This is a genomic window from Streptomyces sp. NPDC097107, from assembly GCF_044762405.1.
GTDB classification, from domain to species: Bacteria; Actinomycetota; Actinomycetes; order Streptomycetales; family Streptomycetaceae; genus Streptomyces; species Streptomyces thinghirensis.
This window is the reverse complement of sequence record NZ_JBIWEF010000005.1, coordinates 1-56,128: the sequence shown is the minus strand read 5'-3', so window position 1 is coordinate 56,128 and position 56,128 is coordinate 1. Positions and strand designations below refer to the sequence as shown.

Sequence of the window (56,128 nt, the reverse complement as noted above, 5' to 3'; positions counted from 1 at the left end):
GAGGGCGGGCAGTCGGGCGGCGTCCGGGAGCAGGACGGTGTAGGTGTGGCGGACCCGCTGTCGGTCGGGGGGTTCGACCGTCGCGGAGACGATCTCGGCGCCTTCGACCGCCATGGCCTCCGTGAGGTCGGCCAGGAGGTGCGGGCGGCCGAACGATTCGGCGAGCAGGGTGACCCGGCACTGCGTGCTCGCCCCCCAGCGCACCCCGACCTCCGCGCGCCCCGCGCTTTTCATCCGCGCCACCACCGCGCACCCCGCGCGGTGCACGGTCACCACTCCCCCGCGCACCGCGAAGCCGGTGATCTCGTCGGGCGGTACGGGGGTGCAGCAGCCGGCCAGCCTTACGGTCGCGCCCGGCGGGTCGACGAGGACGTCGGCGGAGGCGGGGCGGGCGGCCGGTCCGTCGGACGCCGGGCGCGAGACGGGTGCGTCGCCGGCTGCGGGACCGCGGGACGTCTCCTCCGCTTCGGCGGGCGGCTGCGCGGGGTGGGTCGCGAGCCGGCGCTGGATGGCGATCCGCGCGGCAGCCGTGTGCGCGTGTTCCAGCCACTCCCTGGAGGGCTCGGAGGCGGGGTCCTGGCCCATCAGGAGCTGCACGCTGTCACCGTCCCGCAGCACCGTGCTCATGGTCGCCAGGCGGCCGTTCACCCGGGCGCCCATGCATGCGTGCGCGTCCTCGCCGTACTGGGCGTACGCGGCGTCCACGCAGGTCGCGCCCTCGGGCAGACCGAGGGTGCCGCCGTCGGGCCGGAAGACGGTGATCTCGCGGTCCTGGGCGAGGTCCGCGCGGAGGGTGGACCAGAAGGTGTCGGGGTCGGGAGCGCCCCGCTGCCAGTCGAGCAGCCGGGAGAGCCAGCCGGGCCGGGTCGGGTCCGCGCGCTCGCCGTCACCCGCGGCCTGCTCCTCCGCCGGCGGGGCGTAGGGATTGCCGAGCGCGACGACACCCGCCTCGGCGACCTTGTGCATCTGGTGGGTGCGGATGAGGACCTCGACGACCTGACCGTCCTGTGCGCGGGCCACCGCGGTGTGCAGCGACTGGTACAGGTTGAACTTGGGTACGGCGATGAAGTCCTTGAACTCCGATACGACGGGCGTCATGCAGGTGTGCAGTTCCCCGAGGACGGCGTAGCAGTCGGCGTCCTCCTGCACGAGCACCAGGAGGCGGCCGAAGTCCGCGCCGCCGAGCGGGCCGCGCTTGCGGGAGACCCGGTGCACGGAGACGAAGTGGCGCGGCCGGATGAGGACTTCGGCGCTGATGTCGGCCTCGCGCAGCACTTTGCGCACCTCGTCGGCTACCGCGGTGAGCGGGTTGTCCGCGCGGGCCGCGTTCTCGTCGACCAACTCCCGCGTGTACGCGTACTCCTCGGGATGCATGACCGCGAAGACGAGGTCCTCCAGCTCGGACTTGAGCGCCTGTACGCCGAGCCGTTCGGCGAGCGGGATGAGCACGTCCCGGGTCACCTTGGCGATGCGCTCCTGTTTCTCCCGGCGCATGACGCCGAGGGTGCGCATGTTGTGGAGCCGGTCGGCGAGTTTGATCGACATCACGCGGACGTCGTTGCCGGTGGCGAGGAGCATCTTGCGGAAGGTCTCGGGCTCGGCGGCGGCGCCGTAGTCGACCTTCTCCAGCTTGGTGACGCCGTCGACCAGGTAGCGGACCTCGGCGCCGAACTGCTCGCCGACCTGGTCGAGGGTCACCTCGGTGTCCTCGACGGTGTCGTGGAGGAGGGAGGCGGTGAGCGTGGTGGTCTCCGCGCCGAGCTCGGCGAGGATCAGGGTCACGGCGAGCGGGTGGGTGATGTACGGCTCGCCGCTCTTGCGCATCTGGCCGCGGTGCGAGGACTCGGCCAGCACGTAGGCGCGGCGCAGCGGGTCGAGGTCGGCGTCGGGGTGATGGGCGCGGTGTGCCTCGACGACGTGGCCGATGGCGTCGGGCAGCCGGCCTCGGGTGGCCGAGCCGAGCAGTGCGGCGCGGCCCAGGCGGCGCAGGTCGATCCGGGGGCGGGCCTTCCTGCGGGGCGCCGCCGGCGCGACGGCGCCGTTGACCGCGGGCGTCACAGGGCCTGGGCTCGCTGGATTCACGGCCTCCGCATTCATGGGCACCTCCGGCTGCACGGACCGGCGGACGGGGTATCCCAGGGCGGACACGGCTCAGGGGATGGTGTTGGTCCCCCGTCCGGGCCGGTGCTTGATGCTATCGAGCCCATCACGTGCGGCCGACCGCCTCTCGCCAAGCGTGAAACGGATCACCCATTCGAGCGATGGTCCGAGGGTTTACGTTTCGCACTGAGTGTCATGGACCGGGCTGTGGTTCATCGGGTCGTGGTTCAGGCGAGTACCCCTTCCAGCCATGCGGAGTCGAACTCTCCCGTGGCGACGATCACGGCGGGGCCCGTCATCTCGATCTCGCCGTCGGGACGCTCGGTGATCACCAGGGTGCCGCCGGGCACGTCGACCGTGTACGTCGCCGGGGCGCCGGTGACCGCCGGGTCGGCGCCGTCCCTGCGGGCGGTGGCGACCGCGACGGCGCAGGCGCCCGTGCCGCAGGAACGGGTCTCCCCGGAGCCGCGCTCGTGCACCCGCATCGCGACGTGACGGGGACCGCGGTCGACGACGAACTCGACGTTGACACCGTCCGGGTAGGCGGTGGCGGGCTCGTGGGCCGGCGGGGAGTACAGGTCGCCCGCGTGGGCGAGGTCGGCGACGAAGGCGACCGCGTGCGGATTGCCCATGTTCACGTTCCGCGCGGGCCAGCTGCGCCCGTCGACGCTCACCACGACGTCGCCCTCGGGGAGCAGCGCGCGGCCCATGCCTACGGTCACGTCGCCGTTCTTCGCGAGGTGGACGCGCTTCACGCCCCCGCGCGTGGCGATGGTGAGATCGCCCTCGGTGGCGTGCCCGGCGCGCTGGAGACAGCGCGCGAAGACCCGCACGCCGTTGCCGCACATCTCCGCGACCGATCCGTCGCCGTTGCGGTAGTCCATGAACCACTCCGCCTCGGCCGCCATGTCCTTGGCCTCGGGGTGCGCCGCGGACCGCACCACGTGCAGCAGTCCGTCGCCGCCGATGCCCGCGCGACGGTCGCACAGGGCGGCGACGGCCGCCGGGGGCAGGTCGATGGCGTTCTCCGGGTCGGGGACGATCACGAAGTCGTTCTCGGTGCCGTGACCCTTGAGGAAGGCGATCCGCGTGCTCATTCCTCGATCGTACGGGGTCGGTACGACAGGACGGCGAGGCAGTGAACGAGGGGCGGCCGTGCTCGGACCCGGGCACGCGCACGTGGGACACTCACGCGGGCCCCGCGCCAGTGGGCTCGTGTCAGCCCCGCAGGCGGGCCACCCGCCACACGGCGAGGACGACGACGGCCGCGACCGCCAGGGCGTACACGAGGATCATCCGCCAGTCGGCACGGCGCCCCGATCCGCACTGCGGCAGGCCCGGCCAGGTGTAGCCGACCCGGCGGGCGGCCATCATGCCCCAGCCGGCCGCGCAGGAGCAGATCAGCAGCCCCAGCATCGCGATCACGGCGCCGCTGTCGCCGAAGTCGAAGGCGAGCGGGAAGGCGAACATCAGCGAGCCGACCGCGGCCAGGCACACGATGGGCGCGAGCTGCCAGATGCGCAGCCGTCGCTGCGGACGCAGCTCGACCTCGACCTCGTCCCCGTACATCTCGTCGGGATCGGGGCCGTCGGCCGCCACACCCTCCGGCGTCTCGTCGGGGCCGTCGGGGCTCAGACCGGCTCCGTCCGGCTCCGGTCCGCCGTGGTCGGCGGTGCCGTGCTCGGTGCTCGGTGCGGTGTCGCGAGGGCCGGCCTCCATCGCCACGCGCCCTCCCAACTAGGACTCGGTCGATCGAAGCTCGATGATGGCACGCCGCCGAAGGCCCGGATGACGGCCGGGGCGTCCCGATGCCATCACGTGATCAGGCTGTAACCGGTCGTTCGACCAATGACAGGGCGAGCTGCGGAAGTTCCGTGCGATCCGCCACAGCCCCACTCAACCAGTGCACCCGCGGATCGCGCCTGAACCACGAATCCTGACGGCGCGCGAAGCGTTTGGTGGCACGGACGGTCTCGCCCCGCGCCTCGTCCAGCGTGCACTCCCCGGCGAGCGCCGCGAGCACCTGCTGGTAGCCGAGCGCGCGCGACGCCGTACGCCCCTCGCGCAACCCCTGCGCCTCCAGTGCGCGTACTTCCTCGACCAGACCCGCCTCCCACATCCGGTCGACGCGGTGGGCGATGCGCTCGTCCAGTTCGGGGCGCGCCACGTCGACGCCGATCTGCACGGTGTCGTAGACGGGGTCGTGGCCGGGGAGGTTGGCGGTGAAGGGCTTGCCGGTGATCTCGATCACCTCCAGGGCGCGCACGATCCGGCGCCCGTTGCTGGGCAGGATGGCCCGCCCGGCCTCCGGGTCGGCAGCGGCGAGACGGGCGTGCAGCGCCCCGGGGCCCCGCACTGCGAGCTCCTCCTCCAGCCGAGCCCTTACCTCGGGGTCGGTGCCGGGGAACTCCAGGTTGTCGACGGCCCCGCGGACGTAGAGGCCGGAGCCGCCGACGAGGACCGGCCAGCGCCCCTCGGCGAGCAGCGCGTCGATCCGCTCCCGCGCGAGCCGCTGGTACTCGGCGACGGACGCGGTGACCGTCACGTCCCAGATGTCGAGCAGGTGGTGCGGGACACCACCGCGTTCCTCGGGCGTCAGTTTGGCGGTGCCGATGTCCATCCCACGGTAGAGCTGCATGGAGTCGGCGTTGACGACCTCACCGCCGAGCCTCTCGGCCAGGAAGACGCCCAGATCGGACTTTCCGGCCGCGGTGGGTCCGACTACGGCGATGACGCGGGGGGCGGGGGGTGCGCTGCTCACCGCACCAGTCTCGCAAACCTCTCGCCCGGCCCTCGAACGAGTTACGTGACGGTGCGGGGCCGGGATCGTTGCCCGTTGCGAGGTTCCCGCGCCCCGGACCACCGGGGCCACGGCCCCGGCCACGCAAACGGACGCACCGGATGCCGCGGGATTTCGCCCGCACGAGTAACGTATGGAGTTGATATGGGCGTTTTTGCACGGCTTTTTCGGAGGTCGAAGACCACGGAGGAGGCGTCGGCCGCCGCGGCGTCGGCCGATACCCCGGAGCCCGGGCGCGCGGCGGAGGCGAACGCGGCAGAGGCCGCGGAATCGACCGAAGCCGGGCCCCGGAACACGGCACAGCCGGCGGAGGCCGACGAGTCCGCCGGGGCCGACGAGTCCGCCGACTCGGAGAGCGTCGGCATCCCCAAGCAGCAGTCCGCCGGGGAGGCCGTCGACAACGAGGCCGACAAGGGCGCCCGCACCTGACTGCCCCGTGAGGGAAGGCGAACCATGGGTCTGCTGGACAATTTGAAGGCCAAACTGGGACCGGCGAAGGGCAAGGTCTCCGACCTCGCGCAGCAGCACGGCGACAAGATCGACCGCGGTCTCGACAAGGTGGCGAAGACCGTCGACGAGAGGACCAAGGGCAAGTACAGCGACCGGATCCAGACGGGCACGGGCAAGGCGAAGGGCGCCATGGACCGCCTCGCCCACAAGGACGCCGACGGCACGAACGGCGGCGGCCACACGCCCGGCACCCCGGGTGGCAGCGCCTCGGGCGGCACCCCGCCGGCCGGGCCGCCTCCGGCTTCCTGACGCGGGCGGTCACCGGCACATCGGCGGACGGTCACGAGCGGATCAGCTCCGGGCCGTCCGCCGGCTCGCGCGTGGCGGGTGTCCCGCCCGCCGCCGTCCGCCGGCCCATGCGTGGCAGGTGTCCCGCCCGCCGCCGTCCGCCGGCCCATGCGTGGCAGGTGTCCCGCCCGCCGCCGTCCGCCGGCCCATGCGTGGCAGGTGTACCGCGGCCGACCTCCTACGACCAGGTGGCCACGACGTACCCCACCCCGTACGGCGCGTCCTCATACAGCAGCGTGCCGGCGAGAGCCGTGTCCTCGGCCGCGCCCGCGAGGACCTGCCAGGGCGCCCGGCCGGACACCTTCAGTTCGCGGGCCAGCGCGGCGTCCAGGGCCGCGAGGGCCGTCACGTCCGCCGTGCCCAGCGCGCGTCCCACCTCCGCGTCGAAGGGCGCCGCCCGCTCGTCGAGGTACCCGGGGGCCTTGAGCGTGCGGCACGCGCTGGCGTCGCCCAGCACCAGCAGCGCGATCCGCCCGGCCCGCGCGGCGACGTCCCGGCCCAGCGCCGCGCAGCGATCGGCGGGAAGGGCCTCCCCCACACCGGCGCCCTCGACGGGGGCGTCGGCCCACCCGGTCCGTCCGAGCAGCCAGGCGCCCACGGCGAACCCGTACGGCAGCTCGCGACCGGTCCGCTCCGGCGCCGCACAGCGGTCCGGGCCCAGGCGCACGTCCAGCTCCACACCGAACCCGCGGAACGAGCCCCGCGTGCCCTGCGGATAGACCTCGGGTCCGGTGCCGTCGGCGGGCCCGACCACGACGAGCCGGTCGGGCCGGGCCGCGGCGAGCACGCCCAGCGCGTCCGTGCAGGCGGCACGCGCGACGTCCAGCTCGGGTGCGGCGCCCGCGGCCACCTCCGGCACGAGGAGCGGCGGGCAGGGACAGACAGCGGCGGCGACAAGCATGATCGGCAGCGTAGCCCCGTACCACCGTCCGCCGTCGTACGCCCTGCGGTCAGTCGCAGCCGCAGCCGCTCGCCACGGCGGGCTGGGGCTCGGGAACGCCGATCTTCGGCAGGCCCAGCATCACGCCCACGGGCTTGGTGTGCTCGGCCGAGTTGCGCTTCTCCCAGGCGTCGCCCGCGCGCGTGCGACGCACACCGAGCGCCTCGCCCTCGGCGAGGAGGTGGTGCGGAGCGGCGTAGGTGATCTCGACCGTCACCACGTCGCCCGGGCGCACCTCCTGGTCGGGCTTGGTGAAGTGCACCAGGCGGTTGTCGGGGGCGCGGCCGGAGAGGCGGTGGGTGGCGCCGTCCTTACGGCCCTCGCCCTCGGCGACCATCAGCTCCAGGGTGCGGCCGACCTGCTTCTTGTTCTCCTCCCAGGAGATCTCCTCCTGGAGGGCGACGAGACGCTCGTAGCGCTCCTGGACGACCGCCTTGGGGATCTGGTCGTCCATCTCGGCGGCCGGGGTGCCGGGCCGCTTGGAGTACTGGAAGGTGAAGGCCTGGGCGAACCGGGCCTCGCGCACCACGTGCAGGGTCTGCTCGAAGTCTTCCTCGGTCTCGCCCGGGAAGCCCACGATGATGTCGGTCGTGATCGCCGCATGCGGGATGGCGGCCCGCACCTTCTCGATGATGCCCAGGTAGCGGTCCTGGCGGTAGGAGCGGCGCATGGCCTTCAGGACCGGGTCGGAACCGGACTGGAGCGGCATGTGCAGCTGCGGCATCGCGTTCGGCGTCTCGGCCATGGCGGCGATCACGTCGTCGGTGAAGTCGCGCGGGTGCGGAGAGGTGAAGCGGACGCGCTCCAGGCCTTCGATGTTGCCGCAGGCGCGCAGCAGCTTGCTGAAGGCCTCGCGGTCGCCGATGTCGGAGCCGTAGGCGTTGACGTTCTGCCCGAGGAGGGTGATCTCGGAGACGCCCTCGGCCACCAGGGCCTCGACCTCGGCGAGGATGTCGCCGGGACGCCGGTCCTTCTCCTTGCCGCGCAGCGCCGGGACGATGCAGAAGGTGCAGGTGTTGTTGCAGCCGACGGAGATGGAGACCCAGGCCGCGTAGGCGCTCTCGCGCCGGGTCGGCAGCGTGGACGGGAACGCCTCCAGGGACTCGGCGATCTCGACCTGCGCCTCCTCCTGCACTCGGGCGCGCTCCAGCAGCACCGGCAGCTTGCCGATGTTGTGCGTGCCGAAGACGACGTCCACCCAGGGGGCCCGCTTCACGATGGTGTCGCGGTCCTTCTGTGCCAGGCAGCCGCCGACCGCGATCTGCATCCCGGGGCGGCTCGCCTTCTTCGGCGCGAGGTGGCCGAGGTTGCCGTACAGCTTGTTGTCGGCGTTCTCCCGTACGGCGCAGGTGTTGAAGACGACGACGTCCGCGTCGCCGTCGGCGCTCTCGGGGGCGCGGACGTAGCCCGCGTCCTCCAGCAGGCCGGACAATCGCTCGGAGTCGTGGACGTTCATCTGGCACCCGTAGGTGCGGACTTCATAGGTGCGCGTGCCGCCCACTGACTGGCTCCGGTCGATGCTGCTCATGGCAATAAGGGTAGGCGGTCGGCGGCGATGGCCCGGGCCGCCTGTGGACAACCGCAGTCGGTGCTGGTCAGAGCTGGTCGGAGCCGGTGACCGGAGCCGGCGGTCAGGGCTCGATGAGGCCCGCGCGGATCGCGTACCGGGTGAGCTCCAGGCGGTCGCGGGCGCCCAGCTTCTGGAGGAGGTTGGCGCGGTGGCGTTCGACGGTCTTGGCGCTGATGAACAGCAGCTCGCCGATCTCCTTGGAGGTGTGGCCCTCGGCGACGAGCTTGAGGATCTCCTCCTCGCGCTCGGTGATGGGTCGCTCGGGCAGGCCGCCGCCGCCGTGCAGGCGGTCCAGGTAGGAGCGGACCAGGGCCCGTTCCGCACCGGGATAGATGAACGGCTCGTCGCGAACGGCCGCCCGGCACGCCTCGACCAGGTGGCGGTCGGCGACGGACTTGAGGACGTATCCGCAGGCACCGGCCTTGAGGGCCTCGAAGAAGTACTGCTCGTTGTCGTACATCGTCAGGATGAGGATGCGCAGCTCGGGCAGGCGGCGGGAGAGCTCGCGGGCCGCCTGGAGGCCGGTCATGCGGGGCATCGCGACGTCCAGGACGGCCAGGTCCACCTCGGTGGCCCGCGCCGCGGCGACCGCCTCGGCCCCGTCACCGGCCTCGGCGACGACGGTCAGGTCCGGCTCGCCGTCCAGGATGAGGCGCACTCCGCGGCGTACGAGGGTGTGGTCGTCGGCGAGCAGGACGCGGATCGGGGGGCGGGCGGGCATCAGGGGCGGTCTCCGGTTCGGTCGTGGGATCGGTCCCCGGTCGCGTCCACGGCCTGGTTCGCGGACCGGCCCCCGGTCGCGTCAACGGCCCGATCTCCGGACCGGACCCCGACCGCGTCCGCAACCCGGTCTCCGAGCCGGCCCCCCGGCGGGGCGGGGACGCGGAGGCGTACGTCCGTGCCCCGTACGGGGGCGGGTGCGAAGTGGATCTCGGCTCCTATCAGCAGGGCCCGTTCGCGCATGCCGCGCATGCCGGCGCCCTCGGCGGCCGCGCCGAGACCGGTGCCGTTGTCGCGTACGAGAAGTTCGACACCGTCGGACAGCAGGCGAAGGCTCAGCTCCGCGCGGTCCGCGGCGGCATGGCGGGCGGTGTTGGTCAGGCCCTCCTGGGCGACCCGGTAGAGCACGAGTTCCGTCTCCGGGGCGAGCGGGGGCAGGTCGCCGGGGACGTGCTGGTGGACGGTCAGCCCGTGGTGCGTGAACTCGGCGGCGAGCGAGCGCAGGGCGCTGGCGAGACCGAGCTCCTCCAGGACACCGGGACGCAGGCGACGGGCGATGCGGCGGATCTCGTCGAGGCCGGCCCGGGTGGCCTCCTGAGCGAGGGACACTTCCTCACGCAGTTCGCCGGGCACCCGGTCGGCGACGCGCTTGAGCTGGAGGAGCACGGCAGTGAGGGTCTGGCCGACCTCGTCGTGGAGCTCGCGGGCGATGCGGTGGCGTTCGCGTTCCTGGGCGTGCAGGGCGCGGCCGGCTCCGGCGGCGCGTTCGGCCTGGAGCCGGTCCAGCATCGTGTTGTACGTCGCGATCAGCTGTGCCGCCTCGGCCGGTCCGGCGACCGTCGGGCGGGCCCCTGGCACCAGCAGGTCGGCGGTGGACATCGCCCGGCCGAGCCGGTGCAGCGGGGTGAGTCCTATGCGCAGGACGACCGCGTTGCCGACCAGCAGCGCCGCGAGGCCCGCCAGCAGGACCAGCGCCTCCCCGGGCAGGACGGGCGTCGACACGGTGACCGGTCCCAGCAGCAGTCCTGTGGCGATGGCCAAACCCGCGGCGTTGAGCGAGAAGATCCGCCAGAAAAGCGACACGGTCCTCTTCCCGCTCCTCCCGGCCTTCGCGCACGACACCGCCGCAACCACCCTCGCCGCCCGCGACCGGCCGCGTATATCCGTCACGACACCCATATCGCCACCGTACGTGCGGATGACAGCATGGCGAGGCCGCGAGCACGTCACGCACGTGCGGAAAGTGCGGCAAGGGACGCAAGACGAATGAGGGGAAAGCTCGTGTCAGCTCCACGCCTGAGGGCGACGCCGCTGCCGGGTATCGGGGTCCAGTACGACCTGGTGACCCGCGAACACCGGCACCTGTCGGTGGTGGCACACCGCGACGGCACCCGGACGGTGAACATGTACCGGGCCGACGACCCCGATTCCTGCGCCCACTCGCTTCGGCTGGCCGGCGCGGAGGCGGGCGCGCTGATCGACGCGCTGATGCCCTCCCACCACAGCCCGAGCCTGCTCTACACCACTGACCTCGGGCTGGTCGCGGAGCGGATCGAGGTGGCCGCGACGTCCCGGTGGAACGGCCGCCTGCTCGGTGAGACGTGCATGCGGACCGAGACCGGCGCGTCCATCGTCGCGGTGCTGCGGCGGGCCGAGGCCATTCCGTCGCCGGCGCCGGACTTCCGGCTGGTGGGTGGCGACACCTTGATCGTCATCGGCACCCGCGAGGGCGTCGACACGGCCGCGGCGATACTCGGGCAGGAGTGAGCCGGTGCACTCCGCGGTTCTGCTGATCGAGTTCGGTTCCATCATTCTGGGGCTCGGGCTGCTCGGCCGGTTCGCCGGCCGATACCGCCTCTCCCCGATCCCGCTGTACCTGCTGGCCGGGCTGGCCTTCGGCGAGGGCGGCCTGCTGCCGCTCGGGGCGAGCGAGGAGTTCATCGCCGCCGGCGCCGAGATCGGCGTCATCCTCCTGCTGCTGATGCTGGGCCTGGAGTACACGGCCAGCGACCTGGTCACCAATCTGAAATCCCACTATCCGGCCGGTCTCGTCGACTGCGCGCTCAACGCCGTGCCGGGCGCGGTGGCCGCACTGCTGCTGGGCTGGAGTCCGGTGGCGGCCGTAGTGCTGGCCGGGGTGACGTGGATCTCGTCGTCCGGTGTCATCGCCAAGGTGCTCGGAGACCTCGGCCGCGTCGGCAACCGCGAGACCCCGGTGATCCTCAGCGTTCTGGTCCTGGAGGACCTGGCGATGGCGGTGTACCTGCCGATCGTCACGGCTCTGGTGGCCGGTGCCGGGCTGATGACCGGGAGCATCACGCTGGCGGTCGCGCTGGCGGCGGCGGGCGCGGTGCTGTTCGTGGCGCTGCGTTACGGCCGGGTGATCTCGCGGTTCGTCTCCAGCGACGACCCGGAGAAGCTGCTGCTGGTGGTGCTGGGCCTGACCATCCTGGTCGCGGGCGTCGCACAGCAGCTCCAGGTGTCGGCCGCCGTGGGCGCGTTCCTCGTGGGCATCGCGCTGTCCGGAGAGGTCGCGGAGGGCGCGCACACGCTGCTGAGCCCGCTGCGGGACCTGTTCGCCGCGGTCTTCTTCGTCTTCTTCGGGCTGCACACCGATCCCGCCAGCATCCCGCCGGTCCTGGTGCCCGCTCTCGCACTGGCTCTGCTCACCGCCGTGACGAAGATCGCCACCGGGTACTGGGCGGCGCGGCGGTCCGGGATCTCCGTCAAGGGCCGCTGGCGGGCGGGCGGTGCGCTGGTGGCACGCGGCGAGTTCTCGATCGTCATCGCGGGTCTCGCGGTGTCGGCCGGTGTCGAACCGTCCCTGGGGCCGCTGGCCACGGCCTACGTCCTCATCCTGGTCGTCCTCGGTCCCCTCACCGCCCGCTTCACCGAGCCGCTGGCGTCCCGCCTCTTCCGTCGCCGGGACAATCCCGACCGCCCCGGCGGCGTGCCCGACGGGACGCCGCGGACGGCGGGGGCGGAGGCGTCGGTGGGCGACTGACGCCGCGACGGCCTCGGTACGACCCGACACGACCCCGGTACGCAGGTGCCGGGGTCGTCGTTTTCTACGTCGGCGGCAGCGGTCGTACGTCGGCGGCAGCGGCAGCGGCAGCGGCAGGGAACGCGGAAAGCCGCCGCGCGCCCAGCGGCCCCGTCAGGCGCCCGGCGTCTCCTGTGCCTCCGCCGTCCGCGGCGCCCATCCCTGCCGGCGCAGCACGCCCGGCACGTCCGGTACCTCGTAGTGGTCGCCCTTGAGGACCTTGCCGTCGGCCCTGCGGCTGACCCGGCCGTCGGGGCCCAGCTTGGTCATGTTGGAGCGGTGGATCTCGGCGATCACTTCATCGAGGTCGATGCCGTGGACGAGCGCCGTGCCGTAGGCGACGTAGACCACGTCCGCCAGTTCGTGCGCGAGCCGGTCGAGCGGGCCCGTCACCGACACCTCGGCGACCTCGGCGGCCTCCTCGGCGAGCAACTCACCTCTGTGGGCGGCCAGGTGCGGGGAGACCTCGGTCGGAGTGCTGCGGGCGTCCAGCCCGAAGGCGAGGTGGAAGGCGCGGACCAGGTCGGCGGGCGAGGAGCTCATGCCGACGACTGTAGCGAGCGCCACTGACAGCAGGCGCCGCGCTCCCGCGCGGTCGCCGTGTGAGCTCCGCCCTGGTCAGCCGGGTTGCGGGCTGGCAGGATCGCGCACATGTCCTCGCTGCTCTCCCGTGTCGGCAGACGCCGCGCCGTCCAGGGCGCGGTCGCCGGTGCCGTCGTCCTCGGGCTGCTGCTGTGGTGGCTGCTGCCGCTGGGCGAGAAACCGCCGAGCGGGGCGATCACGTTCAGCACGGGCACGCGTGCGGGCGTCTACCAGAAGTACGGCGAACTGCTGCGCAGCGAACTGCGCAAGGACATGCCGGACCTGAAGGTGCGGCTGACGACCAGCGCGGGCTCGCAGGAGAACGTCGAGCGGGTGGCGTCCGGGGAGGCCGACTTCACGATCGCCGCGGCCGACGCCGTGGAAACCTACAAGATCGCCGGCCGTCCCGGCGCCGAGGGGCTGCGCGGTGTCACCCGCCTCTACGACGACTATGTGCAGCTCGTGGTGCCGAGTGACTCGGACATCCAGTCCGTCGCCGACCTGCGCGGCAAGCGGGTGGCCATCGGGCTGCCGAACTCGGGCGTACGGCTGATCGCCACCCGGCTGCTGAAGGCCGTGGGCATCGACCCGGAGAAGGACATCACGCCCCGTGCGGACGGGATCGACACCGGCCCGGGGCGGCTCGGCGAAGAGCTCGACGCGTTCTTCTGGTCGGGCGGCGTGCCGACGGACGGGCTCAAGCAGATCGCGGAGACCTCCGCCTTCCGGTTCGTGCCGATCGGCGAGGACCTCGTCACCGAGCTGCACGAGTCGGGCGGCGCGACCCGCTACTACCGCACCACCAACATGCCGGAGTCGGCGTACCCCACCGTGCAGAACGGTTCCGTGGTGCCCACGATGGCGGTGTCCAACCTGCTGGTGACGCGCGCGGACATGGATCCGAGGCTCACCGAGTGGCTGACCAGGACGGTGCTCGACAGCCGCGACGGCATCGGGGCGACCGTCCACTCCGCGCAGCTGGTGGACTTGCGTACCGCGATCTACACCGACCCGCTGGAGCTGCACCAGGGTGCCCGGCGCTACTACCGGTCGGTGAAGCCGTAGGGCCGCTCCGGCTCCTCGGGAGCGGTCGTCCCCGGTCCGGACCTCGGCACCGTGACCGTCACCTCGAGGCCGTGCGGCTCGTGGTGGCCGAAACGGATCGAGCCGTCGCCCGCCGCGAGCAGCGCCCGGCAGATGGACAGGCCGAGGCCGGAGCCCTTGATGTTCTGGTGCCGGCCGCTGCGCCAGAAACGGTCGCCCACGCGCGCGAGCTCCTCGTCGGTCAGCCCGGGACCGTTGTCGGTGACGACGACGGTGGTGGCGTCCCCGATGGAGGCGACCGTGACCCGGACGGTCTCGTCGGCCGGCGTGAACTTCACCGCGTTGTCGATGACCGCGTCCAGGGCGCTGGACAGCGTCACCGGGTCGGCCCAGCCCGTGGTCGGCGGGCAGTCACCCACCAGCCGCACGCCCTTGGCCCCGGCCGTCGGTGACCAGGCCGCCACCCGCTCGGCGGCCAGCGCGCCGATGTCGGTGAGACTCAGGTCCGCCTGGCTGTGCTCGGCCAGCGCAAGGTCGAGCAGGTCGTCCAGGACCCGGGCCAGCCGCTTGCCCTCGGTCTGGACGGAGGCGATCTCCTCGTTGCCCTCGGGCAGTTCCAGGGCGAGCAGCTCGATACGCAGCAGCAGCGCCGCGAGAGGGTTGCGCAGCTGGTGCGAGGCGTCGGCGACGAAGGCGCGCTGCTGTTCCAGCACGTCCTCCACGTGGTCCGCCATCTCGTTGAACGACCCGGCCAGGCGCCTGAGCTCCGGTGGTCCCCCGGCCGGCGCGACCCGGGACTTGAGCCGCCCGGTGGCGATGTCGTGGGTCGTGGCATCCAGGACGCGTACCGGCCTGAGCACCCATCCGGTCAGCCGGAGCGCGGCGCCGACGGCGAGCAGCATCGCGGCGACTTCACCGGCGCCGATGATCAGCCAGCCGCGCAGGGTGCGCGACCGCATCGAGTCGGTGGGCGAGTCGGTGACCACGACCGCGACCACGTCCCCGTCCCGGATGACCGGCGAGGCGACCACGAGCCGGCCGTCCTCCCATGGCCATACCTGCTGCGGGTCGTGACTGCGGCGGCTGAGCAGCGCCTCGTCGAAGGAGTCGCGCACCTCGCCGGTCTGGGGGAGGAACCAGGTCGTCGGCGCGTTGGCCATGGGGATGTGGTTGCGGTAGAAGACGCCGGCCTCGATGCCGTAGACCTCGTAGTAGCTGATGAGCTCGGTCTGCAGCGTCTCCAGGCGTTCGTCCGTGGTCGTCCGTCGCGAGCCGCCCGGCACGTCCTCGGTGACGAACTGGGCGAGCGCGGCGAAGCGTGCCGTGTCGTCTATGCGGTCGATGACGACCTTCTGCTGCTCCGCGCGGGCGACGCTGACGCCGAGCGGAACGCCGAGCGCGAGGAGAACGGCCGCCATCAGGACGATGAGCAGCGGGAGCAGGCGTGTGCTCACCCGGCCCCGCTATCCGATGGGGGCGACGAGGCGGTAGCCGACGCCGCGGACGGTCTCGATGAGCGCCGGCATGCGCAGCTTGGCGCGCAGCGAGGCGACGTGCACCTCCAGCGTGCGCCCGGTCCCCTCCCAGCTGGTGCGCCAGACCTCGCTGATGATCTGCTCCCGGCGGAAGACCACTCCGGGGCGCTGTGCGAGCAGGGCGAGGAGGTCGAATTCCTTGCGGGTGAGTTGGACAACCGAACCGTCCACGGTGACCTGGCGTGTCGGCAGCTCGATACGCACCGCTCCGAGGCGCACCACGGTCTCGGTGCTCCCGGTGGTGTCCTCGTGGGCGGTGCGCCGGCTGACGGCGTGGATCCGGGCGAGCAGCTCCCCGGTGTCGTACGGCTTGACCACGTAGTCGTCGGCGCCGAGGTTGAGGCCGTGGATGCGGGAGCGGACGTCGGAGCGGGCGGTGACCATGATGACGGGGGTGCTGGTGCGCTTGCGGATCTTGCCGCAGACCTCGTAGCCGTCCTGGTCGGGCAGTCCCAGGTCGAGCAGGACGACGCCGAAGCAGTCGACCTCGGGGACGAGCGCCTGGAGGGCCTCCTCGCCGCTGCGCGCGTGGGTGACGTCGAAGCCGTGCCGTGCCAGGATCGCGGACAGAGCGGCGGCCACGTGGTTGTCGTCCTCGACGAGCAGCAGTCTCATCCGGGCTCCCTTCGGTTCATCGGCCGTACGCTCGGCAGGGGTACAAAGACACGTGCACGCGCGCGGGCACCTTGTGCAGTGACGCCGATGGAGGGGGACGGCGTCAAGAGGCTTCCGGTTGCGGCCGCTCGAAGTTATCCGGCCGATATGCGCCCTGCTCACAAGTGCTACGACTCGTATCCGATTGCTACCGGATCGTGATGCTCAGATTCCCCTCAGATGTAGAGACGCAGGTCGTTCGGCGTTACTACTGTCCTCCGAAACCGAGGAGGACGGAGCCCGAGAGCGATGACCGAAGTATCGGTGGCCAAGGAAGATGTGGCCGCGACCGGCGAACTGGTCGTCCTGAAGAGTGTCAACAAGCACTTCGGCGCGTTGCACGTGCTCCAGGACATCGACCTGACGATCACCCGCGGCGAGGTTGTCGTGGTCATCGGGCCCTCCGGGTCCGGTAAGTCCACCCTGTGCCGCACCATCAACCGCCTGGAGACCATCGACTCAGGATCGATCGCGATCGACGGCAAGCCCCTCCCCGCCGAGGGCAAGGAGCTCGCCAGGCTGCGGGCCGACGTCGGCATGGTTTTCCAGTCCTTCAATCTCTTCGCGCACAAGACCGTGCTCGAGAACGTCACCCTGGGCCAGGTCAAGGTCCGCAAGGTCGACGCCAAGAAGGCCGAGGAGAAGGCCCGCGCCCTGCTCGACCGCGTCGGCGTGAGTGCCCAGGCGGACAAGTACCCCGCGCAGCTCTCCGGCGGTCAGCAGCAGCGCGTCGCCATCGCGCGGGCGCTGGCCATGGACCCGAAGGTCATGCTCTTCGACGAGCCGACGTCGGCTCTCGACCCCGAGATGATCAACGAGGTGCTGGAGGTCATGAAGCAGCTCGCCCGTGAGGGCATGACCATGGTCGTCGTCACGCACGAGATGGGCTTCGCCCGGTCGGCGGCCAACCGCGTGGTGTTCATGGCGGACGGCCGCATCGTCGAAGAGGCCACGCCGGACCAGTTCTTCAGCAATCCGCGCAGCGACCGCGCCAAGGACTTCCTGTCGAAGATCCTGCACCACTGACACGGTGCGGGTCCGACGTCCGTGTCGCCCGCGCTACAGCCGGCTCGCCTCTCGCATCTGATCGTCTGATCACAGTCAAAGGATGTTCACCATGAAGCTCCGCAAGGTCACCGCCGCCTCGGCCACCGTCTTCGCCCTCGCCCTGACCGCCACCGCGTGCGGCTCCGACGACGGAGACAGCGGCTCCTCGGGTGGCGACGACAAGAAGATCACCATCGGTATCAAGTTCGACCAGCCGGGCCTCGGCCAGAAGACCCCCGACGGCTACGAGGGCTTCGACGTCGATGTCGCCACGTACGTCGCCAAGAAGCTCGGTTACACCGAGGACCAGATCGAGTGGAAGGAGTCGAAGAGCGCCGACCGCGAGACCATGCTGCAGCGCGGTGACGTCGACTTCATCGCCGCCACGTACTCGATCACCCCGCAGCGCCAGGAGAAGGTCGACTTCGCCGGCCCGTACCTGCTCGCCCACCAGGACGTGCTGCTGCGCGCCGACGACGACAAGATCAAGTCGCCGGAGGACCTGAACGACGCCAAGCTCTGCTCGGTCACCGGCTCGACCTCGGCGCAGAACGTCAAGGAGAAGCTGGCGCCCAAGGCGCAGCTGCAGCCGTACCCGGCGTACTCCGCCTGCCTGCCCGGCCTGCAGAACGGCGCCGTCGACGCACTGACCACCGACGACTCGATCCTCGCCGGTTACGCCGCCCAGGAGCAGTTCAAGGGCAAGTTCAAGCTCGGCGGCTTCAAGCTGACGAACGAGAACTACGGCATCGGCGTCAAGAAGGGCAGCGACCTCAAGGACAAGATCAACGAGGCTCTGGAGGAGATGGTCGCCGACAAGTCCTGGGACGAGGCCGTCAAGGACAACCTCGGCCCGGCCAACTACAAGAACGAGCCGGCGCCCAAGATCGGCGACATCAAGAGCTGAGGCAGCGCCTGACAGGGTGCGCCGCCCACCGGAAGGGGCGGCGCACCGGGGTGGGCATCCCTACACGCGGAAGCGCGGGAGATCGTGTTCGACTTTCTTGAGGATTACGACCTGCTGGGAGCCTTCTGGACGACAGTGCAGCTCGCTGTGCTGTCGGCCGTCGGCTCCCTGATCTGGGGCACCATGCTGGCGGCCATGCGGGTGGGCCCGGTGCCGTTGATGCGCGGTTTCGGGACCGCGTACGTGAACACCGTGCGCAACATCCCGCTGACCGTCATCATCCTGTTCACGTCGCTGGGCCTGAACCAGACACTGGGAGTGTCCCTCGGCGCGAACGACGTCGAGACGATCAACTTCCGGCTCGCCGTCCTCGGCCTGATCCTCTACACCTCGTCCTTCGTCTGCGAGGCGCTGCGCTCCGGCATCAACACGGTGCCGGTCGGACAGGCGGAGGCGGCTCGGGCGATCGGCCTCAGCTTCGGCCAGGTGCTGCGACACGTGGTTCTGCCCCAGGCATTCCGTTCCTCCGTCGTTCCCCTGGCGAACGTTCTTATCGCGCTCATCAAGAACACCACGGTGGCCGCGGCCATCGGCGTTGCCGAGGCGGCGCTCCTGATGAAGGAGATGATCGAGAACGAGGCACAGCTGCTGCTGATCTCCGCGGTCATCGCCTTCGGTTTCGTGGTTCTGACGCTGCCGACCGGCCTCATTCTCGGCTGGGTGGGCAAGAAGGTGGCGGTGAAGCGATGAGCTCCGTTCTCTACGACGCCCAGGGCCCCCGGGCCAAGCGGCGCAACGTCGTCTTCACAGCCGTCTTCGTGGTGGCCGTCGCGGCTCTCCTGTGGTGGGTGTACGGCACTCTCAAGGACAAGGGCCAGCTGGAATGGGCCCTCTGGAAGCCGTTCTTCTCCGGTTCCGAGGCCTGGTCCACCTACATCTGGCCCGGCCTGGAGAACACTCTCAAGGCCGCCGCTCTCGCGGTGATCATCGCGCTGCCGCTGGGCGCGGTCCTCGGTATCGCCCGTCTGTCGGACCACGTGTGGGTCCGGGTTCCGGCCGCGATCGTGGTCGAGTTCTTCCGGTCCATCCCCGTGCTGGTCCTGATGATCTTCGGCCTCGCCCTGTTCGCCGAGTACACCAACGTCGGCTCGGACGTTCGTCCGCTGTACGCGGTGGTCACGGGTCTGGTGCTGTACAACGCCTCCGTCCTCGCCGAGATCGTCCGGGCGGGCATTCTGGCCCTGCCCAAGGGCCAGTCCGAGGCGGCAATGGCGATCGGCCTGCGCAAGGGCCAGGTGATGCGGACCATCCTGCTGCCCCAGGCGGTCACGACGATGCTGCCGGCCATCGTCAGCCAGCTCGTCGTCATCCTGAAGGACACGGCGCTCGGCGGTGCCGTCCTCACCTTCCCCGAACTGCTCGCGTCGGCCAACACCATGAGCGGCTACTACGGTGCCAACGTCATCGCGAGCTTCACCGTTGTCGCGGTGATCTACATCGCGCTCAACTTCCTCCTCACGAGCTTCGCGAGCTGGCTGGAGCGGCGGCTGCGGCGGGCCAAGAAGTCGACCGGCGCGGTACTCAAGGCGGACGACACCGAGGCCGCCGGGACCGGAACCGGCGCCGCCTGACACAGCTGACACTCGGTCACCTCATATGACCATCAACGGAGGCAGTGGCATGATCGCCACTGCCTCCGTCACTTGACGCAAGCAGCGGCAATAGGTTGCATACGTTCTGTGACCGTGCACCCTGCTCCAATGTCCTGTTCACCCGCGTCCCCCGGGACACCGTCACGGGCAGGGGGCGTCGCGCCGTGGACCCGGTGATCATCACCGGAGCGGGGCCCGTGGGGCTCACGCTCGCCCTGGCGCTGGCGCGGCAGGAGGTGCCCTGTGTCGTTCTCGACGAAGGGCCGGGCAAGGACGAACCGCGTCCCGCGCGGACCGTCGTCCTGGGCGAGGACGCCGTGACCCTCGTCGAGCGACTGACCGGCACACCGCTGACGGGGCTGGGTTTCCGTTGGGCCGGATGGCGGTCGATGCGGCGCAAGCAGGTGACGCGCGAGGTCGTCTTCGGCGACACCGACCCGGCGCCGCTGCACATCGCCCAGCACGAACTGACCGACGTCCTGCGCACGGCACTCGCCCACGAGTCGCTCGTCAAGGTCGCGGTGGACAGCCGCCTGGACGGTATCGAGCAGGAGGCATCGGGCGTCACGGCTCACACCCGCGGCCCCGCCGGCACCTGGTGGCGCGGCAGTTACCTGGTGGGCTGCGACGGCCCCCGCTCGACCGTCCGCAAGCTCCAGGACATCCGCTTCCCCGGCCGTACGGCGGTGGAACGATACGCCGTCGCCGCACTGCGCACGGAACTCCCGTGGACCGACGAGGCGTTGCTCCACCGGATGCCACCATGGCGTACGTCCGGTCCGTCGGCCGGAGAGATCGTCGGCCGCCCCCTGCCGGACGGCGTGTGGCGCCTGGACTGGCTGCTGCCTCCCGGCAAGGACCTGGTCACGCCCGAACTGCTGGTCAACCGGGTCCGCGAGACCCTCACCGGCTGGGCCGGCGGGTCACCCCCGTCGTACGAACTCCTCGACACCGGAGTCCACACGGTCCACCACCGGCTGGCCCGCCGCTGGCGGGTGGGCCGCGTACTCCTCGCCGGGGACGCCGCCCACCTGTTGGGCGCGCTGGGCACACAGGGGCTCGACGAGGGGCTGCTGGACGCCGACAACCTCGCCTGGAAACTGGCTCTGGCCTGGCATCACGGACCGCGTGAGGCACTGCTCGACAGCTACCAGGAGGAGCGGCGCACGGCGATCGCCGCACGGCTGCGCGCCGCCGACCAGGTGCTGCCGCTGCTGCGCGGCGGCGGGGGCCTGCGCTCCTACGTCCCCGGCTCGACCCGCGGCAACGACGCGCTGCTCGCGGACGGCCACCTGCGGCGCGGGACTCTCGGCGCGCCGGGCACGTACGCCGACTCGCCGCTCGCTCCCGAGGGCCTCGCCGGGGAGGTGGCCGTCGGCACACCGCCCGGGGCACCCGTCACCGATGTGCGGGTCACGGCGGAGGACGGCACGTTCGTACGGCTGCGCGACCGGCTCGGGCGCGGGGCGCTGCTGGTGGTGCTGATCGCACCGGGTACGGGCGTGTGGGACCGCAAGCACTGGGTGACCGCCGGCATCATGCCCCGGCTGGCCGCGGCGGTGACGGCGCTGCCGCATCACGCCGAGCTGCTGGTCGCCGAGAGCTACCCGGGCGCCGCCGCCCACACGGTGCTGCTGGTGCGGCCCGACGGTCACCTCGTCACTGCGCTGAACGGGGTGCGCCCGGCCGACCTGTACGCGGCGGCGGATACGGCGGTGGGCGGGGCGACGACCACGGCCACGGAGCCCACGGCGGAAGAGGCAGGGGCGGAGGCGGCGGCCGGTTCCCGCTGACGGGCCGTCCGGGGGCGCGCCGGCGGCTCGTCGCCGTCGGCCGTCGCCGGGCACTGTCCAGATGGTGACTGTGAGTTGACCGTCCCACACCGCCGTGGTCTACTCCGGATCGTGACCGACACCTGTGTACGCCTGTGGCGGAGGGTCCACATGGACCTCGTCCGCTATGCGGGCTGCGTGTGTCGCCCGTCCTGCTGAATTCGCCTCACTCCTCTGCACACGCCACATCTGCGTGCCGCCGCGTGCTCCTTCGCGAAACTCCCAGGACGGTACCCGTGTCTGTCTCCTCCCCTGTCTACGCCTCCACGGCCACTCCCACTCAGGCCGAGCTCCTCGACTTCGTACGCCGTACCGCCGCCGACGCCGAACTGATCGCCTCCCTCCCGCTCGACCCGGAGGGCCGCACCTGGGTCCGGTTGGCCGGACCGGGCGGCAGCGAGGCATGGCTGATCGGCTGGCCGCCCGGCACGGGCACCGGCTGGCACGACCACGCCGAATCCGTGGGCGCCTTCGTGACCGCCGCGGGTGAGCTCACGGAGAACGCGCTCGCCGCCCGCCTGCCCACCGACGGCTGGAAGACCCTGGAGCTCACCGACGGGGTGGACCGGAAACGCCGACTGCCGACGGGCAAGGGGCGCGCATTCGGCAGGCACCATGTGCACGAGGTGCTCAACGAGTCACCCGGCCGACACGCGGTCTCCGTGCACGCCTACCACCCGCCCCTGCCGCGGATCCGCCGCTACAGCCGCAACGGGCAGACTCTGCGCCTGGAGCAGGTCGAGCGGCCGGAGGACTGGCAGTGAGCGGGCCGACGGGAATCGACGCTCTGCTGGAGCGCGTGCGCGGCGGTTACCGTCGTGTCGCGCCGCTCGCGGCGTGCGACGCCGCCGGGGCCGGTACGGCGCTGCTGGTGGACATCCGCTACGCCGCCCTGCGCGAGCGGGACGGCGTGATCCCCGGCGCGCTGGTGATCGAGCGCAACGAACTGGAGTGGCGCCTGGATCCGCAGGGCAGCCACCGCCTCCCCGAGGCCACGGGCCATGACCTGCGCGTCGTCGTGGTGTGCAACGAGGGCTACGCCTCCAGCCTGGCGGCGGAGTCCCTGCACCGCCTGGGCCTGCACCGGGCCACCGATCTGATCGGCGGATTCCAGGCGTGGCGGGAGGCAGGGCTGCCGGTGACCGTCTCGTAGCCCGCCCACCCCACCCGGTCGGCTCCGCCGACTCCACCGGCTCCAGCCGTGTCGAGGGCCGCGGGTGGCGGGGAGGACCATCTGCTCCTTGGCGATGAAGGGGTAGTCCAGGGTCAGACCCCCTCGTCGCCGAGGAACTCCGAGTCCTCGCCCTCCTCCTCCAGCGCTCGGCGGACCACCCGCAGCGCCATGCCCTCGGGGTAGCCCTTGCGGGCCAGCATGCCCGCGAGGCGGCGCAGTCTCTTGTCGCGGTCGAGGCCGCGAGTGGCGCGCAGCTTGCGGGCGACCAGCTCGCGCGCGGTCTCCTCCTCCTGCTCGGAGTCCAGCTGCGAGACCGCCTCGTCGATGAGTGTGGCGTCGACGCCCTTGGTCCGCAGCTCCCTGGCGAGGGCTCGCCGGGCCAGCCCGCGGCCGTGGTGCCGGGACTCCACCCAGGCTTCCGCGAAGGCGCTGTCGTTGATCAGGCCGACCTCCTCGAACCTGGACAGCACCTCCTCGGCGGCCTCGTCGGGGATCTCCCGCTTACGCAGGGCGTCGGCGAGCTGCTTGCGCGTGCGCGGGGTCCCGGTGAGCAGGCGCAGGCAGATCGCCCGTGCCTGCTCGACCGGGTCCCGCGGAGGCTCCCCCTTCTCGGCCCTCGACGAGGAAGGTGCGCCTCCGTCCTCGGCGGGCGGCTCCGCACGCTCGCGACGCCGCCCGCGCCCGCTGCCCGTCCCACGGCCCCTTCGAGCTCTGCCACGCGCGCCACCGTCACCGTGGCGTGCCCCGCCGTCACCGGGAGAGCCGACGTCGTACGAGCCCTCGGCGCCGTACGGCGCGAAGGGGTCGGCCGTGCCGTCCGCGACGTCGGACAGGCCCGTCTCGTACGGGGCCGGGGCCGCCCCGTACGCGCCGTCGCCCATGCCGACGGAGCCGTCATCACCCGGTCTCCCCCGCTCGCGCTCCCGCGAGGCGTTGTCCGGATATGCGTACTCGGCCCAGTCGGTTCGTCGTGTCACGGTCAGCTCTTGGCTGCCGCGGCCTTGGGCTTGGTGGCCTTGGCGGTCGCGGGGGCGGGCACCGCAGGTGCGGCGTCGGCCGGTGCGGCGGAGGCGGCGGCGTCCGCGCTCGGCTCGGTGGCCGGCTCCTCGGGACGTACGCCGACGCCCAGCTTCTCCTTGATCTTCTTCTCGATCTCGTTGGCCAGGTCGGGGTTGTCCTTCAGGAAGTTGCGCGCGTTCTCCTTGCCCTGGCCGAGCTGGTCGCCCTCGTACGTGTACCAGGCACCGGCCTTGCGGACGAAGCCGTGCTCCACGCCCATGTCGATCAGGCCGCCCTCGCGGCTGATGCCCTGGCCGTAGAGGATGTCGAACTCGGCCTGCTTGAAGGGCGGCGCGACCTTGTTCTTGACGACCTTGACGCGGGTGCGGTTGCCGACCGCGTCGGTGCCGTCCTTCAGCGTCTCGATGCGTCGGATGTCGAGCCGCACCGAGGCGTAGAACTTCAGCGCCCGGCCACCGGTCGTGGTCTCCGGAGAGCCGAACATCACGCCGATCTTCTCGCGGAGCTGGTTGATGAAGATCGCGGTGGTCTTGGACTGGTTGAGCGCACTGGTGATCTTCCGCAGGGCCTGGCTCATCAGGCGGGCCTGCAGACCGACATGGCTGTCGCCCATCTCGCCCTCGATCTCGGCACGCGGCACGAGCGCTGCGACGGAGTCGATGACGATGAGGTCGAGGGCACCGGAGCGGACCAGCATGTCCACGATCTCCAGGGCCTGCTCACCGTTGTCCGGCTGGGACAGGATCAGGTTGTCGATGTCGACGCCGAGCTTCTGCGCGTACTCGGGGTCGAGGGCGTGCTCCGCGTCCACGAACGCGACCTGGCCTCCGGCCTTCTGCGCGTTCGCCACCGCGTGCAGGGTCAGGGTCGTCTTGCCCGAGGACTCGGGGCCGTAGACCTCGATGACTCGGCCGCGCGGCAGGCCGCCGACGCCGAGCGCCACGTCGAGCGCGGTCGACCCGGTCGGGATGACCTCGATGGGCTCCTTCGACCGGTCACCCATGCGCATGACCGCGCCCTTGCCGAACTGTCGTTCAATCTGTGCGAGCGCGGCATCCAGGGCCTTCTCGCGGTCGGTTCCTGCCATGGGTTCCACCCGGTTTGCTTGATTCGATCGCTTCACGTCAAAGACGCTAATGCCTGCCACTGACAATCCACCCCGATGCGGGTCCGGCCTGTGGATAACTCGGGCGCTTCTCCACCCAAACCCAGTCGAATCACCCGTCACGAGCCTCGCCAGAGCCTCCATAAGAATGGATGTTCGATTTTGGTGTCAAGCGCACCACGCGGCACCTCCGAGCGTACGTCTGCCGGGCCGGCGGTCGGGCGGCTGGAGTGCGGACGCGACGTGGAGGAGGGGGACGGCATGGCCAAGGCCGGCATCACTCTCGACGCCGAACTGGTGGTGGAGGCGACTGTTCTGGCCGGCATCGGCTCGCCACAGGTCGCCATCCAGGCGGTGGTGCGGGACCACATCGCCCGCGGCCGCCGCACGGAGACCCGCACCGAGTTCCAGGACCGGAGCCTGCGCGAGGTCGACGCCAAGCCGCAGGAGCCGCACGGCTGATCCCCGCACCCGCCGCCGTCCTGCGGCCGTCCCGCGGGCGGGCAGGCCACGGACAGGCTCGCCCCGTGCGGAACGTCAGGGCCGCCGGCATCGTCCGCCTGGCCACACCTGCCCAGGTCCCGGGCACCGTACCGGCCGACCGCTCGCCTCGTTCCGCTGTCGGCCCACCGGGACCGCCGGCATGACGCCGGCGGTGCGCTCCGGGCTGGCGGTGCTGCTCACCGCACCCGTCGCACTGACCCCGGGCGCCGCCGTGATCGCCTGGACGGCAGCCGGCCGTGGTCGGGGCGGCAGGCTGCTACGCGGCTGCGGTGAGCGGCGCGGGTGGGCCGGGTGGGGCGGATGACCCAGGTGGCGCGGGCGCGTGGGCCGCTTTCACATACTGGGCGGCCTCATCAGGACGAGCCGCCGCCCCCGGCGCCCTCCGCCCCGGGGTGTCCCGTCTCCGGTCGCCGGGCCCACAGCTTCCGCAGCCGCGTGGGCGCCCCGGGGCCCGACCGGCGGTTCCGGCGTCCGTGGACGCGCGGATCGTCCGTGACGTCGTAGCGCTTGACGTACGCCCCGAGGAACGCCTGCAGCGTGGCGATCGCCGGGATGGCGATCAGCGCGCCGACGGCGCCGAGCAGGGCGGCGCCCGCGACGACCGAGCCGAAGGCGACCGCCGGGTGGATGTCCACGGTCTTGGACGTCAGCTTGGGCTGCAGCACGTAGTTCTCGAACTGCTGGTAGACCACCACGAAGATCAGTACCCACAGCGCGTACCAGGGGTTGACCGTGAAGGCGATCAGCATGGGCAGGGCGCCCGCGAGATAGGTGCCGATGGTGGGGATGAACTGCGACACCAGACCCACCCACACGGCGAGCGCGGGAGCGTAGGGCACCTCCAGTATCTCCAGCAGGATGTAGTGCGCTAGGCCGGAGACCAGCGCCATCAGACCGCGCGAATACAGGTAACCGCCGGTCTTGTCCACGGCGATCTCCCACGCGCGCAGGACCTCGGCCTGCCGGGCGGGCGGCAGGACGGAGCAGAGCGCGCGCCGCAGCCGGGGGCCGTCGGCGGCGAAGTAGAACGAGAACAGCAGGACCGTCAGCATCTGGAAGAGGCCACCGAGGACCTGGGCCGACACGTCCAGGACGCCGGTGGCGCTGTTCTGCACGTAGTTGCGCAGCCAGTCGGAGCGGAGCAGGCCCTCCTGGATGTCCACCCGTCTCAGCTCGGTGTGGAAGTGGCCGTTGACCCAGTTGATGACGGAGTCGAGGTAGTCCGGGAAGTCCTCGACCATCTTGACGATCTGGCCCGCGAGCATCGAGCCGAGCAGCGTGACGAACCCCGCGGCGGCGATCAGCACGGCGATGAAGACGAGGAAGGTGGCCAGCCCGCGGCGCAATCCGCGTCCGGCCATCCAGCTCACCGCGGGTTCGATGGCGAGGGCCAGGAAGAAGGCGATGAGGACGTTGATCAGCAGGCCGGTGAGCTGGTGGAAGGCCCAGCTGCCGAGCTGGAAGACGGCGATGAGCGCGAGGGCCAGCACCATGGCGCGCGGGAGCCAGCGCGGCATGCGGGCGCCCGGCCCGGCGGGGCCGCCTGGCGGGGGACCGGTGGGCGGCGTCGTACCGGTCGGGGATGCGTGCCGGGCCGCCTGCCCGGACTCGTCAGTGGGTGCCACGGACCAAGTCTCGCCCACGCCACCGGCAGCGGAGCGCCATCCGGTGATCTTCGTGACCGGTCAACGCTGTTCCTGCGGCACGTTCATGACAGTGCAGACCACCCGCCACACGTCCTTGGCGTCCCATCCGGCGTCCAGCGCCTCGTGCACCGTGCGCCCGCCCAGCTCCGCCATCACGTGATCGCGCGCGAAGGTGTCGGCGTAGCCCGGACCGAAGTGATCCGTCATCCGCTCCCAGAAGACCGTCAACCGCATGACTCCAGTATCCCGCCCTGAGGGTGGGCCCTGCGCCGGGACCCCGTGCCGGGAACGCTTCACGTCATACGGTCTGACCATGGCCGAAATTGGAGCTTCCCCACTCCCCCCGACTCCCCCGACGCGTACGGCGTGCTCCCCGCTCGCGCGCGCGGAGCACTTCGTCTGGCTCACCGCGCGCGTACTGGAGCAGCGCCTGTTCGCGTACCACTTCCGCGGCGGCGACGCCGGCCCGGTGGAGACCGCGCTGGACGCCTACCGCAACGAGGACGGCGGGTACGGCCACGCGCTGGAACCCGATCTGCGCGGCCCGGTGAGCCAGCCGCCGCACACCGCGCACGCCCTGCGCGTCCTGGACGCCGTCGGGCGCTGCGGCGGACAGCGCGTGGAACGGATGTGCCGCTATCTGACCTCCGTGTCCACTGCGGACGGTGCCCTGCCGGCGATCCATCCCAGCCAACGCGGGTATCCGACCGCGCCCTTCATTCCGGTGCTGGACGACCCGCCCGGCGAGCTCCTCGCCACCGGTCCGGTGGTCGGTCTGCTGCACCGCAACGAGGTGTGGCACGCCTGGCTGTTCCGGGCCACGGACTTCTGCTGGCAGGCGGTCGAGTCGCTGGGGATCTCGCACCCGTACGAGGTCGAGGCCGCCGTGGCCTTCCTGGACGCCGCCCCCGACCGTCCGCGCGCGGAGGCGGCGGCCGACCGGTTGGGCCGCCTGGTGCGCGAGCGGCACCTGGCGGTGCTGGACCTCGACGACCTCGACGCGTACCCGGTCCCCCCCGGCTACGCCCCGGGCGAGCACCACTTCCCCCACGACTACGCGAGGCACCCGCACTCCCTCGCACGCGCGTGGTTCACGCAGGACGAGATGGCCCGGTCCCTCCGCGCCCTCTCGGCCGAGCAGGAGGAGGACGGCGGCTGGCCCGTGCGCCGACGCCGGTGGGCACCCGGCCCCGCCTTGGAGGCGCGCCCCGGGGTGACGATCGAGGCCCTGCGTACACTCCGCGCGTACGGCCGCCCGGTCGGCTGACCCCGCTGACCCGGCTCACCTGCCCATGGCCCGTACGCCCGCGGTCACCACCACGGCCGCCGCGACGACGAGCAGGAAGGGCGCGCGCAGCACCAGCGCCACGGCGGCCGCGGCGACTCCCGCTGCCCGCGCGTCCAGCACGAGCGCCTGCCCGTCGGCGAAGGTCTGCTGGGCGGTGAGCGCGGCGAGGAGGGCGACGGGCAGCAGGGCGGCGAACCGCCGGACGAGGGGCCGCTCCAGGGCGCCCGCGGGCACCAGCAGCCCGAGGAGCTTGACGGCGTAGCAGCCGACGGCGGTCACGCCGATCGCGATCCAGACGCTCAACGCTCTCCCTCCCGCGCACAGTCCTCAACAGCGCTGCTTCCGCGTCGTCCCCGCGCCCACAGGACGGCCGGTGCCGCCAGCGCGGCCACCAGGACGGGCACACCGGCGGGCAGCACGGGCAGCAGGCCGAGTCCCAGGAGGACGGCCAGGGCGGCGACCGCGCGCTCGGTGGTGGTCCTCAGCATCGGCGCGAGCAGCGCCAGGAAGACCGCGGGGCCGGCGGCGTCGAGCCCCCAGGCGTCGGTGTCCCCGATTGCCTCCGCGCCCAGCGCGCCGAGCAGCGTGGTGAGGTTCCACAGCAGGTACAGGGTGAGTCCGGTGACGGTGAACCCGATCCGGACGCTGCGCCGCGTGGGTTGTGCGAGGGCCACGGCCGCCGTCTCGTCGATGACCCACTGCGCGGCGAACGGGCGCACCGCGCGCGGGAGGGCCAGCAACTGCGACAGCCGCAGCCCGTAGAAGGCGTTGCGCACGCCCAGGAAGAAGGCCCCCGCCGCGGCGGTGAGCGGGTTGCCGCCGGCCGCGAGCGCCCCCACGAGCGCGAACTGGGACGCCCCGGTGAACACCAGGAGGCTGAGCGCGCATGTCTGCATGAGTGTCAGCCCGCTGCCGGCCGAGGTCACCCCGAAGGCGAACCCGGACAGTCCGACGGCGACTCCCACCCCGAGGGCGTCCCGTACGACGGCGGCGTCCGGCTTGTCTTCGACGACGCCCGCGTCGGGAACGGCTGTTTGTTCTGTCACGCCTCGGACGGTAGGAGAAGCCGCCGCCGCGCGTCTTGTACGTTCTTGCGCTCCCGCTGGTAGGCGCCGGGCGGCACGCCCACGATCCGCGCGAAGTGGCGGTTCAGGTGCGGCTGGTCGGTGAACCCCACGGCGACGGCGGCCTCGGACGGTCTCGTGCCGGCGTCCAGCAGCCGCCGTGCCCGCCGTACCCGGGCGTCCGTCAGCCAGGTGTGGGGCGGCATTCCGTAGGCGTCCCGGAAGGCGCGCAGCAGCGCGAACGGACTGCTCCCGAGCTCCCCGGCGAGCCTTTCCAGACTCGGCGGGTCGGCCATCCGCTCCTCCAGCACGGCACGCGCGCGTGCCGCGATGCCGGCCCCTGCCGTGCGCACCTCCCGGCGCGGCAGCGGCCCGCCGTTCAGCCGCAGCAACCGGGTCACGGCCACCCGCAGCAGGGTGTCGGCGGCGAGCGCGTTTCCCTCGTCGGCGGCCCGCAGCACGCGGTGCACCAGCTCGACGGCGTACGGATCGTCGAGCACCGGCCGGACGAACCCGGGCGTCCCGCGCAGCGTGGTCGTCTCCGCCGCGATCCCGGCCACGAGTTCGGGCGCCGGATAGACGGCCCCGTAGCGCCATCCTTCCGGCACCCCGGCCCGCCCGGTGTGCGGGGTGTCCGGGTTGACCAGGGCGAGTGCTCCCGCTCCGGCGTACTGATCGCTTCCGCCGTGGTGGAAGACCTCCACCCCGTCGGCGATGGCGGCGATGACGAAGTGCTCGTGGGTGTGACGTACGAAGGTCTTCCGTATGTACTGGGCCCGCAGCAGATCGACGCCGGGCAATTCCGCGTACCGCCAGTGCCGTGCCCGCTCGCCCGATGCCGCCATGCCCCCATTCTCCGTCACGGCCTCGCGGTGCCGGAGTTCCGCCCGGCATCCGTCCAGCTCAGGCCGATTGTCAGTGCTCGGGTGCACGATGGATCCATGGTCAGCTCCGCACACCGAGCCCTGGACGGCTTCTCCCCCGCGACCCGCGGTTGGTTCACGGGGGCCTTCTCCGCGCCCACCGCCGCCCAGGCGGGCGCGTGGCAGGCCATCTCGGAGGGCTCGGACGTGCTGGTGGTCGCCCCGACCGGCTCCGGCAAGACGCTGGCCGCCTTCCTCGCCGCCCTGGACCAGCTGGCCTCGACACCCCCGCCCGCCGACCCCAAGAAGCGCTGCCGAGTCCTGTACGTCTCCCCGCTCAAGGCCCTGGCCGTCGACGTCGAGCGCAACCTCCGCAGCCCCCTGACCGGCATCCGCCAGGAATCCGTGCGCCTCGGCCTGCCGGAACCCGAGGTCAAGGTCGGCATCCGCTCCGGCGACACCCCGGCCGCCGAGCGCCGTGCCCTGTCCACCCGCCCGCCGGACATCCTGATCACCACCCCGGAGTCCCTGTTCCTGATGCTGACGTCGGCCACGCGCGACGCTCTGACCGGTATCGAGACGGTGATCCTGGACGAGGTGCACGCGGTCGCCGGCACCAAGCGCGGCGCCCATCTCGCCCTCACCCTGGAGCGGCTGGACGAGCTGCTGCCGAAGCCGGCCCGTCGCATCGGCCTGTCGGCGACGGTCCGTCCGGTGGACGAGGTCGCCCGGTTCCTCGCACCGCGCGGCAAGGTGGAGATCGTCCAGCCGGACTCGGGCAAGGAGTTCGACCTGTCCGTCGTCGTCCCGGTCGAGGACCTGGGCGAGCTGGGCGGTTCCCCGGTCGCGGACGGCAACGACGGCGCGGAGCGTCCGTCGATCTGGCCGCACGTGGAGGAGCGGATCACCGACCTCGTCCAGTCGCACCGCTCCACGATCGTCTTCGCCAACTCCCGGCGCCTGGCCGAGCGACTGTGCAACAGACTCAACGAGATCGCGTACGAACGGGCGACCGGTGAGCCCCTGGACGAACACCACTCCCCCGCCGAACTCATGGGCGGCTCGGGAGCCGCCCAAGGCGCCCCCGCGGTGATCGCCCGCGCCCACCACGGCTCGGTCTCCAAGGAGCAGCGCGCCCTCGTCGAAGAGGACCTCAAGGCGGGCCGCCTGCCCGCCGTGGTGGCCACCTCGAGTCTCGAGCTGGGCATCGACATGGGCGCCGTCGACCTGGTCGTCCAGGTGGAGTCACCGCCCTCGGTCGCCTCCGGTCTCCAGCGCGTCGGCCGCGCGGGACACCAGGTCGGCGCGGTCTCCACGGGCGTGGTCTTCCCCAAGTACCGCGGCGATCTGGTTCAGGCGGCCGTGGTCACCGAGCGGATGCGCAGCGGCTCCATCGAGGCGCTCAGGGTCCCCGCCAATCCGCTGGACGTCCTGGCCCAGCAGCTCGTCGCGATGACCGCGCTGGACACCTGGCAGGTCGACGACCTGCTCGCCACCGTCCGCCGCGCCGCCCCGTTCGCCTCGCTCCCGGAGTCGGCCTTCACGGCCGTCCTGGACATGCTCGCGGGCCGCTATCCTTCCGACGCCTTCGCCGAACTGCGTCCCCGCGTGGTGTGGGACCGGGTCGCCGGGACGGTCACCGGCCGACCCGGCGCGCAGCGCCTCGCCGTCACGTCGGGCGGCACGATCCCCGATCGCGGCCTCTTCGGTGTCTTCCTCGCCGGGGCCGACCCGAAGAAGGGCGGTGGCCGGGTCGGCGAGCTGGACGAGGAGATGGTCTACGAATCCCGTGTCGGGGACGTCTTCACGCTCGGCACCAGCTCCTGGCGCATCGAGGACATCACCCGCGACAGGGTCCTGGTCTCCCCTGCTCCGGGCGTGCCGGGCCGGCTTCCCTTCTGGAAGGGCGACCAGCTGGGCCGCCCCCTCGAACTGGGCCGCGCGCTGGGCGCGTTCCTCCGCGAGGTCGGCTCCCTCACCAAGGAGGACGCCCGGCTCCGCCTGGTCACCGCGGGACTGGACGCCTGGGCCGCGGACAACGTCCTGGCCTATCTCGACGAGCAGCGCGAGGCCTGCGGCCACATCCCCGACGACCGCACCATCGTCGTCGAGCGCTTCCGCGACGAGCTGGGCGACTGGCGGGTCGTCGTCCACTCCCCCTTCGGCGCCCAGGTCCACGCCCCCTGGGCGCTCGCGCTCGGCGCCCGCCTGTCCGAGCGGTACGGCATGGACGCCCAGGTCATGCACGCCGACGACGGCATCGTGCTGCGCCTGCCGGACGCCGACCTGATGAGCCTGGACCTGCTCGACCAGGAAGCGTCGAAGCCAGGGCTGGAGTACGACGCCGAGCAGGCGCCCGTCGGCGCGGCCGACGTCGTCTTCGACAAGGGCGAGGTCGACCGGGTCGTCACCGACCAGGTGGGCGGTTCGGCCCTGTTCGCGTCCCGCTTCCGCGAGTGCGCCGCCCGTGCGCTGCTGCTCCCGCGGCGCAGCCCCGGCAAGCGCACCCCGCTGTGGCAGCAGCGCCAGCGCGCCGCGCAGCTGCTGGAGGTGGCGAGCGAGTACGGCTCGTTCCCGATCGTGCTGGAGGCGGTCCGCGAGTGCCTCCAGGACGTCTTCGACGTGCCCGGCCTGACCGAGCTGATGGGCGACCTGGAGTCCCGCAGGGTGCGCCTGGTGGAGGTCACCACCCCGGAGCCGTCCCCGTTCGCCCGCTCCCTGCTCTTCGGATACGTCGCCCAGTTCCTGTACGAGGGCGACTCGCCGCTCGCCGAGCGCCGTGCCGCCGCCCTCTCCCTGGACTCCCGGCTGCTGGCCGAGCTGCTCGGCCAGGCGGAGCTGCGCGAGCTGCTCGACGCGGAGGTACTCACCGAGCTGGAGCGCGAGCTGCAGTGGCTCACCGAGGACCGCCGCGTCAAGGACCCGGAGGGCGTCGCGGACCGGCTGCGGCTGCTCGGTCCGCTCACGGACGCCGAGCTGGCCGAGCGGGGCGCCGAGCCGCAGTGGGCACAGGAGCTGGCCGCCGCCCGCCGCGCGATCAGGGTGCGCATCGCCGGCGCCGACCACTGGGCGGCGATCGAGGACGCGGGCCGGCTGCGCGACGCGCTGGGCACGGCGTTGCCCGTGGGCGTGCCCGAGGCTTTCACCGAGCCGGTGAAGGACCCGCTCGGCGACCTCCTCGCCCGCCACGCCCGCACCCACGGCCCCTTCACGTCGGTCACCGCGGCGGCCCGCTTCGGCCTGGGTGTGGCGGTCACCGAGGGCGCGCTGCAGCGGCTCGCCGCGGCGGGCCGGGTCGTGCAGGGCGAGTTCCATCCGGCCGGCATCGGCCAGGAGTGGTGCGACGCGACCGTCCTGCGCAGGCTGCGCCGCCGTTCCCTGGCCGCGCTGCGGCACGAGCTGGAGCCGGTGGCGCCGGCCGCGCTCGGTCAGTTTCTTCCCCAGTGGCAGCACATCGGCAGGGGGCACGCGCTGCGCGGCCTCGACGGACTGGTTCGCGCCGTCGAGCAGTTGCAGGGCGCCTCGGTGCCCGCCTCCGCCCTGGAGAAGCTCGTCCTGCCCTCCCGAGTGGCGAACTACAACCCGGCCATGCTGGACGAGCTCACGGCCGCCGGTGAGGTGGTGTGGGCGGGAGCGGGTTCACTCCCGGGGAAGGACGGCTGGGTCTCCCTCTACCTGGCGGACGCGGCCCCCCTGCTCCTGCCGCCCCCGCATCCCCTGGAGACGACCGCCCTCCACGAGTCCGTCCTGAGCACCCTCTCGGGCGGGTACGGCCTGTTCTTCCGGCAGATCGCCGATCAGGTCCGCGCCACCACCCACCCGGACGCCACCGATCCGCAGCTGGCCGACGCCCTGTGGGACCTGGCCTGGTCCGGACGCCTGACGAACGACACACTCGCGCCCCTGCGCTCGCTGCTGGGCTCCGGCCGCACCGCGGGCTCCACGGCCCACCGCGCCAAGCGCGCGGTGCCACGCGGGCGCTACGGCTCGCTGACGGCCGCCGCCCGCCCCGCCTCCCGCACCGGCCCGCCGACCGTCGCGGGCCGCTGGTCCCTGCTTCCGGTCCGTGAGGCCGATGCCACGGTGCGCGCCCACGCCCTGGCCCGCACGCTCCTGGACCGGCACGGCGTGGTGACCCGCGGCGCCGTCGCCGCCGAGGGCGTCGAAGGCGGCTTCTCCGCCGTGTACCGCATTCTTGCCGCGTTCGAGGAGAGCGGGCAGGCCCGGCGCGGCTATGTCGTGGAGGGGCTGGGCGCGGCACAGTTCGCCATGGAGGGCGCCGTGGACCGGTTGCGCGCGGTCTCGAACGCCCGGGAGCGCGGCGAGGGTCCGCCCGGGCGGCCGGACTTCACCGGCGGCTTCGACGCCCACGTTTCACCCGCCGGCTCCGACAGTCCGGGTGACCCGGCCTTCGGCGGCTCCCCCTTCGACGACTTCCCGCCCGGCGACCGCGGGCACGCCGATGCCCCGGACCACTCCGGCGACGTCTTCGCGGCCTCTCCGCAGCTGCCGCCCTCCCGGGGTGACCACGTCTCCCCCCGCGACTACGCCGAACCGGGCGCGGGCGGCCCGCGCGGAGGCGGCGCGCACGGCGGTTTCGGTGGCCCGCGCGGTTCGTACGACACCGGGTTCGCGGGCCGTCACGGCCGCCCCTCCGCCGGCGCACGGGCCGTCGTCCTGGCCGCCGCCGACCCGGCCAACGCCTACGGCGCGGCCCTCGGCTGGCCCGAGCCCCCGGCCGGTGCCACGCACAAGCCGGGCCGCAAGGCGGGCTCCCTGGTGGTACTCGTCGAAGGTGAACCGGCGCTCTACATGGAGCGCGGCGGCAAGACGCTCCTGCTCTGGCCCTCCGCCCCGGACGGTCTGCCCACGGACGACCCCCGTCTGCGGGCGGCCGCGGAGGCGCTCGCCTCGGCCGCCCTCGCCGGTTCCCTCGGCACGGTCACGGTGGAGCGGGTCAACGGCGCGGCGGCCCTCACGTCCCCCTTCGGCCCGCTCCTGGAGGAAGCGGGGTTCATCGCCACTCCGCGCGGCCTGCGCATCAGAGCCTGAGCCTGTCACCCTTGACCCATGCCCGAAGGAGACACGGTCTGGCAGGCGGCACGGCGGCTGCACGACGCCCTCGCGGGCAAGGTGCTGACCCGCAGCGACTTCCGCGTACCGCGATACGCCACGGCCGATCTCACCGGCCGTACGGTCCTGGACGTCACGCCGCGCGGCAAGCACCTGCTCACGCGCGTCGAGGGCGGCCTGACGGTGCACTCCCACCTGCGGATGGACGGCTCCTGGAAGGTGTTCGCGTCCGGTCAGCGCTGGAGCGGCGGCCCGGCGCACCAGATCCGCGTCATCCTCGGCACGGCCGACCGCACGGCCGTCGGCTATCGCCTCCCGGTGCTGGAAATCCTCCGCACCGCCGACGAGGAGCGCGCCGTCGGTCATCTGGGCCCGGACCTGCTGGGCCCGGACTGGGACCCCGAGCAGGCCCTGGCCAACCTGCGTGCGGATCCTGCCCGTCCGCTCGGTGAGGCCCTGCTCGACCAGCGCAATCTCGCTGGTGTCGGCAACGTCTACAAGTGCGAGCTCTGCTTCCTGCTCGGCGTCACTCCCTGGCTCCCCGTCGGGGACCTGCCCGCCGCACACGCCGTGAAGCTGCCCGCGCTCGCGAAGAAACTCCTGGAGGCCAACCGGGACCGCCCGGTCCGCCGTACGACGGGTCTGCGCGGCCAGGACCTGTTCGTGTACGGCCGTGCACCCCGCCCCTGCCTGCGCTGCGGCACGCCGGTCCGGGTGGCGAACCAGGGCGACGGCTCCCGGGAGCGTCCCACGTACTGGTGCCCGACCTGCCAGCCCGGTCCCGCGCCGCGCCCGGCCGCCCGTACCGGTACCGGGCCGCGGCGCGGGCCGGGGTGACTCAAGCAGGCGAGCTGAGCCCACATGCTGAGCCGACCCGCGGAGCAACGCGCTCAACCGGAGAGCTCAGCCGGCGAGCAGGCCGTCCATCTGGCCGACCGCCTCACGCAGTCCGTCCTCCATGCCCATCTCCGCGAGCTGGTCCATCTGTTCCCGGGTGTCGAAGGCCGAGCGCATCTCCATGCGGGTGCCGCCGTCGCGCTCGGTGAGCGTGACCCGGGTCGTGGTCGTCGGCATGTCGGCGCTCGGCGTCCCGTCCGCGTCGGCGAATCCGTCGGTGAACTCCAGTGTGGCCGGCGCGTCGACCGAGGCGATCCGCCACCACCCGCGGTGCTTGTCTCCCTCGGGCCCGGTCATGAAGTACGCGACGTCCCCACCGGGGGTCAGGTCGTGCTCCTCGACCGTCGCCGGGTAGGTCGGCGGGCCCCACCAGCGCTCCAGCTGCCGCGGGTCGGCCCACAACTGCCACACCCGCTCGACGGGAGCGGCGAAGTCGGCGATGAGGGTGAAGGTCAGGTTGTCGAGATCCTTGTCCAAGCTGGTGACACTCATCAGATCCGTCCTTCCGTCCGGTCGTGTGCATCGGGTTCCGCGTCCTGGCCGAGCAGATGGGACATCCGCTCCACCCGGCCGCGCCAGGCCGTCTCCAGTTCGTCCAGTGCCTGCCGGGCCCGGCTCACGGCGTCGGGGTCTGTGCGCACGATCTGCTCCCGTCCGCGGCGCTGCTTGACCACCAGACCGGCCCGCTCCAGTACCGCGACGTGCTTCTGCACCGCGGCGAAACTCATCGGATAGGCCTCGGCCAGTCGCGACACCGACAGGTCGTCCCGTACGCAGCGACGCAGGATGTCGCGGCGCGTCGTATCGGACAGTGCGTGGAACAAGCGGTCCACGCGCTCTTCGGCTGCTTCGAGAACCCCATCTACAACCATTTGGTTGTATGTTAGTCGGTCACGTCCCGTCGTAAAGCGCTACAACCGGGACCGCGAGGAGGCCGAAGCACCTCCGGCCCCGCGCCGCAGAACCCGCCCCCACCGCCCCGCGCCCAGGGCCCCCGCGGCTTGGCGCGCGGGCACACAGTGCACCGGCAGCACGCTCAGCCCCCAGCCGCCGACCGCGACCGCCCCTTCGATCACCCCCGCGCCGGGCTCCAGCGCCAGACGCAGCACGGCCCACCACCACAGCGCACCGAGCCCCAGCGCGGCCGCCCGGCGAGCAGCCCGCGCGGACGTCATAACCGCGTCATCCGTTTTCGGCCTGGAACATCCAGTGCTGTTTCTCCAGGTCGGCCGTGATCTGGATGAAGATGTCCTGGCTCACCGGATCCGGATCGCCGGTCGCCCCGATCCGCTCCCGCATCCGCCCGATCACCGCGCCCAGGGCGTCCACGATCGTCTGTACCGCGGTGGTGTCGTCGACCCACCCTTCCGGGGTCGCATCGATGCCGCTACCGACGGCCACCGTCGCGGCACGCCCGTCCGGGGAGACCCCGAGCGCCGAGGCACGCTCCGCCACGGTGTCGGAGTGCGTACGCGCGGTACCGACGAGTTCGTCGAGCTGAAGGTGCACGGAACGGAAGCGTGGACCGACCACGTTCCAGTGGATCTGCTTGGCCACCAGCGCCAGGTCCACCAGGTCGACGAGGGCACCCTGCAGCGCCTCGGACACGGTCTTCAGGTTCGCGTCGGACAACGGGCTCTTCACGACGTACATCCACGCCTCCGTCGGTCGGCCCCCCGGCCATGTCCCTCCACCATGACCGCACCACCAGAGACCGGCAAACCGGGCGAAACCACCACGGGCACCCGACACCTGCCCGGGCGGCGAACTCAGGCGCGCACGCAAAAACCCCGACCGCACCTCTCCGGGACCTCCCGGAGAGACCCCGGCCGGGGCCTCACACGCACACGTTCTCGACGATCAGGCGGCGACGACGTCCACTTCGGCGGGCGCCTTGATGGTCACCCGTTCCGGTGGCACACCGGTCACCGAGACAGAACCCAGCATCGGGCGCACCGGTGCCGGCACGGTCTCGCTGGGCGTGGCCGCAGCGGACTGGGCCAGCTCGGCGAGGGCGAGTTCGTCGCTTACTTCCCGCATGAGCTCGGACATCCGTACGTCCAGCGCGTCGCAGATGGCGGAGAGCAGTTCGGAAGAAGCCTCCTTCTGCCCCCGCTCCACCTCGGAGAGATAGCCGAGTGAGACTCGGGCGGACGAGGAGACTTCGCGCAGAGTACGGCCCTGGCGCTGGCGCTGCCGACGCAGCACGTCACCCAGCAGGCGACGGAGCAGAATCATCGGTGGCTCCCTCCTCGGACCGTGTAACCGCATCCTTCACGCCCCACCGTACCGCCTCGCGCCGCGGCCGTGCGGGGAGCGATGTCGTGTTCACTCAGGGCTGCAAACATCAAGACCCCCCGTTCCGTTCCGTATCCTGTGCCCGCTCATTCCCGGTCTGTTCGCCCGCAAGCTCTCTCAATAGGAGTGCGAGTACGCTCCGTACACTCTCCATACGAATTTCCGCGCGGTCGCCGTTCAACCGCAGCGCCTCCACTTTTCCGCCAGAGGCGGAACCGTCGTCTGCTCCGAAGGGCCCGTCGACGGCCACGAAGACCGTCCCGACAGGCTGTCCGTCCTGCGGGTCCGGGCCGGCGACGCCCGTCGTCGCGATGCCCCAATCGGCACCCAACGCCTTGCGCACGCCCGCCGCCATCTGGGCGGCGACCTGCGGATCCACCGCTCCACACGCCGCGAGCACCGCGGCGTCGACGCCGAGCAGGTCCCGCTTCAGCTCCGTCGCGTAGGGGGTCACGGACCCGCGGAAGCTCTTGGAGGCCCCGGGCACCGCCGTGATCGCGGCAGCCACCAGTCCGCCGGTCAGTGACTCGGCGACCGCGAGGGTCTCGCCCCTGACGGTGAGTAGTCGCACCACGTCGGCGGCCGTGGAACTCAAGCTTCCGCCTTCTTCAACGCCGCTCTGCGCTCGGCGATTCCCCGACGTCGCAGCACAATGGCCTGCTTCACATAGTCCAGTCCGGTCGCCACGGTCAGGACGACCGCCGCGGCCATCACCCAGAACCTCAGCGTGGCCAGGGGCCCCGTCAGTGCCAGGACGTACATACCGACGGCGATGCCCTGGGTGAGGGTCTTGAGCTTGCCGCCGCGGCTCGCAGGGATGACGCCGTACCGGATGACCACGAACCGCAGCACGGTGATCCCGAGTTCCCGGCCGAGGATGACGGCCGTCACCCACCACGGCAGGTCGCCCAGCGCGGACAGACAGATGAGCGCCGCCCCCATGATCGCCTTGTCGGCGATGGGGTCGGCGATCTTCCCGAAGTCGGTGACGAGGTTGTAGGTGCGGGCCAGATGGCCGTCGAAGAGGTCGGTGATCATGGCTACGGCGAAGGCCGCCCAGGCGAACGAGCGCCAAGCCGGGTCGTACCCGCCGTTGCCGAGCATCAGCGCGACGAAGGCCGGCACGAGGAGCAGCCGGAGCATCGTCAGCAGGTTGGCGACGTTCCAGACGCTCGCCTGGTTGACGGCGGCGGCCGCGATCTTGCCGCCGCGCCCGGCGACACCGCCCTCGGTCGCACCCCGCTCCGGGACGCCCTGTCCCGTCGCGCCCCGTTCGGCCGCACCCCCAGAGGGCGTACGCTCCGCCGGTCCGTGCGCGGCCCCCGAGGGTCCACGCGGGCCGGTCCTGCGCGCACCGGAGGAGCCGCCCGCCGCGGACGCCGGGACTCCGGTCATCTGCCGGCCTCCTCACTCCACTCGGGCGACCCCAGCAGCGGTTCGGCCACCAGGTCGACACCCTCCGTACCGACCACCTTCGCGTCGACCATACGACCGACACTCAGGCCCTCGCCGTTCGTGAGCAGCACCTGGCCGTCCGTCTCCGGCGCCTGGTGCTCCGCGCGGCCGCGCACACCGTCCTCCCCTTCGCCGGACTCCACGGACTCGACGAGCACGCGCGCGGTCGCACCGATGCGCTCCTCCGCCCGCTGTGAGACTAGTTCCTCGGCGAGGCGGGACACGCGTGCCAGCCGCTCGGCGACGACGTCCTCGTCCAGCTTGTCGCCGTAGGTCGCGGCTTCGGTGCCCTCCTCGTCGGAGTACCCGAAGACGCCGATGGCGTCGAGCCGCGCGTGGTTCAGGAAGCGCTCCAGCTCGGCGAGGTCGGAGGCGGTCTCGCCGGGGAAGCCCACGATGAAGTTGGAGCGGACGCCGGCCTCGGGGGCCTTGCTCCGGATGGTGTCCAGCAGCTCCAGGAAGCGGTCGGTGTCGCCGAAGCGGCGCATCGCGCGGAGCACGTTCGGCGCGGAGTGCTGGAAGGACAGGTCGAAGTAGGGGGTGACCTTCGGGGTGGAGGTCAGTACGTCGATGAGGCCGGGCCGCATCTCGGCCGGCTGGAGGTAGCTGACGCGGACGCGCTCGATGCCGTCGACGTCGGCGAGGTTCGGCAGCAGCGACTCCAGCAGGCGGATGTCGCCGAGGTCCTTGCCGTAGGACGTGTTGTTCTCGGAGACCAGCATGATCTCCTTGACGCCCTGCTCGGCCAGCCACCGCGTCTCGTTCAGCACGTCGCTCGGGCGGCGGGAGATGAAGGAGCCGCGGAAGGACGGGATGGCGCAGAAGGAGCAGCGCCGGTCGCAGCCGGAGGCCAGCTTCACGGAGGCGACCGGGGAGCCGTCGAGGCGACGGCGCAGGGGCGCGCGGGGGCCGGAGGCGGGGGCGACGCCCTCGGGCAGGTCGGTCGGGCCGTGCCCCGGCAGGGCGACGGAGGCACCGGCCTCCTGCCGCTCGGCGGGGCTGATCGGCAGCAGCTTGCGCCGGTCGCGCGGGGTGTGGGCGGCGTGGATGCCGCCGTTCAGGATGGTCTGCAGGCGGTCGGAGATGTCGGTGTAGTCGTCGAAACCGAGGACTCCGTCGGCCTCGGGGAGGGCTTCGGCGAGCTCCTTGCCGTACCTTTCGGCCATGCAGCCCACCGCCACCACGGCCTGCGTTCTGCCGTGACCCTTGAGGTCGTTGGCCTCCAGGAGGGCGTCGACCGAGTCCTTCTTGGCGGCCTCGACGAAGCCACATGTGTTCACGACGGCGACGTCCGCTTCCCCGGCGTCCTCGACGAGCTTCCAGCCGTCCGCCTCCAGACGGCCTGCGAGCTCCTCCGAGTCCACCTCGTTACGGGCGCAGCCAAGGGTGACGAGTGCGACGGTACGGCTTTCAGGCATGGGCTCAAGACTACTTCGTCCTGCCGACAGCCCACGTCGACGGGGTTGCCCGATCTTGGACGACCCCGTCCGCGTCGGCGCCTTCCGCGCCCTACCCGACCTGCGGGTCGCCCTTCGTGTACGTCAGGCGTTCCACGGAGCCCGACTGGAAGTCGTCCTCGATCTTCTTGCCGTTGACGTACAGCTCGATCGCGCCCGCGTTGCCGAGGACGAGGTCGACCTTCTCGTTGTCCTGGAAGGTCTTGGAATCACCCTGCTTGAGCAGGCCGTCGAAGAGCAGCCGGCCGTTGTGGTCCTTCACCGAGATCCAGCTGGGGTCGTCAGTGGCGCTGATCTTGACCGTCACCTTGTCCCGCGGCGCGGCGGCGATGGCGCTTTCGGTCGGGTCCGGCTTCGGGTCGGTGGGCTTCTTCGGCTTGGCGCTCGGCGAGGCGGACTCGCCGGCCGACGGCTGGGAGCCCTCGGCGACGCTCGCCTCGGAGCCGCCGCCGTCGCCACCCTTGACGAACGTGAAGCCGACGAAGGCGATCACCGCGACGATCGCGGCGACCATGGCGGCGGTCCAGTTGGGTCCGCGTCGCTCGGGACGGATGCGTTCCGCCTCGAACAGGGGCGCTGCGGGTGTCGGCGCGGGGCGGCCGCCGTGTTCGGCGTCGAACTGCGCGAGCAGTTCGGCCGGGTCGAGCCGGACGGCCTTGGCAAGGGTCCTGATGTGACCGCGCGCGTAGACGTCACCGCCGCAGGGCGTGAAGTCGTCCGCCTCGATGGCGTGCACGATGGCGATCCGGACGCGGGTGGCGGTGGTGATGTCGTCGACGGTCAACCCGGCGGCGATCCGTGCCTGCTGCAGGGCACGGCCGATGGAGGGGCGGGCTTCCTCAGAAACGCCTTCGGAGACGTCTTCGACCGGACGCTCGTCTTCAGGGGAGTTGCCGTTGGACACGGGGGCGCCTTTCGAGCGTTTAGCCGCCTGTGCTGGACGTTCAGTTTAGGGGGGCTGCAAACGGGTGGGGCAACCGGGCGACGGGACTTTGTACGCCATTGGAATGGCCCCGCATCCCGATGGTGGACTACCTGTTTGTCATTTCCTTCAACTTGACGTACGTCATGGGGAAACGGTTGCTCAATGATCCCTAACGGGTGAGTCACGATCGGTCACCCGGCCGCCGTGCCCCTCCGTCGAAGGAACCCCTCGCGTACCGTTCCCTACCCCTCAGACTCCCCCCGGATCAGCGCGAGCACGCCGTCCAGCTCATCAGGCTTCACAAGAACGTCACGAGCCTTTGAGCCTTCGCTCGGCCCGACGATGCTCCGCGACTCCATCAGGTCCATCAGGCGCCCGGCCTTGGCGAAGCCGACGCGCAGCTTTCGCTGCAGCATGGAGGTCGACCCGAACTGGGTGGAGACGACCAGCTCGGCCGCCTGGCACAGCAGATCGAGGTCGTCGCCGATGTCCTCGTCGATCTCCTTCTTCTGCTTGGTGCCGACGGTGACGTCCTCGCGGAAGACAGGCGCCATCTGGTCCTTGCAGTGCTGTACGACGACCGCGACCTCTTCCTCGGTCACGAACGCGCCCTGCATACGGGTCGGTTTGTTCGCGCCCATCGGCAGGAAGAGGCCGTCGCCCTTGCCGATCAGCTTCTCGGCACCGGGCTGGTCGAGGATGACCCGCGAGTCCGCCAGCGAGGACGTGGCGAAGGCCAGCCGGGAGGGCACGTTGGCCTTGATCAGACCGGTGACGACGTCCACGGACGGCCGCTGGGTGGCGAGCACCAGGTGGATGCCGGCCGCGCGCGCGAGCTGCGTGATCCGGACGATCGCGTCCTCGACGTCCCGCGGCGCCACCATCATCAGGTCGGCCAGCTCGTCCACGATCACCAACAGGTACGGGTACGGCTGGAGCTCGCGCTCACTGCCCTCGGGCGGCTTGACCTTGCCCTCGCGCACCGCGCGGTTGAAGTCGTCGATGTGCCGGTAGCCGTAGGCCGCGAGGTCGTCGTAGCGCAGGTCCATCTCGCGCACGACCCACTGGAGCGCCTCGGCGGCCCGCTTCGGGTTGGTGATGATCGGCGTGATCAGGTGCGGGATGCCCTCGTAAGCGGTCAGCTCGACGCGCTTGGGGTCGACCAGGATCATCCGGACGTCCTCGGGGGTCGCCCGCATCATGATCGAGGTGATCAGGCAGTTGATGCAGGACGACTTGCCGGATCCGGTGGCGCCGGCGACCAGTATGTGCGGCATCTTCGCCAGCGAGTGCATGACGTAGCCGCCCTCGACGTCCTTGCCGAAGGCGACCAGCATCGGGTCGTCGTCCTCCGCGGACTCCGCGAGCCGCAGCACGTCGCCGAGGTTGACCATTTCCCGGTCGGTGTTGGGGATCTCGATGCCGACCGCGGACTTCCCGGGGATCGGGCTGATGATCCGTACGTCGGGGCTGGCGACGGCGTACGCGATGTTCTTGGCCAGCGCGGTGATCCGCTCGACCTTCACGGCGGGCCCGAGCTCGACCTCGTACCGCGTGACCGTCGGCCCGCGAGTGAACCCCGTGACGGCGGCGTCGACCTTGAACTCGGTGAAGACGGTGGTCAGCGAGGCGACTATGGCGTCGTTGGCGGCGCTGCGCGCCTTGCCGGGGCCGCCGCGGGTGAGCATGTCGAGGGCCGGCAGGGAGTAGGTGATGTCTCCGGAGAGCTGAAGCTGCTCGGCGCGCGGCGGCAGGTCCCGCTCCTTGGGCAGCGGCGTCTTGGTGAGGTCGGCGACCACCGCCGTGCCCTGCTCGGGATCGTCCTTGCGCGCCGTGTCCTGCTTGAGCTTCCCCGGTTGCGGGCGCGCGGCCGGCACGGGCGTCGGAGTCGGCGTCGTCTCGCGGTCCCCCGTGCTCACACCCTGCGTGAGGTCGGCGACCAGCGGCGAGGGCGGCATTCCGTGCAGCACGGCGCCGTCGAGCGCGGCGGCGGCCGCGGCGGCGACGTCCACGGCGTCCATCGGCCGGTTCATGTCGGGCTGCGGCACGGCGGACCGGCGGGGCCTGCCGCGGCGCCGGGTGAGCGCCTCATCCTCGGCCGCGTCGGGGTCGTACGGCTCCGGCGCCGGACCCCTGCCGCGCCTGGCGGGCTTCGCGGGCAGCGCCTCACGCCACTGCTCCTCGTAGCGCTCGTCGTCCTCGACGAACGCGTCGGCCTCCACCTCAGGGTCGCGGACCAGACCGAGCCGTACACCGAGCAGCCGCAGCCGCTGCGGGATGGCGTTGACCGGCGTGGCCGTGACGACCAGCAGCCCGAAGACGGTGAGCAGCACGAGCAGCGGCACGGCCAAGACGTCGGTCATCGTGTACGACAGCGGGGTCGCCGCGCCCCAGCCGATGAGACCGCCGGCGTCCCTTATCGCCTGCATGCCGTCACCGCGGGCCGGTGAGCCGCAGGCGACGTGCACCTGGCCGAGGACGCCGACGACGAGCGCGGACAGACCGATCACGATCCGGCCGTTGGCCTCGGGTTTCTCGGGGTGCCGGATCAGGCGCACGGCGATGGCGCCGAGCAGGATCGGCACCAACAGGTCCAGCCGGCCGAAGGCACCGGTCACGAGGATCTCGACGAGGTCGCCGACGGGGCCCTTGAGGTCGGCCCAGGTGCCCGCGGCGACGATCAGCGCGACGCCGAGGAGCAGCAGCGCGACACCGTCCTTGCGGTGCGCCGGGTCGAGGTTCTTCGCGCCCTGCCCTATGCCGCGGAAGACGGCGCCGACGGCGTGCGCGATGCCCAGCCAGAGGGCGCGCACTAGGCGGTAGACGCCTCCGGTCGGGCTGGGTGCCGGTTTGGGCGCGGGCTTCTTCACCGCGGCCTTCTTGGCGGGCGCCTTCTTGGCGGGCGCCCTTTTCGCAGCGGCCTTCTTCACCGGACCCTTCGCGGGAGCGGCCGCCTTCTTCGCGGGCTGCTTCTTGGCTGCGGAGGGACGTGAGGCCATAGGTGTGAGGTTACCGGGGGAGACGGCGGTCGACACGTGTGCCCGCCGCTTCACCCGTTCGTGTCGCCCGTGCAGGGGACCGGAACTGACGCCTCCGGTACAGCCGCTGACATGCCCTCACGGGCCGGCCCACCGAGCCCGGCCCCCCGACGGGCCTCAGTTGACCGCGGCCTGGCCTCCGGACGTCCCCGGCTCCAGGGCGTCCAGCGCCCGACGCAGTCCGGTGAGCTTGCGTTCCAGATGGGCGGCCGTCGCCACCGCAGCCGCGTCCGTCGACTCGTCGCCGAGCTGTTTGGAGAGCGCCTCGGCCTGCTCCTCCACGGCCGCCAGCCGCGCCGACAGCTCGGCGAGCAGCCCCGCCGGCTCCTTGGCCTCGCCGACCGCGGCCTTGCCGCCGCCCTCCAACTGGAGCCGCAGCAGTGCCGCCTGCTCGCGCAGCTGGCAGTTCTTCATGTACAGCTCGACGAAGACGGAGACCTTCGCGCGCAGCACCCACGGGTCGAACGGCTTGGAGATGTAGTCCACCGCGCCCGCCGCGTACCCCCGGAAGGTGTGGTGCGGGCCGTGGTTGATCGCGGTGAGGAAGATGATCGGGATGTCCCGGGTCCGCTCCCGTCGCTTGATGTGCGCGGCGGTCTCGAAACCGTCCATGCCCGGCATCTGGACATCCAGCAGAATGACCGCGAAGTCGTCCGTGAGCAGTGCTTTGAGCGCTTCCTCCCCGGACGATGCCCGCACCAGCGTCTGATCGAGCGCCGAGAGGATCGCCTCCAGCGCCAGCAGATTCTCCGGCCGGTCATCGACCAGGAGGATCTTGGCCTTCTGCACCATGGCCCGCCCTCCTCGCCCCGGCGTGGGGCCTCCCCTGTCCGCAGGACTTGGGGCAGCACCGGCGGGCGCCGCCCCAGGGGACGACTCCCTTGCGTCGCCCGTCCTTGTGCCGGTCATCGTAGCCGCACCCCGCCTGTCGCCACACCCTGTCACCGCGATGTCACTGTGCACGTAGCAGAAACGCAGCGGGAGACCAGAAGGTTCCCCGAATCCCGTACTTCTACACGACTTCGGGCACACTGAGTCAGCAACTCCGCGTGCACGACGAAGGTTCCCGCCACTTGCGTGCACCCCACGTTCGCACACTGCCCGAACGTGCCGCGCGGACGGTGCCCGTACGTACCGCGGGTGCGCTGCCCGCACGCACCCCGTGCACCCTGCCCGCGGGTACCGCGCGGTGCCCGCCCGAACGTGCTCCTCACTCCTCCCGCATCCACTGCTGCATCACCGTCAGCAGGTGATCGGGGTCGACCGGCTTGGTCACGTAGTCGGACGCGCCCGACTCGATCGCCTTCTCCCGGTCGCCCTTCATCGCCTTCGCGGTCAGCGCGATGATCGGCAGGCCGGCGAACTGGGGCATCCGGCGAATCGCCGTGGTCGTGGCATACCCGTCCATCTCGGGCATCATGATGTCCATCAGGACGACCGCCACGTCCTCGTGCTGCTCCAGGACCTCGATGCCCTCGCGTCCGTTCTCGGCGTACAGCACGGACAGGCCGTGCTGCTCCAGGACGCTGGTGAGCGCGAAGACGTTGCGGATGTCGTCGTCGACGATCAGCACCTTCTGTCCGCCGAACCGGATGCCCCGGCCCGACTGCGGCGCCGTCTCCTGCTCGGCGGCCGGCCGCTGCTCCCGCGCCGCGGGCACGTCCTCGGGCTCCGGGACCGCCCTGCGGCGGCGCCGGAACAGCGTCGCGGCACCGTTCTGCGCGTCCTGGTACGACCTCACCTCGGCCGGCGGTTGCGCCTGCGACCGGGGCAGCTCGGGCATGGCGCCCGGAGTGGCGAGCGCCCCGCCGGGCTCCAGGGCCGGAAGAGGCTGCTGGTAGCCGTGGGCGGGCAGCTCGCTCGGGTGCAGCGGCAGATAGAGCGTGAACGTCGACCCGCGGCCCGGCTCGCTCTGCGCGTGGATCTCACCGCCCAGCAGCTGCGCGATCTCCCGCGAGATGGACAGCCCCAGGCCGGTGCCGCCGTACTTGCGGCTGGTGGTGCCGTCGGCCTGCTTGAACGCCTCGAAGATCACCCGCATCTTGCTCGCCGCGATCCCGATACCGGTGTCGCTCACGGAGAACGCGATCAGCTCCGCGTCCGGGTCGGTCATCGAACCGGCTTCCAGCAACTGCTCCCGGATGGCCTTCGGCACGTCGTCCCGGGCCGGCCGGATGACCAGCTCGACGGCGCCCGAGTCGGTGAACTTCACCGCGTTGGACAGGAGGTTGCGCAGCACTTGGAGGAGCCGCTGCTCGTCGGTGTGCAGCGTGGCGGGCAGCTCCGGCGACACCCGCACCGACAGGTCCAGGCCCTTCTCCGCGGTCAGCGGCCGGAAGGTGGCCTCCACGTAGTCGACGAGCTGGACGAGCGCGATGCGCGTCGGGGAGACGTCCATCTTGCCCGCCTCCACCTTCGACAGGTCGAGGATGTCGTTGATCAGCTGGAGCAGGTCGGAGCCGGCGCCGTGGATCGTCTCGGCGAACTCGACCTGCTTCGGGGAGAGGTTCGCGTCGGCGTTGTCGGCGAGCAACTTGGCCAGGATCAGCAGCGAGTTGAGCGGCGTGCGCAGCTCGTGCGACATGTTGGCCAGGAACTCGCTCTTGTAGCGCATGGAGACCGCGAGCTGTTCGGCGCGCTCCTCCAGGACCTGCCGCGCCTCCTCGATCTCGGTGTTCTTCACCTCGATGTCGCGGTTCTGCTGAGCCAGCAGCTCGGCCTTCTCCTCCAGTTCGGCGTTGGACGACTGGAGCGCCTTCTGTCGCTGCTCCAGCTCCTCCGACCGCTCGCGCAGTTGCTCGGTCAGCTCCTGCGACTGGCTCAGCAGCACCTCCGTCTTGGTGTTGACGGAGATGGTGTTGACGCTCGTCGCGATCATCTCGGCGATCTGGTTGAGGAAGTCCTTCTGGATCTGCGTGAACGGGGTGAAGGACGCCAGCTCGATGACGCCGAGCACCTGCCCCTCGAACAGCACCGGCAGGACGATCACCTGCGCGGGCGGCGCCTCCCCGAGCCCGGAGGAGATCTTCAGGTAACCGCTCGGCGCGTTCTCCACCAGGATCGTGCGCTTCTCCTGGGCTGCCGTGCCGACCAGCGCCTCTCCCGGCCGGAAGGAGGTGGGCATGGAGCCCATCGAGTAGCCGTACGACCCGAGCATGCGCAGCTCGTACTGGTCCTCGTGGGCGCCCGCCTGCTCCTGGCCCTCGACGTGGGGCATGGCGAGGAAGAACGCGCCGTGCTGCGCGGAGACCACCGGGGTGAGCTCGCTCATGATCAGCGAGGCCACGTCCTGGAGGTCCCGGCGGCCCTGCATCAGCGCGGAGATCCGGGCCAGGTTGCCCTTGAGCCAGTCCTGCTCCTTGTTGGCGATCGTGGTGTCGCGCAGGTTGGCGATCATCTTGTTGATGTAGTCCTGGAGCTCGGAGATCTCCCCGGAGGCATCCACGTCGATCTTCAGGTTCAGGTCGCCGCGCGTCACCGCGGTCGCCACGCGCGCGATGGCACGCACCTGCCGGGTCAGGTTCCCGGCCATCTCGTTCACGGACTCCGTCAGGTCCCGCCACGTGCCGTCGACGTCACGCACGCGTGCCTGACCGCCGAGCTGGCCCTCGGTGCCCACCTCGCGCGCCACGCGGGTGACCTCCTCGGCGAAGGACGACAGCTGGTCGACCATCGTGTTGATGGTCGTCTTCAGCTCCAGGATCTCGCCGCGCGCGTCGATGTCGATCTTCTTGGTCAGGTCGCCCTTGGCGATGGCCGTGGTGACCATGGCGATGTTGCGCACCTGGCCGGTCAGGTTGGACGCCATCTGGTTCACCGACTCGGTGAGGTCCTTCCAGGTGCCCGCCACCCCCGGCACCTGCGCCTGGCCGCCGAGGATGCCGTCGGTGCCCACCTCGCGGGCCACCTTGGTCACCTGGTCGGCGAAGGACCGCAGCGTCCGCACCATGGTGTTGAAGGTGTCGGCGAGCTGCGCGACCTCGCCGCGGGCCTCGATCGTCACCGTCCGCGTCAGGTCGCCGTTGGCGACGGCCGCGGCCACCTGGGAGATGTTCCGCACCTGGACGGTGAGGTTCTTCGCCATCAGGTTGACGTTGTCGTTGAGGTCCTTCCAGATGCCCACGACGCCGGGCACGTTCGCCTGGCCGCCGAGGATGCCCTCGGTGCCCACCTCGCGGGCCACCCGCGTGACCTGCTCGGCGAAGGACGACAGCTGGTCCACCATCGTGTTGACGGTGGTGACCAGCTCGAGGATCTCGCCCTTGGCGTCGACGGTGATCTTCTTCGACAGATCACCCTTGGCGACGGCCGTCGTCACCTCGGCGATGTTGCGGACCTGCATGGTCAGGTTGTTGGCCATGCCGTTCACGGACTGCGTGAGGTCCTTCCAGGTACCCGAGACGCCCTGTACCTCCGCCTGGCCGCCGAGGATGCCCTCGGTGCCCACCTCGCGGGCCACCCGCGTGACCTCCTGGGCGAAGGACGACAGCTGGTCCACCATCGTGTTCAGGGTGTTCTTCAGCTCCAGGATCTCGCCGCGCGCGTCCACGGTGATCTTCTGCGACAGGTCACCGCGGGCCACCGCCGTCGCGACCTGCGCGATGTTGCGCACCTGCCCGGTCAGGTTCCCGGCCATGCCGTTCACCGAGTCGGTCAGTTCCCGCCACACACCGGCGACGCCGGGCACCTGGGCCTGACCGCCGAGGCGGCCCTCCGTGCCCACCTCGCGGGCGACGCGGGTGACCTGCTCGGCGAAGGCGGAGAGCTGGTCGACCATCGTGTTGATGGTGTTCTTCAGCTCCAGGATCTCGCCGCGCGCGTCGACGTCGATCTTCTGCGACAGGTCGCCCCGCGCCACCGCCGTCGTCACCTGGGCGATCTGCCGCACCTGAGAAGTCAGATTGCCCGCCATGAAGTTGACGGAGTCCGTCAGCTCCTTCCAGGTGCCCGACACCCCGTCGACGCGGGCCTGACCGCCGAGGCGGCCCTCCGTGCCCACGTCCCGGGCCATCCGGGTGACCTGGTCGGCGAAGCTCGACAGCTGGTCCACCATCGTGTTGACGGTGTTCTTCAGCTGGAGCATCTCACCGGAGACGTCCACGGTGACCTTCTGCGACAGGTCGCCGTTGGCCACCGCCGTCGTCACCTGGGCGATGTTGCGCACCTGCCCGGTGAGGTTCCGGAACGCGGTGTTCACGGAGTCCGTCAGGTCCTTCCACGTCCCCGCCGCCCCGGGCACCTGCGCCTGACCGCCCAGCTCGCCCTCGACACCGACCTCACGGGCCACTCGCGTGACCTCGGCACCGAAGCTCGACAGCTGGTCCACCATCGTGTTGACGGTGTTCTTCAGTTCCAGCATCTCGCCGGCCACGTCCACGGTGACCTTCTGCGACAGGTCACCGCTGGCCACCGCCGTCGTCACCGCGGCGATGTCGCGCACCTGGGTGGTCAGGTTCCGGAACACGGTGTTGACGGAGTCCGTCAGGTCCTTCCAGATCCCCGCCGCCCCCGGCACGTTCGCCTGACCGCCGAGCTGCCCCTCGCCACCGGTCTCGTTGGCGACGCGCGTGACCTCGTCGGCGAAGATCCGCAGCGTCTCGGTCATCTGGTTGATCGTCTCGGCGAGCTGCGCGACCTCGCCGCGGGCCGGCACCGTCACCTTCTTCGACAGGTCACCGTTGGCGACCGCCGTCGTCACGTGGGAGATCCCGCGCACCTGGGCCGTCAGATTCCCGGCCATGGTGTTGACGGAGTCGGTGAGCTCCTTCCACACCCCGGCCACGCCCGGTACCTGGGCCTGCCCGCCGAGGGCGCCCTCGGTGCCCACCTCCCGGGCGACGCGCGTGACCTCGGAGGAGAACGCGGAGAGCTGGTCCACCATCGTGTTGACGGTGTTCTTCAGCTCCAGCATCTCGCCGGCCACGTGAACCGTGACCTTCCGGGACAGATCACCCTTTGCCACCGCCGTCGTCACCAGGGCGATGTCCCGCACCTGCGCGGTGAGCCGGTACGCCATCGTGTTGACGGAGTCCGTGAGGTCCTTCCACGAACCGGACATACCGCGCACCTGGGCCTGTCCGCCCAGCTTGCCCTCGGTTCCGACCTCGCTGGCCACCCGCGTGACCTCGTCCGTGAACGTCGACAACTGGTCGACCAGGTTGTTCACGGTGCGCCCGACCTTCAGGAACTCACCGCGCAGCGGATGCCCGGTGCCCTCCGCGGTCTGCGTCCGCAGCTCCATACGCGGCGACAGATCACCGTCCGCCACCGCCGACAGCACCCGGCTGACCTCGGAGACCGGCCGTACGAGGTCGTCCACGAGCGCGTTCGAGTTGTCGATCGCGGTCGCCCAGGACCCCTCGCAGGCTCCCGTCTCCAGCCGCTCCGTGAGCTTTCCCTCACGTCCGACCATCCGCCGCACCCGGGCCAGCTCGCCCGTGAGGTGCAGATTGCGGTCGGCCACCTCGTTGAAGACCGCCGCGATCTCCGACATCACGCCGTCGCCGGACACCGTGAGCCGCTTGCGGAAGTTGCCCTCCCGCATGGCGACCAGAGCCGTCAGCAGCCGATTCAGCGCGGCCGTGTCCACGGTCGTACTTCCGCCCCGCGTTTTGCCCTGGTTACTCAGGGACTGTCCGCCTTTCGCGCGCGCCTTAGTGCCCCGCGTCGCTGCGCCAGACTCCACTGTGTCCCTCCCGCAGGGGTCGACCGTTACTGCTGTGCCCGGCTGCCACCGTTCGGCGAACCGGTTACTGCCGCGTACTCTCTGTGCTGCCACGCGATCCGGACCGGCTGGTCCGACCGCTTCCGGGGCTGCTGCCCGCCGCACTCGGTGCGTAGTCAGCCTGCCCAAACCTTCATAAGAAGCTTGCCCAGTGTTTCACCCCGGCCGAACCAGGCCATAACAGTTCGGCAGCTTCGCACATCGTCCGCACACCCTCTGGGCGGAAACACTGCAGACCGGCATCCGCAGGGACGGCGAAGGTAAGTAACCTTGCATGCGGCTGTCCAGCCGTGCCGGTCCGTCCGGCCTGGGCGGTGGCACGGAGACGAGCGGGCATCGGAGGGGCGGCCGGACATGACCACCGGACTGATCCCGGGGGAGCAGCCCCCGGATCCCGGGCCGACGGGTGGACTGCCGCAGCAGCGGCGCGAGCCGGTCGGCCATGAGGCCGTGCACGGGGAAAGAGGGTCGAGGAGTTCTGTGATCACCGCGCGCGCGGCCGCCAGCTTCGAGCCCGTCGGACGATCGGTGGCGAGCGCCCGGTCCTTCGTCCGGGACACGCTCCAGGGCTGGGGCCAGGCCGACATCGTCGACGACGCGGTGGTGCTCACCAGCGAACTGGTGACCAACGCCGTGGTGCACGCCGGCACCACCGCCGACGTCCTGTGCCTGCGCGGCGACGACGGCGTACGGATCGAGGTGGCCGACCACTACCCCGAGCGCGAGGTCCCCCTCCAGGGCTCCCCCGCCGACATGGGCAGCCTCGACCGTGAGGGCGGCCGCGGCCTCCAGTTGTGCGCGGCCCTGGCCGACCGCTGGGGCGTCGAGTACACGCCGACACTCAAGAACGTCTGGTTCCACCTCCACCTCCCGGAGCGCGCGGTCGGCACCCGCACCGCCGGCCCCGCCCTCCCGGCCCACCTGCTCCCGCTCGCCGACGCCCGCGTCCGCGTCGGCGTCGTCCAGATCGACCGCACCGGCGCCGTCACGTCCTGGAACGAGGACGCCGAGGAGCTTTTCGGCTACGCCGCCGAGCAGGTCATCGGCAAGCCGCTCACCGACCTCGCCGCCTGGCCGCAGACGCCGGGCACCGGCAGCGGCATCGCCGAGGCGCTCCAGCTCTCCCGTTGGGAGGGCAGCTACGGCATGCGGGGGGCCAACGGCCGTGTCACTCCGGTCTACGCCTCCCACCTCCGCGTCCGCGACGCCGGCGGCGAACCCTCCACGGTCTGCCTCCTCGTCCGGGACAACGAACGCGCCGTCCTGCAGACCCCGATGCGCGCGCCGGCCTCCGACTCGTCCTCCTCCGAGAGCCAGAGCGCCGATCCCTTCGAGGTCTTCATCGGCTCCCCCGCCCCGGACGACCTCGACGGGCTCCTCCAGCGCACCGTCGAGCGCGCCCGCGACATGCTCGACGCCGACGCCGCCTTCCTCCTCCTGGCGACCGACGACGAGACGGAGTTGGAGGTCCGCGCCTCCACCGGCCTGCCCTCCGCCCGCCAGCGCTTCGCCCGCGTCCCCGTCGAGGCCGGACCCGGCCGCTACGGCTCCGCCCGCATGCCCGCCGTCCACGACGACCTCGCGGCGGTCCCCGGGGCAGTCCCGCTGCTCAACGGCACCGGTATGCGCTCGATCGTCACCGTTCCCCTCAAGGTCGAGGGACGTCTCACCGGCTCTCTCGGCGTCGCGGCCGAGTCCGCCGGCCGGTACTCCAACGAGGAGGCGCTCCGCCTCCAGTTCGCGGCCGACCGCATCGCCCTGGCCGTCGAGTCGGCCCGTCTGGGCGAGCTGGAACGCCTGCGCCGCGGCTCCCTCAGCTTCCTCGTCGAGGCCTCCGACCTCCTCGCCGGCACCCTGGACCGCGACCAGACGCTGGCCCTGATGGCCCAGATGACGGTCCCGACCCTGGCCACCTGGTGCGCCGTCTACACCATCGCCGACCAGGCCTCGGACCCGTACCTCTCCTACGTCCTGCACGAGGACGAGGATCTCATCGACGGCATCAAGTCCCTGCTCTCGAAGATCGCCCCGCCCGACCCGGTCCCCTCCCCGGGCGCCCGCGTCTGGACGGCTCCCGGCGAGCTGGCTCACCAGGCGGCCCTGCGCACCTCCATGCGCGACCTGGGTCTCAGCGGCGGACCGACACCCAGGCTGCGTTCCGGGATCGGCCCGACCCTGGCCACGGCCTCCGCGGTCGGCGGCGAGACCGTGGTCCTCCCGCTGGTCGCCCGCAACCGTGTCATCGGCATGCTCACCCTCGGCAAGCCGACCGACGAGCACTTCCGGCAGGAGATCCTGGAACTGGCCGAGGACCTGTCCCGCCGAGCCGCCCTGGCCCTGGACAACGCCCGCCTCTACTCGGAGCGGACGGCCATCAGCCAGTCCCTCCAGCGCAGCCTCCTGCCGCCCGAACTGCCGCTGATCGACGGCGTCGAGGTCGAGGTCATCTACCGCGCGGCCGGCGAGGGCAACGAGGTCGGTGGCGACTTCTACGACCTGTTCCCCATCAGCGACGGCGCCTACGGCTTCGCCATCGGCGACGTCTGCGGTACGGGCCCGAACGCGGCGGCCGTCACGGGCTTGGCCCGGCACGCCCTGCGCCTGTTGGCCCGCGAGGGGCTCAGCGGCCCCGCGGTCCTGGAACGCCTCAACTCGGCCATCCTCGACGAGGGCGCCCGCAGCCGCTTCCTCACCCTCCTCTACGGCGAGATGCGCCCGCAGGAGGACGGTAGCGCCGAGCTGAAGGTGGTCTGCGCCGGCCACCCGCTCCCCCTCCGCCTGCGCCAGGACGGCACGGTCGAACCGGCAGCGGAGCCGCAGCCCCTCCTAGGCGTCATCGAGGACCTCGAGCTCTACGAGGAGACGGTCACCCTCGACCCGGGCGACGTCCTGCTCTGTGTGACGGACGGCGTGACCGAACGCCGCGAGGGCACGCGCATGCTGGGCGACGACGGCCTCGCCGACGTCCTCACCTCGTGCACGGGCCTGACGGCCGGAGCGGTGGCGGCGCGCATCATGCGCGCGGTCGAGCGTTTCGCGTCGGACGCTCCGTCCGACGACATGGCGATTCTCGCGATGCGCGTCCCGGAGCCGCACGCGGACTGACCCCCGCCGGAGCAGGACATGCGAAAGGCCCCGCCCAATTGGGCGGGGCCTTTGCGATGGAGCCCCCAAACGGAATCGAACCGTTGACCTTCTCCTTACCATGGAGACGCTCTACCGACTGAGCTATAGGGGCCTGTCGCTTTGCGGGGCTTCCCTCGCGGCAACGGAATAGATCATACCCCGAACAGACCGGTGCTCCCAACCACGGCTTTCAGAAAGCCGGCTGCAGCAGCCCACCCAGGGCATTGCAGGCGGACACGATCCGCTGCATGTCCCGCTTGGTCAACGAGGCGTCGACCGGCAGCGCGAGTGTCTCGTCGGCGGCCCGCTCCGTCTCCGGCAACGACAGGCACCGCCGGAATCCGGGCATCCTGTGCACGGGCGTCTTCACCGGCACCCGGCACTCGACTCCCCTCCCCCGTACGGCCCGGGCGAAGGCGTCACGGTCCGGCCGCCCGTTGCCCGGCACCCGCACCACGTACTGCTGATACGTGTGCCCCTCACCCCAGTTCGGGGTGCGCACGCCCCTCAGCTTCCCGTCGAGATAGGCCGCCCGCTGCCTGCGCTGCGCCATCTCGTCGTACGGCATCTCGGACTCGCCCTGTTCCAGCACGAGCAGTCCGTGCCGCTGCCCGACTCCGTGCAGCGGCCTCATGTCCGCCGGTCGCCCGAACCGGTGTACGGCGACCACGGCCGCGGTCCGGGCCGTCAGCGCCGCCTCCACCGAGGAGGCGTCCAGACAGTACGTCTCCGGATCTATGTCCGCGAACACCGGCAACGCGCCGACCAGCGCCACGGCCTCGGCGACTTCCACGTTCCCGAAGGCAGGTACGACGACCTCGTCGCCGACTCCTACGCCGGCGGCCCTGAGCATTGCTGCGGTACTCATACGAGTGATGGTCGTAGCGCAACGTGAACTTCAGGTGACGGAGAACAAAAAAGGGTTGGACCCGGAACCGAAGTTCGGGGTCCAACCCTTTTGAATGATTGTTCGGCGGCGTCCTACTCTCCCACAGGGTCCCCCCTGCAGTACCATCGGCGCTGTAAGGCTTAGCTTCCGGGTTCGAAATGTAACCGGGCGTTTCCCCTACGCTATGACCACCGAAACACTATGAAACAGACAACCAGCACACCCCGTGGTCCCGGGGCGGGATTGTTCGTGGTTTCAGAACCAACACAGTGGACGCGAGCAACTGAGGACAAGCCCTCGGCCTATTAGTACCGGTCACCTCCACACCTTGCGGTGCTTCCAGATCCGGCCTATCAAC

At 71.4% G+C, this 56,128-nt stretch carries 50 protein-coding genes, 1 tRNA gene and 1 rRNA gene (1 of these 52 cut by a window edge); 19 read left to right on the top strand and 33 right to left on the bottom strand.

From position 1 onward, the window contains the following. The 4 genes from ACIQ1J_RS13025 to miaA all read right to left on the bottom strand — a co-directional run. Positions 1-2,097, bottom strand: the 5' portion of a protein-coding gene (locus ACIQ1J_RS13025) for a RelA/SpoT family protein (protein WP_403556744.1). 72 nt of this gene lie to the left of the window's left edge; the window shows 2,097 of its 2,169 coding nt (coding positions 1-2,097); it begins with the start codon at positions 2,095-2,097; its stop codon lies off the left edge, out of view. Positions 2,098-2,327: 230 nt separating this feature from the next. After that, positions 2,328-3,197: a diaminopimelate epimerase gene (gene dapF / locus ACIQ1J_RS13020; RefSeq protein ID WP_403556742.1), complete on the bottom strand. Its 870-nt coding sequence runs from the start codon at positions 3,195-3,197 to the stop codon at positions 2,328-2,330. Between the two features lie 121 nt (positions 3,198-3,318). Further along, a complete protein-coding gene (locus ACIQ1J_RS13015) occupies positions 3,319-3,819 on the bottom strand; it encodes a hypothetical protein (RefSeq protein ID WP_403557181.1) in 501 nt (166 codons plus the stop codon). 103 nt (positions 3,820-3,922) lie between these two features. Continuing rightward, the gene (miaA, locus tag ACIQ1J_RS13010; protein WP_403556740.1) at positions 3,923-4,861 is read right to left on the bottom strand and encodes a tRNA (adenosine(37)-N6)-dimethylallyltransferase MiaA; all 939 of its coding nucleotides are present in this window, start codon (positions 4,859-4,861) and stop codon (positions 3,923-3,925) included. A gap of 183 nt (positions 4,862-5,044) precedes the next feature. Here miaA and ACIQ1J_RS13005 point away from each other — a divergent pair, with 183 nt between their 5' ends. Continuing rightward, positions 5,045-5,329: a hypothetical protein gene (locus ACIQ1J_RS13005; protein ID WP_403556738.1), complete on the top strand. Its 285-nt coding sequence runs from the start codon at positions 5,045-5,047 to the stop codon at positions 5,327-5,329. A gap of 24 nt (positions 5,330-5,353) precedes the next feature. Next, a complete protein-coding gene (locus ACIQ1J_RS13000) occupies positions 5,354-5,659 on the top strand; it encodes an antitoxin (protein ID WP_403556736.1) in 306 nt (101 codons plus the stop codon). 217 nt (positions 5,660-5,876) lie between these two features. Here the strand turns inward: ACIQ1J_RS13000 and ACIQ1J_RS12995 are convergent, their stop codons facing one another. From ACIQ1J_RS12995 to ACIQ1J_RS12980, 4 genes are all read right to left on the bottom strand, one after another. Then, entirely contained in the window at positions 5,877-6,599 is a 723-nt protein-coding gene (locus ACIQ1J_RS12995) for a class III extradiol dioxygenase subunit B-like domain-containing protein (protein WP_403556734.1), read from the bottom strand. 49 nt (positions 6,600-6,648) lie between these two features. Then, a complete protein-coding gene (miaB, locus tag ACIQ1J_RS12990; protein ID WP_403556732.1) occupies positions 6,649-8,166 on the bottom strand; it encodes a tRNA (N6-isopentenyl adenosine(37)-C2)-methylthiotransferase MiaB in 1,518 nt (505 codons plus the stop codon). Positions 8,167-8,269: 103 nt separating this feature from the next. Continuing rightward, positions 8,270-8,929: a response regulator transcription factor gene (locus tag ACIQ1J_RS12985; protein ID WP_210962782.1), complete on the bottom strand. Its 660-nt coding sequence runs from the start codon at positions 8,927-8,929 to the stop codon at positions 8,270-8,272. After that, entirely contained in the window at positions 8,929-10,107 is a 1,179-nt protein-coding gene (locus ACIQ1J_RS12980) for a HAMP domain-containing sensor histidine kinase (protein ID WP_403556729.1), read from the bottom strand. Before ACIQ1J_RS12980 ends, ACIQ1J_RS12985 begins: the two co-directional genes overlap by 1 nt. 102 nt (positions 10,108-10,209) lie before the next feature. On the opposite strand from ACIQ1J_RS12980, the gene ACIQ1J_RS12975 reads away from it, so the two are divergent. After that, positions 10,210-10,695, top strand: coding sequence for a cation:proton antiporter regulatory subunit (locus ACIQ1J_RS12975; RefSeq protein WP_210962781.1), 486 nt, complete (start codon positions 10,210-10,212; stop codon positions 10,693-10,695). Positions 10,696-10,699: 4 nt separating this feature from the next. Continuing rightward, positions 10,700-11,932: a cation:proton antiporter gene (locus tag ACIQ1J_RS12970; RefSeq protein WP_210962780.1), complete on the top strand. Its 1,233-nt coding sequence runs from the start codon at positions 10,700-10,702 to the stop codon at positions 11,930-11,932. 153 nt (positions 11,933-12,085) lie between these two features. Here ACIQ1J_RS12970 and ACIQ1J_RS12965 read toward each other — a convergent pair whose 3' ends face one another. Continuing rightward, positions 12,086-12,514 (bottom strand): MazG nucleotide pyrophosphohydrolase domain-containing protein, encoded by a 429-nt coding sequence (locus tag ACIQ1J_RS12965; protein ID WP_403556727.1) that lies wholly within the window; start codon positions 12,512-12,514, stop codon positions 12,086-12,088. 108 nt (positions 12,515-12,622) lie between these two features. Here ACIQ1J_RS12965 and ACIQ1J_RS12960 point away from each other — a divergent pair, with 108 nt between their 5' ends. Next, positions 12,623-13,618, top strand: a complete 996-nt coding sequence (locus tag ACIQ1J_RS12960) for a TAXI family TRAP transporter solute-binding subunit (protein WP_403556725.1) — start codon at positions 12,623-12,625, stop codon at positions 13,616-13,618. Here ACIQ1J_RS12960 and ACIQ1J_RS12955 read toward each other — a convergent pair. Together ACIQ1J_RS12955 and ACIQ1J_RS12950 are read right to left on the bottom strand one after the other, a co-directional pair. After that, complete coding sequence (locus ACIQ1J_RS12955; protein ID WP_403556723.1) at positions 13,597-15,051, bottom strand: ATP-binding protein; 1,455 nt, start codon at positions 15,049-15,051, stop codon at positions 13,597-13,599. The two genes, ACIQ1J_RS12960 and ACIQ1J_RS12955, sit on opposite strands and share 22 nt — an antisense overlap. 9 nt (positions 15,052-15,060) lie before the next feature. Beyond that, complete coding sequence (locus tag ACIQ1J_RS12950; RefSeq protein ID WP_403556721.1) at positions 15,061-15,747, bottom strand: response regulator transcription factor; 687 nt, start codon at positions 15,745-15,747, stop codon at positions 15,061-15,063. A gap of 288 nt (positions 15,748-16,035) precedes the next feature. Between ACIQ1J_RS12950 and ACIQ1J_RS12945 the strand changes: the two genes are divergently transcribed. From ACIQ1J_RS12945 to ACIQ1J_RS12910, 8 genes are all read left to right on the top strand, one after another. Beyond that, positions 16,036-16,812, top strand: a complete 777-nt coding sequence (locus ACIQ1J_RS12945) for an amino acid ABC transporter ATP-binding protein (RefSeq protein WP_121749599.1) — start codon at positions 16,036-16,038, stop codon at positions 16,810-16,812. A 91-nt stretch (positions 16,813-16,903) separates the two neighbouring features. Further along, positions 16,904-17,740, top strand: coding sequence for a glutamate ABC transporter substrate-binding protein (locus ACIQ1J_RS12940; RefSeq protein ID WP_403556718.1), 837 nt, complete (start codon positions 16,904-16,906; stop codon positions 17,738-17,740). Positions 17,741-17,824: 84 nt separating this feature from the next. Continuing rightward, positions 17,825-18,490, top strand: a complete 666-nt coding sequence (locus ACIQ1J_RS12935) for an amino acid ABC transporter permease (RefSeq protein ID WP_121749597.1) — start codon at positions 17,825-17,827, stop codon at positions 18,488-18,490. Continuing rightward, positions 18,487-19,371, top strand: a complete 885-nt coding sequence (locus ACIQ1J_RS12930) for an amino acid ABC transporter permease (protein ID WP_403556716.1) — start codon at positions 18,487-18,489, stop codon at positions 19,369-19,371. The genes ACIQ1J_RS12935 and ACIQ1J_RS12930 overlap by 4 nt, the downstream gene beginning before the upstream one ends. Before the next feature lie 185 nt (positions 19,372-19,556). Next, positions 19,557-21,185 carry an FAD-dependent monooxygenase gene (locus ACIQ1J_RS12925; RefSeq protein WP_403556714.1) on the top strand — a complete coding sequence of 543 codons (1,629 nt, stop codon included), beginning with the start codon at positions 19,557-19,559 and terminating at the stop codon, positions 21,183-21,185. Positions 21,186-21,296: 111 nt separating this feature from the next. Next, positions 21,297-21,383: a putative leader peptide gene (locus ACIQ1J_RS12920; protein ID WP_313960178.1), complete on the top strand. Its 87-nt coding sequence runs from the start codon at positions 21,297-21,299 to the stop codon at positions 21,381-21,383. Between the two features lie 77 nt (positions 21,384-21,460). Beyond that, positions 21,461-21,988 (top strand): cysteine dioxygenase, encoded by a 528-nt coding sequence (locus tag ACIQ1J_RS12915; protein WP_403556712.1) that lies wholly within the window; start codon positions 21,461-21,463, stop codon positions 21,986-21,988. Next, entirely contained in the window at positions 21,985-22,377 is a 393-nt protein-coding gene (locus tag ACIQ1J_RS12910) for a rhodanese-like domain-containing protein (protein ID WP_403556710.1), read from the top strand. Before ACIQ1J_RS12915 ends, ACIQ1J_RS12910 begins: the two co-directional genes overlap by 4 nt. A gap of 113 nt (positions 22,378-22,490) precedes the next feature. On the opposite strand, the gene recX is transcribed toward ACIQ1J_RS12910, so the two are convergent. Both recX and recA read right to left on the bottom strand, forming a co-directional pair. Next, entirely contained in the window at positions 22,491-23,375 is an 885-nt protein-coding gene (gene recX / locus ACIQ1J_RS12905) for a recombination regulator RecX (RefSeq protein ID WP_403556708.1), read from the bottom strand. Positions 23,376-23,377: 2 nt separating this feature from the next. Beyond that, entirely contained in the window at positions 23,378-24,505 is a 1,128-nt protein-coding gene (recA, locus tag ACIQ1J_RS12900) for a recombinase RecA (protein WP_210962769.1), read from the bottom strand. Between the two features lie 279 nt (positions 24,506-24,784). Between recA and ACIQ1J_RS12895 the strand changes: the two genes are divergently transcribed. Continuing rightward, positions 24,785-24,985: a DUF2191 domain-containing protein gene (locus tag ACIQ1J_RS12895; RefSeq protein WP_403556706.1), complete on the top strand. Its 201-nt coding sequence runs from the start codon at positions 24,785-24,787 to the stop codon at positions 24,983-24,985. A 181-nt stretch (positions 24,986-25,166) separates the two neighbouring features. Next, positions 25,167-25,331 carry a hypothetical protein gene (locus ACIQ1J_RS12890; protein WP_403556704.1) on the top strand — a complete coding sequence of 55 codons (165 nt, stop codon included), beginning with the start codon at positions 25,167-25,169 and terminating at the stop codon, positions 25,329-25,331. Positions 25,332-25,380: 49 nt separating this feature from the next. Here ACIQ1J_RS12890 and ACIQ1J_RS12885 read toward each other — a convergent pair whose 3' ends face one another. Beyond that, positions 25,381-26,652 (bottom strand): AI-2E family transporter, encoded by a 1,272-nt coding sequence (locus ACIQ1J_RS12885; RefSeq protein WP_403556702.1) that lies wholly within the window; start codon positions 26,650-26,652, stop codon positions 25,381-25,383. Between the two features lie 60 nt (positions 26,653-26,712). After that, positions 26,713-26,907 (bottom strand): DUF3046 domain-containing protein, encoded by a 195-nt coding sequence (locus ACIQ1J_RS12880; protein ID WP_210962767.1) that lies wholly within the window; start codon positions 26,905-26,907, stop codon positions 26,713-26,715. A 79-nt stretch (positions 26,908-26,986) separates the two neighbouring features. Between ACIQ1J_RS12880 and ACIQ1J_RS12875 the strand changes: the two genes are divergently transcribed. Beyond that, a complete protein-coding gene (locus ACIQ1J_RS12875; protein ID WP_403556700.1) occupies positions 26,987-27,940 on the top strand; it encodes a hypothetical protein in 954 nt (317 codons plus the stop codon). Between the two features lie 15 nt (positions 27,941-27,955). Here ACIQ1J_RS12875 and ACIQ1J_RS12870 read toward each other — a convergent pair whose 3' ends face one another. Genes ACIQ1J_RS12870 through ACIQ1J_RS12860 form a run of 3 tightly spaced genes read right to left on the bottom strand, consistent with a single transcriptional unit; the run spans position 27,956 to position 29,870 of the window. Then, on the bottom strand, positions 27,956-28,264 hold the full coding sequence (locus tag ACIQ1J_RS12870) for an AzlD domain-containing protein (protein ID WP_403556698.1): 309 nt from the start codon (positions 28,262-28,264) through the stop codon (positions 27,956-27,958). Beyond that, the gene (locus ACIQ1J_RS12865; protein ID WP_403556696.1) at positions 28,261-29,007 is read right to left on the bottom strand and encodes an AzlC family ABC transporter permease; all 747 of its coding nucleotides are present in this window, start codon (positions 29,005-29,007) and stop codon (positions 28,261-28,263) included. Before ACIQ1J_RS12865 ends, ACIQ1J_RS12870 begins: the two co-directional genes overlap by 4 nt. Beyond that, complete coding sequence (locus ACIQ1J_RS12860) at positions 29,004-29,870, bottom strand: AraC family transcriptional regulator (RefSeq protein WP_403556694.1); 867 nt, start codon at positions 29,868-29,870, stop codon at positions 29,004-29,006. Before ACIQ1J_RS12860 ends, ACIQ1J_RS12865 begins: the two co-directional genes overlap by 4 nt. 96 nt (positions 29,871-29,966) lie before the next feature. On the opposite strand from ACIQ1J_RS12860, the gene ACIQ1J_RS12855 reads away from it, so the two are divergent. Continuing rightward, complete coding sequence (locus ACIQ1J_RS12855) at positions 29,967-34,940, top strand: ATP-dependent helicase (RefSeq protein ID WP_403556692.1); 4,974 nt, start codon at positions 29,967-29,969, stop codon at positions 34,938-34,940. A gap of 18 nt (positions 34,941-34,958) precedes the next feature. Further along, positions 34,959-35,798, top strand: coding sequence for an Fpg/Nei family DNA glycosylase (locus ACIQ1J_RS12850; protein WP_403556690.1), 840 nt, complete (start codon positions 34,959-34,961; stop codon positions 35,796-35,798). A gap of 66 nt (positions 35,799-35,864) precedes the next feature. On the opposite strand, the gene ACIQ1J_RS12845 is transcribed toward ACIQ1J_RS12850, so the two are convergent. From ACIQ1J_RS12845 to ACIQ1J_RS12790, 12 genes are all read right to left on the bottom strand, one after another. After that, complete coding sequence (locus ACIQ1J_RS12845; protein WP_403556688.1) at positions 35,865-36,350, bottom strand: SRPBCC domain-containing protein; 486 nt, start codon at positions 36,348-36,350, stop codon at positions 35,865-35,867. Beyond that, positions 36,350-36,730 (bottom strand): ArsR/SmtB family transcription factor, encoded by a 381-nt coding sequence (locus ACIQ1J_RS12840; RefSeq protein ID WP_403556686.1) that lies wholly within the window; start codon positions 36,728-36,730, stop codon positions 36,350-36,352. Before ACIQ1J_RS12840 ends, ACIQ1J_RS12845 begins: the two co-directional genes overlap by 1 nt. A gap of 39 nt (positions 36,731-36,769) precedes the next feature. Continuing rightward, positions 36,770-37,033, bottom strand: coding sequence for a hypothetical protein (locus ACIQ1J_RS12835; protein ID WP_403556684.1), 264 nt, complete (start codon positions 37,031-37,033; stop codon positions 36,770-36,772). Between the two features lie 7 nt (positions 37,034-37,040). Continuing rightward, a complete protein-coding gene (locus ACIQ1J_RS12830; protein ID WP_210962759.1) occupies positions 37,041-37,511 on the bottom strand; it encodes a Dps family protein in 471 nt (156 codons plus the stop codon). A 207-nt stretch (positions 37,512-37,718) separates the two neighbouring features. Then, positions 37,719-38,096 (bottom strand): helix-turn-helix domain-containing protein, encoded by a 378-nt coding sequence (locus ACIQ1J_RS12825; RefSeq protein ID WP_210962758.1) that lies wholly within the window; start codon positions 38,094-38,096, stop codon positions 37,719-37,721. 109 nt (positions 38,097-38,205) lie between these two features. After that, a complete protein-coding gene (locus ACIQ1J_RS12820; RefSeq protein WP_403556681.1) occupies positions 38,206-38,751 on the bottom strand; it encodes a CinA family protein in 546 nt (181 codons plus the stop codon). Next, a complete protein-coding gene (gene pgsA / locus ACIQ1J_RS12815; protein WP_403556679.1) occupies positions 38,748-39,551 on the bottom strand; it encodes a CDP-diacylglycerol--glycerol-3-phosphate 3-phosphatidyltransferase in 804 nt (267 codons plus the stop codon). Before pgsA ends, ACIQ1J_RS12820 begins: the two co-directional genes overlap by 4 nt. Beyond that, complete coding sequence (gene rimO, locus ACIQ1J_RS12810; RefSeq protein WP_403556677.1) at positions 39,548-41,029, bottom strand: 30S ribosomal protein S12 methylthiotransferase RimO; 1,482 nt, start codon at positions 41,027-41,029, stop codon at positions 39,548-39,550. Before rimO ends, pgsA begins: the two co-directional genes overlap by 4 nt. A 91-nt stretch (positions 41,030-41,120) precedes the next feature. Beyond that, entirely contained in the window at positions 41,121-41,972 is an 852-nt protein-coding gene (locus ACIQ1J_RS12805; RefSeq protein ID WP_210962754.1) for a helix-turn-helix domain-containing protein, read from the bottom strand. A 263-nt stretch (positions 41,973-42,235) separates the two neighbouring features. Further along, positions 42,236-44,992, bottom strand: a complete 2,757-nt coding sequence (locus ACIQ1J_RS12800) for a DNA translocase FtsK (RefSeq protein WP_403556675.1) — start codon at positions 44,990-44,992, stop codon at positions 42,236-42,238. 156 nt (positions 44,993-45,148) lie between these two features. After that, entirely contained in the window at positions 45,149-45,823 is a 675-nt protein-coding gene (locus ACIQ1J_RS12795) for a two-component system response regulator (protein WP_210962752.1), read from the bottom strand. Between the two features lie 418 nt (positions 45,824-46,241). After that, complete coding sequence (locus tag ACIQ1J_RS12790; protein ID WP_403556673.1) at positions 46,242-51,716, bottom strand: HAMP domain-containing protein; 5,475 nt, start codon at positions 51,714-51,716, stop codon at positions 46,242-46,244. A gap of 393 nt (positions 51,717-52,109) precedes the next feature. On the opposite strand from ACIQ1J_RS12790, the gene ACIQ1J_RS12785 reads away from it, so the two are divergent. After that, positions 52,110-54,860 carry a SpoIIE family protein phosphatase gene (locus tag ACIQ1J_RS12785; protein ID WP_403556671.1) on the top strand — a complete coding sequence of 917 codons (2,751 nt, stop codon included), beginning with the start codon at positions 52,110-52,112 and terminating at the stop codon, positions 54,858-54,860. A 57-nt stretch (positions 54,861-54,917) separates the two neighbouring features. On the opposite strand, the gene ACIQ1J_RS12780 is transcribed toward ACIQ1J_RS12785, so the two are convergent. The 3 genes from ACIQ1J_RS12780 to rrf all read right to left on the bottom strand — a co-directional run bounded on the left by ACIQ1J_RS12780 (position 54,918) and on the right by rrf (position 55,966). Further along, positions 54,918-54,993 (bottom strand) — tRNA-Thr (locus ACIQ1J_RS12780). 78 nt (positions 54,994-55,071) lie between these two features. Then, positions 55,072-55,734, bottom strand: a complete 663-nt coding sequence (locus tag ACIQ1J_RS12775) for a DegT/DnrJ/EryC1/StrS family aminotransferase (protein ID WP_403557180.1) — start codon at positions 55,732-55,734, stop codon at positions 55,072-55,074. Between the two features lie 115 nt (positions 55,735-55,849). Further along, positions 55,850-55,966 (bottom strand): 5S ribosomal RNA (rrf, locus tag ACIQ1J_RS12770). Between the last annotated feature and the right edge of the window lie 162 nt (positions 55,967-56,128).

Coding starts and splice junctions, on each gene's coding strand:
- ACIQ1J_RS12775 (WP_403557180.1), bottom strand. CDS start 55,734: ATGCTCAGGGCCGCCGGCGTAGGAGTCGGCGACGAGGTCGTCGTACCT.
- dapF (WP_403556742.1), bottom strand. CDS start 3,197: ATGAGCACGCGGATCGCCTTCCTCAAGGGTCACGGCACCGAGAACGAC.
- ACIQ1J_RS12785 (WP_403556671.1), top strand. CDS start 52,110: ATGACCACCGGACTGATCCCGGGGGAGCAGCCCCCGGATCCCGGGCCG.
- ACIQ1J_RS12950 (WP_403556721.1), bottom strand. CDS start 15,747: ATGAGACTGCTGCTCGTCGAGGACGACAACCACGTGGCCGCCGCTCTG.
- pgsA (WP_403556679.1), bottom strand. CDS start 39,551: ATGACCGGAGTCCCGGCGTCCGCGGCGGGCGGCTCCTCCGGTGCGCGC.
- recA (WP_210962769.1), bottom strand. CDS start 24,505: ATGGCAGGAACCGACCGCGAGAAGGCCCTGGATGCCGCGCTCGCACAG.
- ACIQ1J_RS12985 (WP_210962782.1), bottom strand. CDS start 8,929: ATGCCCGCCCGCCCCCCGATCCGCGTCCTGCTCGCCGACGACCACACC.
- ACIQ1J_RS12880 (WP_210962767.1), bottom strand. CDS start 26,907: ATGCGGTTGACGGTCTTCTGGGAGCGGATGACGGATCACTTCGGTCCG.
- ACIQ1J_RS13005 (WP_403556738.1), top strand. CDS start 5,045: ATGGGCGTTTTTGCACGGCTTTTTCGGAGGTCGAAGACCACGGAGGAG.
- ACIQ1J_RS12855 (WP_403556692.1), top strand. CDS start 29,967: ATGGTCAGCTCCGCACACCGAGCCCTGGACGGCTTCTCCCCCGCGACC.
- ACIQ1J_RS12945 (WP_121749599.1), top strand. CDS start 16,036: ATGACCGAAGTATCGGTGGCCAAGGAAGATGTGGCCGCGACCGGCGAA.
- ACIQ1J_RS12995 (WP_403556734.1), bottom strand. CDS start 6,599: ATGCTTGTCGCCGCCGCTGTCTGTCCCTGCCCGCCGCTCCTCGTGCCG.
- ACIQ1J_RS12960 (WP_403556725.1), top strand. CDS start 12,623: ATGTCCTCGCTGCTCTCCCGTGTCGGCAGACGCCGCGCCGTCCAGGGC.
- rimO (WP_403556677.1), bottom strand. CDS start 41,029: ATGCCTGAAAGCCGTACCGTCGCACTCGTCACCCTTGGCTGCGCCCGT.
- ACIQ1J_RS12840 (WP_403556686.1), bottom strand. CDS start 36,730: ATGGTTGTAGATGGGGTTCTCGAAGCAGCCGAAGAGCGCGTGGACCGC.
- ACIQ1J_RS12890 (WP_403556704.1), top strand. CDS start 25,167: ATGACGCCGGCGGTGCGCTCCGGGCTGGCGGTGCTGCTCACCGCACCC.
- ACIQ1J_RS12930 (WP_403556716.1), top strand. CDS start 18,487: ATGAGCTCCGTTCTCTACGACGCCCAGGGCCCCCGGGCCAAGCGGCGC.
- ACIQ1J_RS12875 (WP_403556700.1), top strand. CDS start 26,987: ATGGCCGAAATTGGAGCTTCCCCACTCCCCCCGACTCCCCCGACGCGT.
- ACIQ1J_RS13015 (WP_403557181.1), bottom strand. CDS start 3,819: ATGGAGGCCGGCCCTCGCGACACCGCACCGAGCACCGAGCACGGCACC.
- ACIQ1J_RS13000 (WP_403556736.1), top strand. CDS start 5,354: ATGGGTCTGCTGGACAATTTGAAGGCCAAACTGGGACCGGCGAAGGGC.
- ACIQ1J_RS12895 (WP_403556706.1), top strand. CDS start 24,785: ATGGCCAAGGCCGGCATCACTCTCGACGCCGAACTGGTGGTGGAGGCG.
- ACIQ1J_RS12845 (WP_403556688.1), bottom strand. CDS start 36,350: ATGAGTGTCACCAGCTTGGACAAGGATCTCGACAACCTGACCTTCACC.
- ACIQ1J_RS12965 (WP_403556727.1), bottom strand. CDS start 12,514: ATGAGCTCCTCGCCCGCCGACCTGGTCCGCGCCTTCCACCTCGCCTTC.
- ACIQ1J_RS12795 (WP_210962752.1), bottom strand. CDS start 45,823: ATGGTGCAGAAGGCCAAGATCCTCCTGGTCGATGACCGGCCGGAGAAT.
- ACIQ1J_RS12800 (WP_403556675.1), bottom strand. CDS start 44,992: ATGGCCTCACGTCCCTCCGCAGCCAAGAAGCAGCCCGCGAAGAAGGCG.
- ACIQ1J_RS12850 (WP_403556690.1), top strand. CDS start 34,959: ATGCCCGAAGGAGACACGGTCTGGCAGGCGGCACGGCGGCTGCACGAC.
- miaB (WP_403556732.1), bottom strand. CDS start 8,166: ATGAGCAGCATCGACCGGAGCCAGTCAGTGGGCGGCACGCGCACCTAT.
- ACIQ1J_RS12860 (WP_403556694.1), bottom strand. CDS start 29,870: ATGGCGGCATCGGGCGAGCGGGCACGGCACTGGCGGTACGCGGAATTG.
- ACIQ1J_RS12940 (WP_403556718.1), top strand. CDS start 16,904: ATGAAGCTCCGCAAGGTCACCGCCGCCTCGGCCACCGTCTTCGCCCTC.
- ACIQ1J_RS12830 (WP_210962759.1), bottom strand. CDS start 37,511: ATGTACGTCGTGAAGAGCCCGTTGTCCGACGCGAACCTGAAGACCGTG.
- ACIQ1J_RS12980 (WP_403556729.1), bottom strand. CDS start 10,107: ATGGGTGTCGTGACGGATATACGCGGCCGGTCGCGGGCGGCGAGGGTG.
- ACIQ1J_RS12835 (WP_403556684.1), bottom strand. CDS start 37,033: ATGACGTCCGCGCGGGCTGCTCGCCGGGCGGCCGCGCTGGGGCTCGGT.
- ACIQ1J_RS12825 (WP_210962758.1), bottom strand. CDS start 38,096: ATGATTCTGCTCCGTCGCCTGCTGGGTGACGTGCTGCGTCGGCAGCGC.